This window comes from Raoultella sp. T31 (genome assembly GCF_002806725.1).
Lineage (GTDB): Bacteria > Pseudomonadota > Gammaproteobacteria > Enterobacterales > Enterobacteriaceae > Klebsiella > Klebsiella electrica.
Genome location: NZ_PIBO01000001.1, coordinates 227,650 through 284,796 on the forward strand (window position 1 = coordinate 227,650; position 57,147 = coordinate 284,796).

Below are 57,147 nucleotides of genomic sequence, written 5' to 3' on the forward strand. Positions count from 1 at the left end.
AAGCCCAACGGCACACCCGGTTATCGCGTATACCTAAGGCGATTTTGCTCAGGCTGTTAGTGGACAACGCGGGCAGATACAGGCCGCTGAACGCATCTTCTGCCTTGCAGGGATCCCGGTCATCGCACAGCGCCTCAACATCGCGATGTGCCAGAGCCTCCAGACAGAGGGTGTGCAACGACGCCTGGATGGCGCTATGGGAAAAGGTCATCACCAGCAGATAGCCGCGTCGGTTAAGCGCCGTCAGACAATCCAGCGTCGCCGGGAGTGTGGCGAGATCCTCCCCACTTAATACCACGCGCATAACCTTGCCGTGGGCTTGCAGGCGCCGCCGACGTTGAGCCAGCAGGTCGGCAATGAGGCGGTCGAGCCGGTGTGAGAGTCGCTGTGCATCCATCGTTGTTCTCCTCAGCGGCTGCGCATGGCGATGCCAGGCGGCGTCACCAGCCTGGCGGTCAGGAAATCCACCATCACGCCGTCTTTCAGCGCCCGTGAAGGATGGCTGATGCCGGCGACGGGGTTATCGTTTTCATCCAGCACAACCATGGCGATATTGGCGGTGCCCGGATCGACACCCACTTTTAGCGCGCCAGACCAGGCGCGGCATCCGTCCTGGCAGACCAGTTCCGCCAATGCATTCAGCCGCCGGGTTGCTGTGCTGTCAGTCATGGCGGCGTTCCACAAACGCGCGCTGGACGCAATCGCCGTTACGCAAGCCAAAACCGTTGGCCTCTTCAACATCAACATGCATTTCCAGCACCGCGTCCGCACTTACCCGAACCACCACGTGGCTGAGAATGCCGCCGCGATAGCCGTCGATACGCACGTCAATTTCCATGCCGTCGCGCAGGGCGTGGCGTTCGGCATCGGCGGGCGAAATATGAATATGGCGCCAGGCGACAATCGCACCATCCGTTTTGCTGACCCGCCCGCGCGGGCCGATAATCTCGATCCCCGGCGAGTCCTGTAGGTCGCCGGACATTCTCAATGGCGCCTTGACACCGAGGACAAAGCTGTCGGCGACGGAGATTTCAACCTGGGTGGTGCTGCGCAGCGGGCCAAGGACACGTACTCTGGTGAGCTCCCCTTTTGGTCCGCGCAGAGTCACCGTCTCTTCGGCGGCATACTGGCCCGGCTGTTTTACCGCTTTCATGCGGGTGAGGGCGGCGCCATAGCCAAACAGGATGTCCATATCTTCCCGGCTCAGATGAACGTGGCGGTTAGAGATACCAACGGGGATGCGCAAGGTCTGCGCGGCGCAGGGGGAACCGGTCACCGCCCCGGCGCCACGGGACCTGAGCTCCTGAAGAATTTCCCGGGCGATTAATTCGGCTTGCTGCTGGGTGTCATTCATAGCGTCAACAACCTGAAAGTGATGAAAAGAGCGATACAAGCATATTCAGTCCCGCGTTGGCCTTTTTGCGGTTGCGCAGGACTTTTTTGACGCTCCGCCGGTCGCAGGACAATCTTGTCCAGATTTAGCCGGCGATAGCGGTCAGCAAGTGGTCTACATCAGCGGCGCGGGGCTGGCAGGGATTGGTTTGCGTGCAGCCATCCCCTAAAGTTGCCGCGATCAGCGCCTGGCGCAGGGATTCCACCGCCGCCCGCTCTTTTCCCAGCGCCTGCAGCGTTGGTGGAATACCAAAATGATGATTGATATCGCGAATGCTGCCGATCAGCGCGCGCAGGGTTTGTTCCGTCGTTGCCGCCCGGATGCCCATAATGGCGGCGCATTTCAGGTATCTCATCCGTGCGTGCGGGGCGTGGCGGGCATTGTGTTCAATAACTAAGGGCAGCAGCATGGCGTTAATCTTGCCGTGCGGGATATGCAACATTCCGCCGATAGCGTGCGCCATGCCGTGCACTAATCCCAATCCTGCCGAATTAAACGCCATACCGGCCATGCAAGAGGCGTTGTGCATATGGCCCCGAGCCGCAAGATTATTCTCATCGCTAAAAACGTCGGGCAGGTGTTGCCAGACCAGCGCAATGGCTTTCTCGGCGAGCGCGTCGCTAAAATCATTGGCCCCCGTCGACACCAGCGCCTCAATGGCATGGGTCAGGACATCCATGCCGGTATCCACGGCGACCTGGCGCGGTACGGAGAGAACCAGGTTGGGATCGAGGATGGCGCAGTCCGGGATCAGTTCCTCGGCAATCAGCGGATATTTTCGGCCGTTTTGCGGATCGGAGATGATGGCGTAGGCGGTGACCTCTGAACCGGAACCGCTGGTGGTAGGAATGGCGATAAGCTCTATGGCGTGGTCGGGGAGGAACTCTTCCAGCGTAACCTTGATCCCTTTAGCGGCATCCAGAGAAGAGCCGCCGCCCAGCGCGATAATGACGTCCGGTTTAAAACGTTTAAATTGTGCGGCCCCGGCATGCAGGATCTCAACGCTCGGGTCGGGTTTCACCTCGCTGAAAATAGAGACGCAGGCTTGCGGCATTTCATTAATCAGGTCGCGGGTTTTACCGGAGGTCACCATAAAGCCGTCGGTCACAATCGCCACCTTTTTATGGTTCAGCCGACGTAAGGTTTGAATCGCGTTTTCACCAAAATAGACGTCAGGAAGAGAAAAGAAATAGCTCGCCATCTTTCGATTACCTTATCCGTTAAGCGGATTGCGGGGAGGCAAATGCCGGATGTAATAAGAGAGCGTATTGTGTCATGGGGGCGAGACGAAGCCGCTGGCAATGCTTGTGCAGCGCGAGGATTAAGTTGCGGTTGTCTGTTATGGCGGACAAAAAAGTGCAGGGGGCTGGCGTCGGTTTTTCTCTTATCAGGCCATCAGCCACCGTCATCCTCTACTGGTGAATAATATTCACCGGCTCATGCCAGTCCGCGGGCATAGCGGCAGCGAATGCGGGCGCCTATCATCCCTGAAACCCCTGGAGAACTGGAGAAAAGATGAGAAAGTCCGCAGATATTGTATTCCCCGCCGCGCGCCAGGCGCTGTATGAGCAAAACCGTTACTCTCCGGCCATTAAATCCGGCGATTTTCTGTTTGTTTCCGGTCAGGTGGGGAGTCGGGAGGATGGTTCAGCGGAGCCCGGACTGGAGCAGGAGATCCGCCGGGCATTTGATAACCTTAATGCGGTGCTGGCCGTCGCAGACTGTACGTTTGCCGATGTGGTTGATGTCACCGTGTATCTGGTCGATGCGCCATCGACTATCGACGCGGTCTGGAAGGTGTTGCCGGAATACTGGGGAGAAGCACCCTGGCCGACGCTAACCGGCGTCGGCGTCACCTGGTTATATGGCTTCCGTTTTGAAATCAAGGTCACCGCCCGTTTGCCCTCGCGGCAATGAGCATCGCCCCCGTTCTTTCATGAGATCGATCAGCGCGCGCAGGCTGGCGGGCATATGTCGGTTGGCCGGAAACCAGAGGCACAAACCCGGAATCGGGGGGCACCATGGCTCCAGCACGCTGACCAGTCGGCCATCCGCCAGCGCGGCGTGGGCGTGTACGTCCGCGACATAAGCGATCCCCAGACCTTTTATCGCCGCATCCACCATCAGCGGCGAACTGTTTAGGGTCAGCGTTCCCGGCACATCCAGCTGGATGCTTTGACCGTGGCGGGAAAACTCCCAGCGGTAGCGTTTACCGCTGGGTAAACGCTGGCGAATGCACTGATGACGGGCCAGATCGTCCGGGCTTGCCGGAGCAGGGTGCCGGGTCAGGTACGACGGCGATGCCACCGCCAGAAAACGCACATCTTCGCCAAAACGTACAGCCACCATATCCGCAGGGACATCTTCCGCCAGTCGGATCCCCGCATCAAAGCCCTCGGCGACGATATCTACCAGCCGGCCATCCACGACCAGATCCAGCGACACTCCGGGATAGCGCGCCATATAGTCCGGCACCATTGTCTGCAGCAGCAGATGAATAGCTTCTTCCCCGCCATTAATACGCAGCGTGCCCACGACCTGTCCCTGGGTATCGGCGATCTCTTCCAGCGCTTGCTCCAGTCCGCTCAGGTGCGGCGCAATGCGCCGCAGCAGCGTTTCTCCTGCCTCGGTCAATGCCACGCTGCGCGTGGTGCGATGCAGCAGGCGAACGCCCAGACGTGCTTCCAGTCCGCGGATAGCATGGCTTAGCGTGGAACGCGTGACGCCGGAAAAATCGGCTGCGCGCCGAAAGCTACGCTGTTCCGCGACGGCAATAAAGGCTTTCAGATCGGAAAGCGTCGGGGTTTTGACTGGTGATTTCATTTCACCTCTTCATGCCATTTGTTGAGTCTTATCGTGCTAATCATCATGCCATATCCTGTATCGGCGAGTTAAAGACTTTTCTGGAGGATAACGATGAGCAGCAAAACCTGGTTAATTACCGGTACTTCAACCGGTCTCGGACGCCTGATGACGGAGCGCCTGCTGGCGCGGGGCGACAAAGTGATTGCTACCCTACGCAAATCCGGCGCGCTGGATGATCTGCAGGCGCAATACGATGGGCGGCTTCATATCCTGCTGCTGGACGTTACGGATACTGACGCTGTACGCCGGACGGTGCAGCAGGCATTCGATTTCGTCGGGCGTATCGATGTGCTGGTCAGTAATGCGGGATACGGGCTCTTCGGCGCGGCGGAAGAGGTGAGCGATGCCCAGATTGACCGGCAGATTGCCACCAATCTCATCGGCCCGATTCAGCTTATTCGGGCCGCGTTACCCGCTCTGCGTCGGCAGGGAGGCGGACGTATTGTGCAGATATCGTCAGAAGGCGGGCAGATTGCCTGGCCGAATTTCAGCCTTTATCACGCTACCAAATGGGGGATTGAAGGATTTATTGAATCCGTCGCCCAGGAAGTGGCGCCTTTTGGCATCGATTTTATGATTGCCGAGCCCGGCCCGACGGCGACGAATTTTGCGGGCGGACTGGATACGGCTTCGCCGATGGCTTGTTATGACAACACGCCCGCCGGCGAAGTGCGTCGCGGTCTGGCGCAGGGAACTCTCGCTATTAACGGCGATGCGTCAAAAACCGTCGCTGCCATAATCGATGCCGCGAGTGGGGAAGCGCCGCCGTTTCGCCTGGCGCTGGGCAGTAAGGCGTACCGATCTATCAACGAGGCGCTGAACAGTCGGTTACAGGTGCTGGAGGATACCCGCGCGCTGGCGCTAAGTGTGGATAAAGATGCGTGATTGTCCGTGGGTAATATACACACCACCTGCAAAGAAGCAGGAGCGAGCATTTTTATTTCGTTTGGTTTTTACTGAAAACAACCGAGCTGCCGCTGAAATCTTAGCTGCCGCAGCTAACCTGCTGGTAAAGGTAAGCGCTGCTTGATGAGATAAGTGAATTGGGCCGGATGGTGAGTTTTTATGCCCGCTTTTCGTTCATCGCTGCACCAGCAGCGTGCGCAAAATGATTAAAATCCCTTTTTTTGCCTGAAAGTTAATCATATCTGCAGATAAAAAGAAAATTCCTCCTGGCAAGCCTTTTGCAATAGTACCTGGTGAATTTTAATTTTATCTTTTTGGGATGAGTAAATATGAAATTTAGCGCATTACTGGCAATGGCATTGCTGACAATAAGTACTTTCGCGTTAAGTGAGACGCATCTGCCGCATATTGTAATCCTTGCTACTGGCGGTACCATCGCCGGCTCGGCGGCGAGTAATACTCAGACTACAGGATATAAAGCCGGAGCAATTGGCGTACAGACGTTGATTAATGCCGTGCCTGAGATGAGTAAAGTGGCTCGCGTTGATGGAGAGCAGCTGGCAAACATTGGCAGTGAAAATATGACCAGCGAGATAATCCTCAAGCTATCAAAACGCGTCAACGAGCTGTTGGCCCGCGATGATGTGGATGGGGTCGTGATTACCCACGGAACGGACACCCTTGATGAGACGCCTTACTTCCTTAACCTGACCGTAAAAAGCAACAAGCCGGTGGTGTTTACGGCCGCGATGCGTCCGGCAACGGCAATCAGCGCGGATGGCCCGATGAATCTGCTGGAAGCGGTGACTGTAGCGGCTGACCCGGAGGCGAAAGGACGCGGAGTGATGGTGGTTCTTAACGATCGCATCGGCGCTGCCCGTTTTGTCACCAAAACCAATGCCACGACACTGGATACCTTCAAAGCGCCGGAAGAGGGGTATCTCGGGGTGATGGTGAGCGGTAAACCGCAGTTTGAAACCCGTGTTGATAAAATTCACACTGTACGCTCGGTATTTGATGTGCGTAACCTTAACGCATTGCCAAAAGTGGTCATTATCTACGGCTATCAGGACGACCCTGAATATATGTACGACGCGGCGATTGCGCATCATGTAGACGGTATTATTTATGCCGGCACCGGCGCGGGGTCGGTCTCTGTACGCAGTGCTGCGGGAATCAAAAAGGCGGAAAAAGCCGGTATCGTGGTTGTTCGCGCCTCACGTACGGGGAGCGGTGTTGTTCCGGTTGATGACGGCCAGCCTGGACTGGTGTCCGATTCGCTTAACCCGGCAAAAGCGCGAATTTTGCTGATGACGGCACTGACCCAAACTAAAAATCCGCAGCTCATTCAGCAATATTTTCACACTTACTAATTTCATCCGGAGATAGTTCCGGACCGGCCATAGCCAGGGTGGCCCCTGTTCGGGGCTATCCGTTTGTTTAACTGATGCCTGTGTTGATAGTCACCGATATGCTCCAGTATTCCGGGCCTCCGCTCCAGCGGCAGGGCGGTATCGAGGGTTTTCACCTGCGGCGTGGTGACGCTTTCCAGACGACAGAGCCGGATTATCTCAGTCAACGCTGGCTTGAATCGGGTTGGCTCCCACCACGACTGGCTTGCGCGTATGCTCATATTTCTGCCGCGCTTTCATGTAATGTGCCGGTGCGATGAAAATAAAAAAAAATCCACGCAATAGCGTGGATTTTATAAGGTTTTTTAATCGCCATAAGATTCAATGAAATCTCACGAGACAACAAAAACGATTAGACGTTGAACAGGAAGTTCATGACGTCGCCATCTTTAACGATGTAGTCTTTCCCTTCGGCGCGCATCTTACCGGCTTCTTTCGCCCCTTGCTCGCCTTTGTAAGTGATAAAGTCTTCATAGGCGATGGTCTGTGCGCGGATAAAGCCTTTTTCGAAGTCGGTGTGAATTTTGCCTGCCGCCTGCGGAGCGGTAGCGCCAACAGGGATAGTCCACGCGCGAACTTCTTTGACGCCTGCGGTAAAGTAGGTCTGCAGGTTCAGCAGCTCATAACCGGCGCGGATCACGCGGTTCAGGCCCGGTTCTTCGAGACCCAGCTCGGCCATGAACTCATCGCGGTCGGCATCGTCCAGTTCAGCAATATCAGATTCGACAGCGGCACACACGGCGACCACCACGGAACCTTCAGCAGCGGCGATCTCGCGAACTTTATCGAGGTACGGGTTGTTCTCAAAACCGTCTTCGTTGACGTTAGCGATGTACATGGTCGGCTTCAGCGTCAGGAAGCTCAGGTATTTGATGGCGGCCCGGTCTTCTTCGGTCAGGTTTTTCAGCGCGCGCAGCATGCCGGCATTTTCCAGCTGCGGCAGGCATTTTTCCAGCGCCGCCAGCTCAGCTTTAGCGTCTTTATCGCCGCCTTTCGCTTTCTTCTGTACGCGGTGAATCGCACGTTCGCAGGTATCGAGGTCGGAAAGCGCCAGCTCGGTGTTGATCACATCGATGTCGTCTGCCGGATCCACTTTGTTATTCACGTGGATGATGTTGTCGTTCTCGAAGCAGCGCACCACGTGACCGATAGCTTCGGTTTCACGGATGTTGGTCAGGAACTGGTTACCCAGACCTTCGCCTTTGGATGCGCCTTTCACCAGGCCCGCGATATCGACGAATTCCATGGTGGTCGGCAGAATGCGCTGTGGTTTGACGATTTCAGCCAGCTTGTCCAGACGCGGATCGGGCATCGGCACGACACCGGTGTTCGGCTCAATGGTACAGAAGGGGAAGTTGGCCGCTTCAATACCCGCTTTGGTGAGCGCATTGAACAGGGTGGATTTGCCGACGTTGGGCAAACCGACGATACCGCATTTGAATCCCATGATTTAAATCACCTTAATCTTTGGATAATCAACCTGTTACAGTGAGCAGATTGCAGAAAAGTAAATAGCCTGAGCTATTATACACGGTGCGCGGCAAAAATTCCGCACGTCGACCGGTTATTGCGCTTTAAAAGCGTGTAAACGGTTGGTTGCTTTGGTGAGACCGTCTTTCAGCCACACCTCGGTACAACGCGCCGCTTCGTCAACCGCTTCATCAATCAGTTTCTGTTCGCTCGCCGGTGGTTTACCCAGCACAAAGCCGACAACTTTATTTTTATCGCCCGGATGGCCGATTCCGACACGTAAGCGATGAAAGTTGGGGTTATTGCCCAGCTTACTGATGATATCTTTCAGGCCATTGTGGCCGCCGTGGCCGCCGCCGAGCTTAAATTTTGCCACCCCGGGCGGCAGATCCAGCTCATCGTGCGCCACCAGAATCTCATCCGGGTTAATGCGGTAGAAGGTGGCGATTGCCGCCACGGCTTTGCCGCTGAGATTCATAAAGGTGGTCGGGACCAACAGGCGGACATCTTCGCCGGCAAGGTTAATCCGCGAGGTGTAACCGAAGAATTTGCTCTCTTCGCGCAGCGGGGCGCGATGGCGCTCTGCCAGTAAATCTACGTACCAGGCGCCAGCGTTGTGCCGGGTCGCCGCGTATTCAGCGCCGGGGTTCGCCAGGCCGACAATCAGTTTTATCGTCACTTTTCTATCCTGCTTGGGTCGTTCTCTGGCGCGTAGTGTACTGTTTGCCGACGCGGTTGACAAAATTCTGCCGGCACAACGACAGGGGAAGAGATAATTACCCTCATAAACCATTAGAATTTGATGTTGTTCAGTCACTTATTTGTAAGTTTTTGTTGGTTTGATATTGACTAATGTGATCGCCGACGCAATCAACCTTATCCCCATTGTCTATACTAGACCTATAAGTTTTGGGGATATTCCCAGGTAACCCAAGGTTCCGGAGGTGACATATGAAACGCAGAAATGCTTCGTTACTCGGTAATGTACTGATGGGTTTAGGATTGGTCGTCATGGTTGTTGGCGTGGGTTACTCTATTTTAAACCAGCTTCCGCAGATTGACCTGCCTCAGTTCTTCGCTCATGGCGCGATATTAAGTATTTTTGTCGGCGCCGTTCTCTGGCTTGCCGGGGCGCGCGTTGGCGGACATGAACAGGTCTGCGACAAATACTGGTGGGTCCGCCATTACGATAAACGCGGCCGCCGCGATCAGCACCGGCATAGCTAAACCCGTTTTAGTTTATCGCACCAGCCGTCTCAGGCGGCGGTGCGCTTAGATAACGTATTTATCTGCAGCCAGCTGCCTTACCGGTAGCTGGCTGTTGTGCTTTTCGCATCCCGCTTTTCTTCACATCAACGCCTTTGCTGCCCGAATGGCGCCTTCACGGTAAAATAGATCTTTCTTTGACTCTTGACCCTGACGTAACGTCAGGCGGCAGAGTAGCGCTATGGTCGCACGACAGGAGCAGTTATGTTAATTCAGGTGGGTGAACTGGCGAGACGCGCCGGAATGACCGTCCGCACGCTACATCACTATGAACAAACGGGGCTGCTGATGCCGTCGGCCAGAAGCGAGGCGGGGTACCGACTCTATAACCTGGCGGCGGTTCAGCGTCTGCATATGATTAAGGCGCTGGCGCAGGCCGGGCTGGAACTCGCCACTATTAAGGACTACCTTGACCAGGACGCGTTTTCGCTTTCCGACCTGCTGGTACAGCAGATCTCGACGCTGGATAAGCAGCTGCGCGCGGTCTCCACGCTACGCGAACGGTTGGTTCAGCTACGCGATGAGCTGGAAGGCGGTAGCGAGCCTGACCTGGAGTCCTGGCTACAGACGCTGGAGTTAATGAAAATGTACGATCGTTGGTTTAGTCCGCAGGAATTACAGGCGCTGCCGTTTGCGGAGCAGGATGAGCAGCGCAACCAGGTCTGGCTGGCGCTGGTGACGGAGGTTCGCCAGTTAATTGCCGCGGCGTGCCCGGTGGAAGATCCGCGGGCCATGGCGCTGGCGACCCGCTGGATGGAGCGCCTGGAGCTGGACACGGCCGGGCGGCCCGAGTTTCTTACCCGCCTGAATGAAATGCACGTCGCCGAACCGCAAATGCGCGAGCAAACCGGTATCACCGTGGAGGTTATGGACTACATTACCCACGCCTTTGCCGAGAGTAAGCTGGCTATCTGGGCGCGCTATCTGAGCGCCGATGAGCTGGCCTTCACGCGCGCGCACTACTTTGATCGGCTGATGGAGTGGCCGGTGCTGGTGACGGCGCTGCACGAGGCCTGTCGCGAGCATTGCGACCCGGCTTCTGCTGCCGGGCAGGCGCTGGCCAGGCAGTGGCTGGCGTTGTTTCAGTCCTATGCCGGAACCCATCCCCAGACTCAGCAAAAATTCCGCTTTGCCATGGAGCGCGAACCGCACCTGATGAAAGGGACCTGGATGACGCCGGAGGTGCTTGGCTGGCTCCGGCAGGCGATTGGCGTGATGATGACGCGGGCGCATGCGCCCGCGTCACGATAGTTAAATGTCTGCCAGCGCGGCAGCCCGGTCGGGATAGAAGCTCAGACGCCCGGCAATCGGCTGAACGCCTGCCCGTGCCAGCGTGCGCAGCGGCTGAAACTCAAGATTAGAGACGCGCAGTTCACAGCCTTCCGGCAGTTTGTTGACGAAACGCTGGAAGGCATCCAGACCGCCGGCATCCAGTACCGGCACCGCATCCCACTTCAGGACCACGATCCGCTTACCTGCAATCCGCGTTTCCAGATCGTTAAACAGCCCTTCGGCAGCGGCAAAGAACAGGGGGCCGATAACCCGCAGGACAAGCACATCGTCGGGCACATCCACGTTGACCGGCGCCAGATGGGTCATGCGCGCAATACGGCGCATGAACAACAGCGAGGCCAGCACGATACCGACGCTGATAGCGATGACCATATCAAACAGTACGGTCAGCGACATGCACATCAGCATCACCACGATGTCATCCTTCGGCGCGTAGCGCAGCAAATTCACCACCTTGTGCGCTTCGCTCATATTCCACGCCACCATCAGCAGCAGCGCCGCCATTGCAGACAGCGGGAGCCACGAGAGCAGCGGCGCCAGCACCAGCAGCGCCATAATCACCAGCAGCGCATGGATAACGGCGGATACCGGCGATGTCGCGCCGGCGCGGACGTTAGCCGCTGAGCGGGCAATGGCGGCCGTGGCGGTAATACCGCCAAAGAAAGGGGCGACGATATTGCCGAGTCCCTGGCCTATCAGTTCACTGTTGGCTTTGTGCTTCGTGCCGGTCATCCCGTCGAGAACCACCGCACACAGCAGTGATTCAATCGCGCCGAGCATCGCCATGGAGAAAGCCGCCGGCAGCAGCGCCCGCAGCGACTCCCAACTGAGCGTAAAGTCGGAGCCCGGCATATCCCACGGTAGCACCAGTTGCGGCAGCAGCTGCGGGATCCCGTTGCCCTGGCTACCGTCAGCCAGAATATAGTGGAACTGAGAGCCGATAGTCGCGACGTGGCCCCCCAGAAGGTTGACGATCGCCATCACCGCGCAGCCCGCCAGCAGTGCAGGCAGGTGGCCCGGCAGACGAATGCCCAGACGCGGCCAGATAATCAGCGTGCCCAGCGTGACAATGCCAATGGCAGCATCGCCAGGATTAATGGTCGGCAGGGCCATAACCAGCGCGCCGACTTTCTGCAGATAGTGTTCGGGAACGTGCGCCATCTGCAGACCCAGAAAATCTTTAATCTGCATGGTACCAATAGTGATACCGATACCGGAGGTAAACCCGAGGGTCACGGACACCGGGATATATTCAATTAACCGGCCAAAGCGGGCCAGGCCGAAAAGAATTAAAAAGACCCCGGACATCAACGTCGCCACCAGCAGCCCGGCGAGGCCAAATTGCTGCGACACCGGATAGAGGATGACCACAAATGCGGCGGTAGGCCCGGATACGCTAAAGCGCGAGCCGCCGGTCAGAGCGATAATAATCCCGGCGACGGCGGAGGTATAAAGTCCATACTGCGGCGCGACACCGCTGCCAATAGCCAATGCCATTGCCAGAGGAATGGCAATAATCCCGACCGTGATCCCGGCAATCAGATCGCGAGTGAAACGAGATAGCGTGTATTTTTCTTTCCAGCAAGCATCGATGAGGGCGCGGAAAGGCATCACATGTGAGGAAAATAATCTGTTCACAATAATGTTTGATCCATGAGCGCATCATCTGTCAACTAAATGGCAGGTGAAGGAGGCAATAGTCATACAAATCAGGTTGAGAGACAAAAAAACCCGCCGCAGCGGGTTTTTTGGCCGGGCTCGATTAATGTTCGAACATAGCAGAGATAGATTCTTCGTTGCTGATACGACGAATCGCTTCCGCCAGCATGCCAGACAGCGTCAGCGTACGTACTTTGTCCAGCGCTTTGATTTCCGGCGCCAGCGGAATAGTATCGCAGACGACGAATTCATCAATCACAGAATTTTTAATGTTCTGGATAGCATTGCCGGAGAAGATCGGGTGAGTGGCGTAGGCAAATACGCGTTTCGCTCCACGTTCTTTCAGCGCTTCAGCTGCTTTACACAGCGTGCCGCCGGTATCGATCATATCGTCAACCATAACGCAGTCGCGGCCAGCAACGTCACCGATGATGTGCATCACCTGGGAAACGTTAGCGCGCGGACGGCGTTTGTCGATGATAGCCATATCGGTATCGTTCAGCAGTTTGGCGATAGCGCGAGCGCGCACCACGCCGCCGATATCCGGAGAAACCACGATCGGGTTATCCAGGTTCAGCTGCAGCATATCTTCCAGCAGAATAGGGCTGCCGAATACGTTATCAACTGGAACGTCGAAGAAGCCCTGGATCTGTTCTGCATGCAGGTCAACGGTCAGTACGCGGTCGACGCCAACGCTGGAGAGGAAATCGGCAACCACTTTCGCGGTAATTGGCACACGGGCAGAACGCACACGACGGTCCTGACGAGCATAGCCGAAGTAAGGGATAACAGCGGTGATACGACCCGCCGAAGCGCGACGCAGAGCATCAACCATAACAACCAGTTCCATCAGGTTGTCGTTGGTGGGAGCACAAGTGGACTGGATGATGAAAATATCACCACCGCGTACGTTTTCATTGATTTGTACGCTGACTTCGCCGTCGCTAAAACGACCTACAGCGGCGTCGCCAAGAGAAGTGTACAGGCGGTTGGCAATACGTTGTGCTAGTTCCGGGGTGGCGTTACCAGCAAAAAGCTTCATATCAGGCACGAGAAGAACCTCAGGCATGCGTCCAGTGGTGGATGAAAAGCGCCAGAAACCGTGCGGGCGGCACTCTTCTATCCAGGCGGTGTATTTAAAGAGAACGATGCAACGTCTGGAACAGGGTGACGTTGTCACCGTTACTCAATTTCTCCGGCGTACGACGGTAATTCGTGCAAAAAAGCACAACTACCTGGGTAGGGCTAGCTTGAGCGGGGAGATATTCACTCCGCGCGCGACAAAGCCTTGTAGCCATTCCGGGGCTTGCTCCAGCACCTGACGAGCGGCAGACTCGGTGTCAAATTCAGCAAAGACACAGGCCCCCGTGCCAGTCAGGCGCGACGGCGCATATTCTAACAGCCAGGAAAGCGCGGCATCAACCTCGCGAAAACGTTTTCTTGCGATAACCTCGCAATCATTGCGAAATTCACATTTTAGTAACGTACTTATTGACCTGACCGGGGTATTTCGTGGTAGCCCGGGATCGCGGAAAATGATCGGCGTCGGAATACTGACCCCAGGATGAGCGACCAGGTACCACTTTTCTGGCGGTTCGACCGGCGTCAGAATCTCGCCAATGCCTTCGGCAAAGGCGGCGTGACCGCGTACGAATACCGGCACATCGGCACCCAGACGCAATCCCAGCGTCGCCAGTTCCTCTTCCGACAAACCGCAGCCCCACAGATGATTGAGTGCCACCAGCACCGTCGCGGCGTTGGAGGAACCGCCGCCCAGACCGCCGCCCATCGGCAGACGTTTATCGATGCTGATATCGGCGCCGCTACCGGGGGGAAGCTGTCCGGATGCTGTCGCCGCCTCCATCAGCAGTCTGGCGGCGCGAATAATCAGATTCTCTTCATCGGGTACGCCGGCAACCGGCGTCAGCAGGCGCAGCGTGCCGTCATGACGCGGCTCGATAGTTAAGGTATCGCCATAGTCCAGAAACTGAAACAGCGTCTGCAGAGTGTGATAACCATCGGCGCGCTGTCCAGTGATGTACAAAAACAGGTTCAGTTTTGCAGGAGAGGGCCAGCGGGTCATCATTTCACAATCCAGTTATCCATTTTCAGCTTGATGCGCTGACTGCCGTTGTTCAGCTCCATGTTGGCCGGCAGCGATGGCTGGGTATCGCTGGTGTAGCCGCCGTAGGTGACATGCCAGGTTTTGCCATTCTGCGTATAGTTCAGTTCGCTCAGGCGATACTTATCGTCCAGCGAGTAGTCGGTGGCGTCGCCCGGCAGGCCGACTATCCACTGGCGCAGGCTGTTGAGCGGAATCGGCATTCCGGTCAGGCGGCCGATCATCTCTTCGGCATCGGTCGCCGTATAGGTCTGGCCCTTGTTATCGATCAGCGTCACGCTGCCCGGCTGGGCGGTCAGCGACAGTTCGGTGCTGCCTAACGGGTTGGTCAGCAGCAGGCGATAGCGATCCTGACCGGTTTGCTGCCAGAAGAAGCGGGCGTAAACTTTTTGTTCATCGGAGAGATAAGCGAAGGCGCCGCGGGTCTGGTACTGGCTCAGATTGCGGACATCCTGCTGGTGCTGACGCCACTGAGGAGAGTCAGGGCTTTTGCCAGGGCCTTTCGGGGCGTTGAGAGTACAGGCGGTCAGGACCAGGCTTGCCAGCGGTAACAGGCGGAGCAGTCGATTCATAATGATGACAAATCCTTGATATCTACAGTGAAATTCGGCGACGCGACGATGCACGCCCGATTTGTGTAGCGGGTTACAATGATAACCCTTAATGTTAGCGTTGCCCGGCGATAGCGTCTACGTTCAAATTGTCTGAAATCAAAAAATTACCGTTAATGGCTTTTAAGCCCGGAACCTATTACTCCAAAAGGGGAGCGTCTCTTTTATTGACTCCGCGCATCCTGTATGATGCGCTCAGACTAACCTTAGCAACGCTGGTACTATTCCCTCACAATGACCCTTTTAGCTCTTGGCATTAATCACAAAACAGCCCCGGTCGCGCTGCGAGAACGCGTAACGTTTTCGCCGGACACGCTCGATAAGGCGCTGGAGAGCTTGCTGGCTCAGCCAATGGTGCAGGGTGGGGTGGTGCTGTCGACCTGTAACCGCACGGAGCTGTATCTCAGCGTTGAGGAACAGGATAATCTGCAGGAAGCGCTGATCCGCTGGCTGTGCGATTACCACCATCTTAATGAAGAAGACCTGCGTAAAAGTCTGTACTGGCATCAGGATAATGATGCGGTCAGCCATCTGATGCGCGTCGCCAGCGGCCTCGATTCACTGGTGCTCGGCGAGCCGCAGATTCTGGGACAGGTCAAAAAAGCCTTCGCCGATTCCAGCCGCGGACATCTCAACGTCAGCGAACTGGAGCGGATGTTCCAGAAGTCGTTCTCGGTAGCAAAGCGCGTACGTACTGAAACCGATATCGGCGCCAGCGCGGTCTCCGTGGCCTTCGCCGCCTGTACGCTGGCGCGACAAATCTTCGAATCCCTTTCAAGCGTGACGGTGCTGCTGGTCGGCGCCGGGGAAACCATTGAACTGGTGGCGCGTCATCTGCGCGAGCACAACGTGCGCAATATGGTGATTGCTAACCGTACCCGCGAACGCGCGCAGGCTCTGGCCGAGGAAGTCGGCGCGGAGGTGATCGCCCTGAGCGACATCGACGAGCGGCTAAAAGAGGCCGACATCATCATCAGTTCAACCGCCAGTCCGCTGCCGATTATCGGCAAAGGAATGGTGGAGCGTGCGCTGAAGGCGCGGCGTAATCAGCCGATGCTGCTGGTTGATATCGCGGTGCCCCGCGATGTCGAACCCGAAGTGGGTAAGCTGGCGAACGCCTATCTGTACAGCGTGGACGATCTGCAAAATATCATTCAGCATAACCTGGCGCAGCGTAAAGCCGCGGCGGTACAGGCCGAAACGATCGTCGAGCAGGAAACCAGCGAATTTATGGCCTGGCTGCGTGCCCAGAGCGCCAGCGAGACTATCCGCGAATATCGTTCCCAGTCCGAGCAGGTCCGTGAGGAGCTGACGGCGAAAGCGCTGGCTGCGCTGGAGCAGGGCGGCGATGCGCAGGAAATCATGCAGGATCTGGCGCGTAAGCTGACCAATCGCCTGATCCACGCACCAACCAAATCTCTTCAGCAGGCTGCCCGTGACGGGGATGATGAACGCCTGCATATTCTGCGCAACAGCCTCGGGCTGGAATAGCGCACATTTCTCTTTTTTCAGGACAGGGTGAATTCACGCCTATGAAGCCTTCTATTGTTGCCAAACTGGAAGCTCTGTACGAACGCCATGAGGAAGTTCAGGCGCTACTGGGCGATGCCGCGACCATCGCCGATCAGGATCGATTCCGCGCGCTGTCGCGGGAATATGCGCAGCTGAGCGACGTGGCGCGCTGCTATACCGAATGGCGCCAGGTGCAGGACGATATCGAGACTGCGCAGATGATGCTCGACGATGCGGAAATGCGCGAAATGGCGCAGGAAGAACTGCGCGACGCGAAAGCGAAAAGCGAAGAGATGGAGCAACAGCTGCAGGTGCTGCTGCTGCCGCAGGATCCGGATGATGAACGCAACGCCTTTGTCGAAGTCCGCGCCGGTACCGGTGGCGATGAAGCGGCGCTGTTTGCTGGCGATCTGTTCCGGATGTACAGCCGTTATGCCGAAGCCCGCCGCTGGCGCGTGGAGATCATGAGCGCCAACGAAGGCGAACATGGCGGTTATAAAGAGGTGATTGCCAAAATCAGCGGCGATGGCGTGTATGGTCGGCTGAAATTTGAGTCCGGCGGTCATCGGGTGCAGCGCGTGCCGGCCACCGAATCCCAGGGGCGTATTCACACCTCCGCCTGTACCGTGGCGGTGATGCCGGAGCTGCCGGAAACCGAAATGCCGGATATCAATCCGGGCGATTTGCGTATTGATACTTTCCGCTCCTCCGGGGCCGGCGGTCAGCACGTTAACACCACCGATTCGGCTATCCGTATTACCCACTTACCGACCGGGATAGTGGTGGAGTGCCAGGACGAGCGTTCGCAGCACAAAAACAAAGCCAAAGCGTTGTCGGTGCTCGGCGCGCGTATTCGCGCGGCGGAAATCGCTAAGCGCCAGCAGGCGGAAGCGTCAACCCGTCGTAACCTGCTGGGCAGCGGCGATCGCAGCGATCGTAACCGCACCTATAACTTCCCGCAGGGCCGCGTGACCGACCACCGTATCAACCTGACGCTCTACCGTCTGGACGAAACGATGGAAGGGAAACTGGATATGCTGATTGAGCCGATTGTTCAGGAATATCAGGCCGATCAGCTGGCCGCGCTTTCCGAGCAGGAATGATGACCTTTCAACAGTGGCTGGCGCAGGCGATTGCGCGACTGAGCGCGAGTGAAAGCCCGCGACGCGACGCCGAGATCCTGTTAGGGCACGTCACCGGCAGGGCGCGGACCTGGCTCCTCGCCTTCGGTGAAACGGAGCTGACTCTGGAACAGCTGGCGCAACTGGAGACGTTGCTGAGCCGCCGCCAGCGCGGCGAGCCGGTGGCCCATCTGGTGGGCGAACGTGAGTTCTGGTCGCTGCCGCTGCTGGTTTCCCCCGCAACGCTCATTCCGCGTCCGGACACCGAATGCCTCGTCGAGCAGGCGCTGGCGCGGCTACCGGCGACCCCGTGCCGGATTCTGGATTTAGGCACCGGCACCGGCGCGATCGCCCTGGCGTTAGCCAGTGAACGCCCGGACTGTCAGGTCACGGCGGTGGATTTTATGCCCGATGCGGCGGAATTAGCCGCGCGTAACGCCGGGCGCCTTGCCCTCACTAACGTTACCGTACTGCAAAGCCACTGGTTCAGCGCGTTGGCCGGACAGCGGTTCACGATGATTGTCAGCAACCCGCCCTATATCGACGAAGCCGATCCGCATCTTGAGCAGGGCGATGTGCGTTTTGAGCCGAAAACGGCGCTGGTTGCTGCCGATAACGGCCTCGCCGACCTCGCGCATATCATCCGCGAAGGGCGTCGTTTCCTGATGCCCGACGGACTGATGCTGCTGGAACACGGCTGGAAACAAGGGGCGGCGGTACGGGCGCTGTTCGGCGACGCGGGCTACCACGATGTGACGACCTGCCGTGACTACGGCGATAACGACCGCCTGACGACAGGGCGGTTTTCCGGCATGGAGAAAGCTGGCATATGAATCTGTTTAGCGCGGTGCTGTATCTGCATATAGCGTGTGTGGTGGTTTCCGTCAGTCTGTTTACCTTGCGCTACTGGTGGACCTACAGCGGCAATGCCCGGCTGAACCAGCGCTGGGTGCGCATTGCGCCGCACTGCTGCGATACGCTGTTATTGCTGAGCGGCGCAGGGTTAATGGCTATAACGCACTATCTGCCCTTCACTGAAGACGGCTCATGGCTGACTGAAAAGCTGTTTGGCGTTATTATTTACATCGCATTGGGTTTTATCGCGCTGGGCCGTCGTCGCCCGCGCAGCCAGCAGAGCCGGTTTATTGCCTTTCTGTTGGCGTTGGTGGTGTTGTTCATCATCATACAACTCGCCATTACAAGAACACCGTTACTGGGGTAAGTCATGAGGTCATTAGCTGATTTCGAATTTAACAAAGCGCCATTGTGCGATGGCATGGTCCTCATTTCTGAATTAATCCGCGACGATTTTCCGACGCACTACGTGCAGGATGAGCTGGAACGACTGCTGGGCCTGGCGCAGGAGGAAATTGCCTCTTCCTGGGATCAGGAGCGTCAGCTGGAGCGGCTGCTGGAGCTGTTCTACCATGAGTGGGGCTTTCGCGATTCCCACGGTGTTTACCGGCTGTCCGATGCGTTGTGGATAGACAAAGTCCTGCTTAACCGTCAGGGGAGCGCGGCGTCATTAGGCGCTATCGTGCTGTGGATTGCCCAGCGTCTGTCGCTGCCGCTGGTCCCGGTTATCTTCCCGACGCAGCTGCTGTTGCGCGCCGATCCGGAAACCAGCGAAGAGATGTGGCTGATTAACCCGTTCAACGGTGAAACGCTCAACGAACATACGCTGGAAGTCTGGCTGAAGGGCAATATTAGTCCGGTCGCCGAGCTGTTCAACGAGGATCTCGACGAAGCGGATAACGCGGAAGTTATCCACAAGCTGCTCGACACTTTAAAATCGGCGCTGATGGAAGAGCGGCAGATGGAGCTGGCCCTGCGCGCCAGCGAAGCGCTGCTGCAGTTTAATCCGGAAGACCCGTACGAGATTCGCGACCGCGGGCTGATCTACGCCCAGCTTGAGTGCGATCATGTTGCGCTGCTGGATCTGAACTATTTCGTCGAACAGTGTCCGGAGGACCCGATCAGCGAAATGATCCGCGCGCAAATTAATACGATTTCGCATAAACAAATTACTCTTCACTAATCTGGAATGAATCCGGTTACACCCTGATAAGGCGATCTTATGAAACAAAAAGTGGTTAGCATTGGTGATATCAACGTAGCAAACGACCTGCCTTTCGTCCTGTTTGGTGGGATGAACGTGCTGGAATCCCGTGATCTCGCGATGCGCATCTGCGAACACTATGTGACCGTCACGCAGAAGCTGGGCATTCCTTACGTGTTCAAAGCCTCTTTTGATAAAGCCAACCGTTCTTCCATTCACTCCTATCGTGGTCCGGGCCTGGAAGAAGGGATGAAAATTTTCCAGGAGCTGAAGCAGACCTTCGGCGTGAAAATCATCACTGACGTTCATGAAGCAAGCCAGGCGCAGCCGGTTGCCGACGTGGTTGACGTTATCCAGCTGCCGGCGTTCCTCGCTCGCCAGACCGACCTGGTCGAAGCGATGGCGAAAACCGGCGCGGTGATCAACGTCAAGAAACCGCAGTTTGTCAGCCCAGGCCAGATGGGTAACATCGTCGACAAGTTTATCGAAGGCGGTAACGACAAAGTGATTCTGTGCGATCGCGGGGCGAACTTCGGCTATGACAACCTGGTTGTCGACATGCTGGGCTTTGGCGTGATGAAGAAAGTGTCCAACAACTCGCCGGTTATCTTCGACGTCACCCACGCGCTGCAGTGTCGCGACCCGTTTGGCGCCGCGTCCAGCGGTCGTCGTGCTCAGGTAACCGAGCTGGCGCGTGCCGGTATGGCAACCGGCCTTGCTGGTCTGTTCCTCGAAGCGCACCCGGACCCGGAACACGCGAAGTGCGACGGCCCGTCCGCGCTGCCGCTGGCTAAACTGGAGCCGTTCCTGCAGCAGATCAAAGCGATTGACGATCTGGTGAAGAGCTTTGCGGAGCTGGATACCAGCAACTAATTCAGCGCTCCTGAATGCGAAAAGCCTGCCCGTTGTAAAACCGGCAGGCTTTTTTATGCGCCAGTAACGGCGCAGAACGCTCCCCGGCCGACGCCGGGGAGAGCGGTCAGGCAAAAATGGTCATCAGATAGGCGGCGAAGAGCGCCAGGTGCGCGGCGCCGTTCAGCACGTTGGTGCGGCCGGTCGAGAACGATATCTGGCACAACAGCAGCGAGGCGACCATTACCACCATTTCCGGTGCGCCAAGACCAAATTTCAGCTCGTTGCCGGTTAAGAAGGCGATTAAGGTGACCACCGGCACGGTCAGGGAAATCGTCGCCAGTACCGAACCAAAGAACAGGTTCATCGCACGCTGCACCTGATTGTTGAGTACCGCTTTCAACGCGCCGAGCCCTTCCGGCGAAAGAATCAGCAGCGCAACCAGGAAGCCGGTAAAGGCCACCGGCGCGTTCATACTGGTCAGCAGCGTCTCAAGCGGATTCGCGTTCATCTTGGTGACCGCGATAACCGCCACCAGGTGAATTAACAGCCACGCGGTATGCCAGGCGCTGCTGTGGGCGGATGGTTTGCCGTGATGCGGGTCGTCGTCGTCGCCGTCATCTTCATGCTCATAAATAAACAGGCTCTGGTGCGTTTTGGTCTGAATCAACAGAAACACGCCGTACATGGCGGCGGAAATCAGCGCCACCAGCAGCGACTGCCCGGTGCTGAAATTCGCCCCCGGCAGCGCCATCGGAAAGACCAGCACAATAATCGCCAGCGGGAACAGGGCGATGAGATACTGCTTGATACCGAACAAATTCATATACTGAGTGGCGAATTTACGCCCGCCCAGCAGCAGAGAAAAGCCGACCAGCCCCCCGGTGACAATCATAATGATTGAATAGAGTGTATCGCGCATCAGCGTGGGGGCCGCGTCGCCGGTTGCCATTAAGGCAGAAATCAGGCTGACTTCAAGAATTACCACCGAAAGACTTAAAATTAACGAACCGTACGGCTCGCCCAGGCGGTGGGCCAAAACATCTGCGTGACGTACGACGCTGAACGCGCTACTCAGGATACCGATTAAGGCCAGAATGTTAATGCCAATGACCGCTGGCAGTGACTGACTACTTCCGAAGAAGATAAGCACCGCCAGCGCCAGAATCGGGAAAACCAGCGATGTCTCCTTGTGGCGGGTTTTCACCGCCTCATGTACATGCGTCATGAACCATCTCCATTTATGCAGGTGTTATAATTATAGATACCGTAAGTAGATAAAATAACAGACATTTTGCAATCTGAATTGTTTTTTTACTTAAATTTACGGCTATTGCTAACTAATTCATTGAGATTGCCATAATTTATCGTTATCGCGATTTTGTATTTATTATTCAGATAATTACTAAGAACCATTCTGTCTTATATCCATCCTTGAAAACCAGGAATTAGCGTCCCAGACTTATCTTTTTACCACCATCCGGAGGTGCATATGCCTTATCGCAGTAAACAACAGCTACCCGATAGCGTCCAGCACGTGTTACCGGCGCATGCCCAGCAGATCTATAAAGAAGCGTTTAATAGCGCCTGGGAGCAGTACCAGCATCCGGCGGACCGGCGGGACGACGCCAGCAGGGAAGAGACGGCGCATAAGGTCGCCTGGGCGGCGGTCAAGAATGACTACCAAAAAGGGGACGATGATAAGTGGCATAAGAAAAAATAATCGTTCCTGCTGCCTCATCTGCTGCTCCGCGCCTTGCCAGCGTGTCGTTCATTGCTTATTGTCGATGAAAGCTGGATAATAATTCGGCAATATTTCACGGATGCCATCAGATAATCGCCGGGAAGCGGGCAGTGGCGGAGGTAGTAGAAAGTGTTAACACGTGATTTCTTAATCAATGCGGATTGTAAGACGGCGTTTGGCGCTATTGAGGAATCGCTACTCTGGTCGGCAGAGCAACGGGCAGCTTCCCTGGCGGCAACCCTGGCCTGTCGTCCGGATGCCGGCTCAGTATGGATTTTTGGCTACGGTTCGCTGATGTGGAACCCGGCTCTTGAGTATCGCGAAACCTGTACCGGTACGCTGCCGGGCTGGCACCGCGCCTTCTGCCTGCGGCTGACCGCCGGGCGGGGCAGCGCCTGTCAGCCGGGGCGCATGCTGGCGCTGAAAGAGGGCGGGCGTACCACCGGCGTAGCCTATCGGCTCCCTGATGAGACGCTGGAAAACGAGCTGATGCTGCTGTGGAAGCGGGAGATGATCACCGGTTGCTATATGCCGACCTGGTGTAAGCTGGAGCTTGATGACGGGCGAACGGTGAGTGCGCTGGTGTTTATTATGGATCCGCGTCATCCGCTGTTCGAACCGGATACCCGCGCCCAGATTATTGCGCCGCTGATCGCCAAAGCCAGCGGGCCGCTTGGCACCAATGCCCAGTATCTGTTCTCTCTGGATCAGGAACTACGTAAACTCGGCATGCACGATGACTGTCTTGACGATCTTGTCGGCAAGGTTCGGACGCTGCTGGGAGAAAACAGCCAGCCGGGGCTGGCCTGAAAAATGCCCGGGATAGCCCGGGCAGGTGAGGTCAGGCGGGAACGTAGCTAATGGAGTGCTCCAGAGACTGGCTGTGGCTATCGATCAGGACGTTCCAGGTGCCGTTGTACGGCACGGTCAGATATGCGCTGTCACGATCCTGGACGCTCAGAATATCCGCATGGCTGTCACCGGCAGCCTTGGCACTCATCAGGTGAATATGGCAGCGTTCAGAACACCGTACAACCAGCGTATCGCCGCCAAACAACATCAAACTTGCTTTAACCATCGCCATTTATCTACCCCGTTGTTGTCTGTCTACAGCATCCTGCCTGCTCAATCCTGCGCGTGATATTGTTCACACTTTACTCATGGCATAACACCAAATGGCGAGGAGACGAATGCTGATTTTGATCAAAAAAACGGATAAAGATTAAACAAAAATGATGTTGTCCCTGAAAGCATTCAGCTGACTTACCTTTTCGATTAATAAACGCGGCCTGGATAATATTAAATCCCGCCAGAGCCTCTTTCTTCAGAAGGTCAGGATTTTATCGGCCGCCAGCGTCCACTGCGCCAGCTCCACCAGAGTGCCGATCTCCACGCCATCAATCAGCGGCAGGGAGGTCACGCCGCGGCCATCGGTGCAGGTCTTGCACAATTTCACCGGGACATTCTGGGCGGTGAGGATCTCCAGCATTTGCTGAATGTTATAGCCTTCCGCCGGTTTCTGCCCTCGCAGGCCAGCCGTCACCGCATCAGACATTAAAAACAGCTTCAGATCGAGTTCAGACGGCTGTTCACGCAGGGCAATCGCCAGACGCAGGCTGTTAAACAGCGATTCGCTACCGTAGGCGGCGCCGTTGGCGACAATCACAATACTTTGCATAAGGACTCCTTGGTATAAGGCACGGTTATTGCTTGTGGTTAAAGTATAAAGCGTTGACCCGGGAGGGGGTATGAATAATACGGCTGGCATCACGCCTGAGGCCAACAGGTGGTTTCACCGCGCGCGGCAACTGCAAAAAGAACAGCTACGCCAGCTGGCGCAGCAGGGTACGCTGGCAAGCCGGATAAGTGCGCTGGTGCACATGCTACAGTGCGAGCGCGGTGCGTCCAACCTTTGGCTCTGTTCCGCCGGGCGGCTGTATGCCGCGGAGTGTCGCGCGGGATCGGCGCTGGTGGATGAACAGCTTATCGCTTTCCGCGAGGCGCTGGAAGCGGTGCGGGAGTGCGCCAGCGGCGCGCTATGCTGGCGGATAGCCAGCGCGCTCTGGTACCTGGAACAACTGCTGACGCTGCGCGACGCCGTGCGCAGCCGCACCATTGTCGCCGAAGAGGCGACAAACCAGTTTAGTCGCATTATCCGCCACTTATTAAATATTGTCCCGCAGCTCAACGATAGTATTGACGACCCGCAAATTGCCGGGCGCATGGTGGCGCTCTATAGCTTTATGCAGGGGAAAGAGCTGGTGGGGCAGGAGCGCGCGCTGGGAGCATCCGGCTTTGCCCGCGGTCAGTTCAGCGCTGAGCTGCGCCAGCTGCTGGTGGACAGAATCGATGGTCAGCAGCCCTGTTTTGACAGCTTCCAGGCGCTGGCTGAGGCGCCGCAGACCGCGCTGTTTATGAGCCAGTGCCAGGCCAGTCTGGACATTGAACAGCTGCGGCGGATCGCCTGCACCCGGCAGCCCCCGGCGGATGAGGGGGAGACGGCGCTGCGCTGGTTTTGCGCCCAGACGCAGCGTCTGGAGCAGATGCGAGCTCTGGAAGAGCGCCTGATTGACGACCTGTTGAGCGTCGCCGATACGCTGCTCAGGGGCGAGGCGCCGGAAGCGCCGCCCGCCAGCTGGACGGACGAGGAGGAGGACGACAGCATCGCGCGCCGTCTCGACAAACAGCTGCTGCCGCTGGTGCGCCAGCAGGCCTTTGAGTTGCAGCAGCTCTCCACGCAGCTGGCGTCGCTCAAAGATACGCTCGAAGAGCGCAAGCTGATTGAAAAAGCGAAAAGCGTGCTGATGGCGCATCAGGGAATGCAGGAAGAACAGGCCTGGCAGACGTTGCGGAAAATGGCGATGGATAAGAACCAGAGGATGGTGGAAATCGCCCGCGCGCTGCTGACGGTAAAGGCGTTGTGGTCCATAACACCAAAGGAGTAGATGCACGATGGTTGGGCAGCGGCTGCCTGTCAGCGGTGCAATGAGCGGGGGAAAGCCGCCCCGTGAAAAGCGGAAAATGGCTTAATAGCGCGTCTGTAAATATTGGCATCTGTTTTGCAATATCCAACAGACAACGGTTAATGCGTTAAATCGTTCAGTAAACAATTTTGGGCAACAGGCCAACGGCGGTTTGTGTGTCCATGGATAAAGGCGTCCAGCAGTGCATCAGCACTGTCGGGCGCTTTTTTTTTGCGTGTTCTGGAGCGGGTATGGGCGATAAATTTTCGATTTCACGGCGGCGTTTTTTACAGGCAGGCGCCGCGCTGGGCGGGGCAATGTTGCTGCCCGGCGCGATGCATGCCGCATGGGCGGCAGGATCCGATAAGCCGGAACAATCTACCGTACGGGTCGGTTTTATTCCGCTGACGGACTGCGCGCCGCTAGCCATCGCGTCGCTGAAAGGGTTCGATAAAAAATACGGTATTACCCTGGTGCCGACCAAAGAGGCCAGTTGGGCGGCGGTGCGCGACAAGCTGATCGCCGGTGAACTCGATGCGGCGCACATTCTCTACGGCCTGCTGTATGGCCTGGAGCTGGGGATCGCTGGCAAGCCACACGCGATGGCCAACCTGATGACCCTCAACCGCAATGGCCAGGCGATTACACTCTCCAGCGATCTGCAGGAGAAAGGGGTGACCGACCTTGGTGGGTTGAAACGGCTGATTGGCCAGAGCGCGCCGGGCAGCTACACCTTTGCCCACACCTTTCCCACCGGGACGCACGCCATGTGGCTCTATTACTGGCTGGCCAGCGGCGGCATCGACCCGTTTGCGGATGTGCGCACCGTCGTGGTGCCGCCGCCGCAAATGGTAATGAACATGCGTATCGGCAACATGGTCGGCTTTTGCGTCGGCGAACCGTGGAATGCGCGGGCGATCAACGACCGCATCGGTTTTACCGCGACCACCTCGCAGGCTATCTGGCCGGAACACCCGGAAAAAATTCTCGGCACCCGCAGCGAATGGGTCGACCGCAACCCGAACACCGCCCGCGCGCTGGTCGCGGCGGTGATGGAGGCCGCGCGCTGGATTGACGCGTCGGAAGAGAACAAACGGGAGACGGCGCGCATTCTGGCGAAGCGCGCCTGGCTGAATACCAAAGAGCAGTATCTCACCGGACGGATGCTCGGAGAGTACGACAACGGGCTGGGACGCCGCTGGCAGGACGCGCATCCGATTCGTTTTTACGACCAGGGGGAGGTGAGTTTCCCGTGGCTGTCGGACGGGATGTGGTTTTTAACCCAGTTCCGCCGCTGGGGATTACTGAAAACAGACCCGGATTATCAGGCGGTGGCCCGGCGCATCAACCGCATTGACGTCTGGAAAGCGGCGGCGCAGGCGGTGGGCGGCATCGCCACACCAACAGCGCTCATGCGTAGCAGCACATTGATAGACGGTACGGTCTGGACGGGGGCCGATCCGCAAGGTTACGCCCGCAGCTTCGCGATTCAACATAAGGGGGCATGAAATGAAACACGCGCACAATACGCAACCTGTTATTGCCACAGAAAAAACGCCGGGCGAAGTGATCGTTATGCCGCCGGTGCAGGTCCGGCGACCGACGCCGCCCGTCAGACGCTGGCTACGTGAAACCGTACAGCGACTCCTTCCGCCCCTGCTCGGGCTGGGGCTGCTTTTACTCTGCTGGCAGCTGGCGGCGATCAACGGCAAGGGCTTTCCGACGCCGCTGAGTACGCTCGACTCCGCGCTGACCCTGTTTGCCGATCCTTTTTATCAGGACGGGCCGAACGACATGGGCATCGGCTGGAACGTGCTGGCGTCACTGCAACGGGTGGCGGTGGGCTTCGGTCTGGCGGCGATGGTGGGTATCCCGCTGGGCTTTTTGATCGGCCGCTCGCTGTTCTTCGCCCGCATGTTTAATCCGCTGATCGCGCTGCTGCGCCCGGTCAGTCCGCTGGCGTGGCTGCCGATTGGTCTGCTGCTGTTCCAGAAGGCGGAACCGGCTTCGAGCTGGACCATTTTTATCTGCTCTATCTGGCCGATGGTGATTAACACCGCCGAAGGCGTGCGCCGCATTCCGCAGGATTATCTCAACGTGGCCCGCGTGTTACAGCTTTCGGAGTGGACGGTGATGCGGCGCATTCTCTTCCCGGCGGTGCTGCCCGCGGTGCTGACCGGCGTGCGTCTCTCTATTGGCATTGCCTGGCTGGTGATCGTCGCCGCTGAGATGCTGACCGGCGGGCTGGGGATCGGTTTTTGGATCTGGAACGAATGGAACAACCTTAACGTGGAAAACATCATTATCGCCATCGTCATTATCGGCGTCGTCGGCCTGCTGCTTGAGCAGGGGCTGATGCTGATCGCCCGTCGTTTCAGCTGGCAAGAAAAATAGGGGAATCGCTATGAAACCATTAATTCAGGTGCAGGCCGTCAGCCAGCGCTTTAATACCGCCAGCGGCGAATTTCTGGCCCTGCAAAACGTCTCTTTCGACATTTATGAAGGGGAGACCGTCAGCTTGATTGGCCACTCCGGCTGCGGGAAATCAACGCTGCTGAACCTGATTGCCGGCATTACCTTACCCACGGAAGGCGGGCTGCTGTGCGATAATCGCGAAATCGCCGGGCCGGGCCCCGAGCGCGCGGTGGTCTTTCAGAACCACTCCCTGCTGCCGTGGCTGACCTGCTTTGACAACGTGGCGCTGGCGGTCGACCAGGTTTTTCGCCGCACCATGAGCAAAGCCGAGCGCAAGGAGTGGATCGAACACAACCTTGAGCGGGTGCAAATGGGCCACGCGCTGCACAAGCGTCCGGGGGAGATCTCCGGCGGGATGAAGCAGCGGGTGGGAATTGCCAGGGCGCTGGCGATGAAGCCGAAAGTGCTGCTGCTGGATGAACCGTTTGGCGCGCTCGATGCCTTGACCCGCGCCCACTTGCAGGATGCGGTGATGCAGATTCAGCAGGCGCTGAATACCACCATCGTGATGATTACCCATGATGTTGATGAGGCGGTACTGCTCTCTGACCGCGTGATGATGATGACCAACGGCCCGGCGGCGACGGTGGGGGAGATTCTCGCCATCGATCTGCCCCGGCCGCGCAATCGCGTTCAGCTGGCGGATGACAGCCGTTATCACCACCTGCGTCAGCAGATTCTCCATTTCCTCTACGAAAAACAGCCGAAGGCGGCGTAAGGGGCGGCGATGAAGCGGCGACTGGTGATTATCGGCAATGGTATGGCGGCCACCCGGCTGGCGGAGACGCTGGTGGCGCGGGGGGGCGATAAATTTCAGATAGTGATTATCGGTGATGAACCCTGGCAGGCCTATAACCGTATCCAGCTGTCACCGGTACTGGGCGGAGAAAAAACGCTGGCGCAAACGCGACTGCTGCCTGAGGAGTGGTATCACCAGCACGGCGTGACGGTCCGCCGCGACGAATCGGTGCTGGCGGTGGAGATGTCGACGCGAACGTTGCGCACCACGCGAGGCGAGCTGTCGTGGGATGAGCTGATCTTTGCCACCGGTTCACAGGCGTTCATCCCGCCGCTGCCCGGTGTGGCGCTGCCGCACGTCTTTGCGTTTCGCACCTTTGCCGATGTGGCCGCCATTCTGGCAACCGGCGGCCCGGCGGTGGTGATCGGCGGCGGGGTGCTCGGCGTCGAGGCTGCCGCCGCGTTACGACGTCATGGTGACAATGTCACTTTACTGCATCGCGGCGACCGGTTGATGGAACAGCAAACCGATGCCTTTGCCGGTCTGCAGCTACAGCAACAGCTGGAGGCGCGAGGCATTCAGTGCGTCACGGACTGCGCGATTGCCGCGATTCGCGAGCATGAGGTTGTGCTGGAGGATGGCCGGACTTTTGCCGCCAGCCGCGTGGTGCTGGCGACCGGCGTGCGCCCCAACATTGAGCTGGCGCAGCGCAGCGGCGTCGATTGCCGACGCGGCATTGTGGTGGACCGCCAGATGGCGACCGCGCGGCCGGGAATTAGCGCCATCGGCGAATGTTGTGAAATTGATGGTCAGACCTGGGGGCTGGTCGCGCCCTGTCTACGTCAGGCCGAGGTGCTGGCCGCGCGTTTATGTGGGGCGCCAGGCGCAGATTTTCACTGGCAGGACAGCGGCACCCGCCTGAAGGTCACTGGCATCGAGCTGTTCAGCGCCGGGGAATTACAGGCGACTGAGCAGGATGAGCTGTGGACCAGCTGGGACCCGCTGGCCCGCCACTACCGCCGTTTGCTGGTCCGTAACGACAAGCTGTGCGGCGTGTTATTGCTTGGCGACTGCGCAAATGCAGCGCCGTTAACGGCTCTGCTGGGCGAACGCGCATCAGCAGACTGGCTTTTTGATCCTTCTTCAACGCAGCCGCGCGCTGCAGGACAAATCACGATGACAAAACCTGTTTTGGTGCTGGTCGGACACGGCATGGTCGGCCACCATTTTCTTGAGCAATGCGTCAGCCGTAACCTGCATCAACAGTTTCGGATCGTGGTGTTTGGCGAAGAGCGTTACGCCGCCTACGACCGGGTGCATTTATCAGAATATTTTGCCGGTCGTAGCGCGGAATCGCTGTCGCTGGTGGAGGGCGATTTCTTCGCCCGGCACGGAATTGAACTGCGGCTGTCTGAGACGATTGCCGCCATTGACCGTGAGGCGCGGGTGGTACGCGATGCCAGCGGCCATGAAACCCACTGGGATAAACTGGTGCTGGCGACCGGCTCATATCCCTTCGTGCCGCCGGTGCCGGGCCACGATCAGGAGGGGTGTTTTGTGTATCGTACCCTCGACGACCTCGACCGTATTGCCGCCTGCGCCGGCCGCGCAAAGCGCGGGGTGGTGATTGGCGGCGGGCTGCTGGGGCTGGAGGCCGCCAACGCGCTCAGGCAACTGGGGCTGGAAACCCACGTGGTGGAGTTCGCGCCGCATCTGATGGCGGTCCAGCTGGATAGCCCGGGCGCCGCGATGCTGCGGGAGAAAATCAATGATCTTGGCGTCGGGGTGCACACCAGCAAATCGACGCAGGCTATCGTACGCGATGCTGACGGCCTGGTGCTGAACTTCGCCGATGGCGAATCGCTGGCCACCGATATGGTGGTCTTTTCCGCCGGGATTCGCCCGCAGGATACGCTGGCGCGCGGCAGCGGACTGACGGTGGGCGAACGCGGCGGGATCGTCATCGATGATCAGTGTCGCACCTCCGATCCGCAGGTGCTGGCGATTGGTGAATGCGCCCTGTGGCAGAACAAAATCTATGGCCTGGTGGCACCGGGCTATCAGATGGCGAGAACGGCGGCGGCAATGCTGGCCGGAGAAGAAGCGAGTTTTAGCGGTGCCGATATGAGCACCAAACTGAAACTGCTGGGCATCGATGTGGCCTCTTTCGGCGATGCCCAGGGGCGCACGCCCGGCAGCCAGAGCTACCAGTGGACGGACGGCCCGGGGCAAATCTATAAGAAAATTGTCGTCTGCCAGCAGAGTAAAACGCTGCTGGGCGGCGTACTGGTGGGCGATGCCAGCGATTACGCCACGCTGCTACAAATGATGTTGAACGCGATAGCGCTGCCCGCGCGCCCGGAAAGCCTGATTCTGCCCGCGCTGGAGGGGAGTGCGCCAAAAGCGCTGGGGGTAGCGGCGCTGCCGGACAGCGCGCAGATCTGCTCGTGCCACAACGTCAGTAAAGGGGACATCTGCGCGGCGGTTAATCATGGCGCCGGTGATATGGCGGCGATAAAAAGCTGCACCAAAGCCGCCACCGGCTGCGGCGGATGCAGCGCGCTGGTCAAGCAGGTGATGGAGTACCAGCTTTCGGCGCAGGGCGTTGAAGTGAAAAAAGATATCTGCGAACACTTCCCGTGGTCGCGTCAGGAGATCTATCACCTCGTGCGCGTGAACCATATCCGCACTTTTGATCAGCTGATTAGTCGTTACGGTCAGGGACACGGCTGCGAAATCTGTAAGCCGCTGGTGGCTTCGGTTCTGGCCTCTTGCTGGAATGAGTACCTGCTGAAACCGGCGCATTTGCCGCTACAAGATACCAATGACCGCTACTTCGCCAATATTCAGAAAGATGGCACCTATTCAGTGGTCCCGCGTATGGCGGCAGGCGAAGTGACCCCGGACGGGCTGATTGCCATCGGCCAGATTGCCAAACGCTACCAGCTGTACAGCAAAATTACCGGCGGCCAGCGGATCGATCTGTTTGGCGCCCGGCTCGAAGCGCTGCCGGCCATCTGGCGCGATCTGGCGGAGGCCGGTTTTGAAACCGGTCACGCCTACGGCAAGTCGCTGCGCACGGTGAAATCCTGCGTCGGCTCGACCTGGTGTCGCTACGGCGTGCAGGACTCGACGGCGCTGGCGGTGACGCTTGAACATCGTTACAAGGGGCTGCGTGCACCGCACAAGATTAAAATGGCGGTCTCCGGCTGTACCCGCGAATGCGCCGAGGCGCAGGGGAAAGATATCGGGGTGATTGCCACGGAAAAAGGCTGGAATCTCTACGTCTGCGGCAACGGTGGTATGAAGCCGCGCCATGGCGATCTGTTTGCCAGCGACATCGACGATGCGACGCTGATCCGCACGGTTGATCGGCTGCTGATGTTCTATATCCGCACTGCCGACCGACTACAGCGAACCAGCACCTGGATGGATAACCTCGAAGGCGGAATCGACTACCTGCGCGAGGTGATCCTCGAAGACAGCCTCGGGATCGGCGAAGAGCTGGAGCAGGAGATGGCGCGGGTGGTGGAAAGCTACCAGTGCGAATGGCAGACCACGCTGAACGATCCGCAGCGGCTGGCGCTGTTCCGGTCTTATGTTAACAGCGACCAGCCGGATGACGCCGTGCAGCGGCAAATGTTACGCGGCCAGCCGCAGCCGGTCGTCGCGCCGGTGCACCGCGAAGGCGCGGCGTCGGCTCGTCCGTGGCAGGCCATTTGCAATCTGGAGGCGATTCCCGCGCAGGCCGGGATCGGCGCGCGGTTGGGCGAGCGTCAGATTGCGCTGTTCCGTTTTGGCGAACAGGTTTATGCCCTCGACAACCTGGAGCCCGGTAGCGACGCCAACGTGCTGTCGCGCGGCATACTGGGCGATGCTGGCGGGGAGCCGATTGTCATTTCGCCGCTGTATAAACACCGTATCCGGCTGCGCGACGGGCGCCCCAGCGATGGCGGTGAACCGATGGTCCGCGCCTGGCCGGTGAAGGTCGAAAACGGCACGGTGTGGGTAGGCAATCAGCTTCTGCTGGCGCGCGCGGAGGCCTCCTGATGGATGAAATCCGCACCACCTGTCCCTATTGCGGCGTGGGCTGCGGCGTGTTGGCGCGAAGGGCGGAAAATGGCCTGGTCAGCGTGCGCGGCGATGAGCAGCATCCGGCAAACCTGGGACGTCTGTGCGTCAAAGGCGCGGCGCTCGGAGAAACCATCGGCCTGGAGGGGCGCTTGCTGCGACCGGAGCTGGAGGGGAAGCCGGTCAGTTGGTCACAGGCGCTGACGGCCGCCGGTAGCCGACTGCGGCAAATCATTGAGCAACACGGGCCGCAGGCGGTGGCGTTTTATGCCTCCGGTCAGCTGCTTACTGAGGACTACTACGCGGCGAATAAACTGATGAAGGGGTTTATCGGCGCCGCCAATATCGATACCAACTCCCGTCTCTGTATGTCCTCGGCGGTGACCGGCTATAAGCGCGCCTTTGGCGCCGACGTGGTGCCGTGCAGCTACGAGGATGTGGAAAACAGCGATCTGGTGGTGCTGGTGGGGTCGAACGCGGCCTGGGCGCATCCGGTGCTGTATCAGCGGCTGGTGCAGGCGAAACGGGATAATCCGCAGATGAAAGTGGTGGTGATTGATCCGCGCCGAACCGCCACCTGCGATATCGCCGATAGCCACCTGGCGGTTGCGCCCGGCAGCGATGGCGGGCTGTTTGTCGGTTTACTGAGGGCGATTGCCGGGGCCGGCGCGCTGACCGGCGATTTTCGCGACCAGACGCAGGCGCTGGCCGCCGCCGCAGCCTGGGACACGGCGCGGGTGGCCGAATTTTGCGGGCTGGAGGTCGAGCAGGTCGCCGGGTTCTATCGCGACTTCATCGCCGCACCGCGGGCGATAACGCTCTACACCATGGGGATCAATCAGTCGGCCAGCGGCAGCGACAAGTGTAATGCCATTATTAACGTCCACCTGGCCTGCGGGAAATACGGGCGTTCGGGCTGCGGGCCGTTTTCGCTGACCGGACAGCCAAATGCGATGGGCGGCCGCGAGGTGGGCGGCCTGGCAACGATGCTGGCCGCTCATATGCATTTTGAGCCGCAGGATCTGCACCGGCTGTCGCGCTTTTGGGGCAGTGAACGGCTGGCGCAGACGCCGGGACTGACGGCGGTGGAGCTGTTTGCCGCCATTGGTCGCGGCGAGGTGAAAGCGGTGTGGATTATGGGCACTAACCCGGTAGTGTCGTTACCGGACAGTCTGGCCGTCAGCCAGGCGCTGGCCGGATGCCCGCTGGTGATCGTCTCCGAGGTGAGCGCCAGAACGGATACGGCAGCGTTTGCCCATATTCGTTTCCCGGCGCTGGCGTGGGGAGAAAAAAATGGCACCGTTACCAACTCGGAGAGGCGTATTTCCCGCCAGCGCAGCTTTCTGCCGCCGCCGGGAGAAGCCAAAGCCGACTGGTGGATAATCGCTCGCGTGGCTGAACAGCTCGGCTTTGGCGCGGCCTTTGCCTGGCGCCATCCGCATGAGATCTTCAGCGAGCATGCCGCGCTTTCGGGGTTTGAAAATGACGGCCAGCGGGCGTTCGATATCGGCGGGCTGGCGGAGCTCAGCCGTGAGGCGTGGGACAACCTGGCGCCGGTTCGCTGGCCGGTCAGCCGCAGCGGCGCCGCTCTCGATTTACAGCGCGGCTGGCACGGCGATGGCAAATTGCGCATGGTGCCGGTGACCCCCCAGTCCACGCGCGCCGAGACCGACGCCTTTTATCCGCTGATCCTCAATAGCGGCCGCATTCGCGATCAGTGGCACACCATGACCCGTACCGGTAGCGTGCCGCGTCTGATGCAGCATATTGCCGAACCGGTCGTAGAGGTCGCGCCAGCGGATGCCCGACGTTTGCAGTTGCGCGAGGGAGAACTGGCGCGAATCTGGTCACGCAACGGCGTGATGGTGGCTAAAACGGTGGTCAGTCGCGGGCAGCGCCCCGGCTCGCTGTTTGTGCCGATGCACTGGAATAATCAGTTTGCCCGCCGGGGAAGGGTCAACGATCTGCTGACGGCGGTGACGGATCCCTGGTCCGGACAGCCGGAGAGCAAACAGGCGGCGGTGGCGATTGCTCCCTGGCGTCCCGCCTGGCACGGGGAACTGTTTTGCCGCCAGCCGGTTCCGCTGCCGGTTGCCGTCCACTGGCGTCGGCGGGCGGCGCGGGCGGTAAACCATCTCTCTTTAGCCGGAGAACACCCTTTGCAGGAATGGCTAACCGAATGGTGTCATCAGCAGGGGTGGCAGATGCAAACGGCGCGCGCCGGGACGACATGGAGCCTGCTGGCCTGGCATGAGGGTCAGCTGATGTTGGGCTGGTGGTGCGATATCGGCGAGCCGGTAATCGATGCCGGGTGGATAGCCGACGCGTTTCTCTCGCCCCCGGAAACGCCCACGCATCGTCACGCGCTGCTCAGCGGGAAAAAAAGCGGCGAAACGGCGCCCACGGGACGGATCGTATGCAGTTGCCTGAGCGTTGGCGAACGCGCGATCGGTGAGGCTATCGCGAACGGTTGCCGCACGGTCGGTGAACTGGGCAAGGTGCTGAAATGTGGTACCAACTGCGGCTCTTGTATTCCCGAACTCAAAGCGCTGCTGGCAGAGGCGCAGATACGGGCCTGAGTTCGGGATATTCCTGGAATTGCCCTCAGAGCTGCCGGAGAGGGCAAAAAACGGTAAACTTAAAGACTGTTATATTCTTCGTGAGCCAATGTAACCCATTTAATGCCTTCGTCGTACCGCGTCACCCCACTCCTTGCGCTACTCTTGCTGCTGGCAAGCGTTCCTGCCCGTGCCCTGCAGGGAGACACGGCGTTCAGTGAAAAACAGGCGGCGCTGCCGGATCTGGGGATTGCGCCGCAGGTGGATGATGACGCCCGGCATTTTGCCGAAGTGGCGAAAAAGTTTGGCGAGGCCAGCATGAGCGATAATGGCCTGACGACCGGTGAACAGGCGCGAATGCTGGCTATCGGCAAGCTTGGCAACGAGCTGAGTCATCAACTGGAAAACTGGCTCTCGCCGTGGGGCAATGCCAGCGTCGATCTGCGGGTGGATAAAGAAGGCCGCTTCACCGGTACGCAGGGCAACTGGTTTATCCCACTGCAGGATAATGGCCAGTATCTGACCTGGAATCAGTATTCCGTCAGCCAGCGGCAAAACGATTTGGTGGGCAACATCGGGCTGGGACAGCGCTGGCGAAGGGGAGACTGGCTGCTGGGCTATAACTCGTTCTACGACAAAGTGCTGGGTGACAGCATGGCGCGAGGCAGTATTGGCGCTGAAGCCTGGGGCAAATATTTGCGCCTGTCGGCCAACTATTATCATCCCGTCGGCAGCTGGCAGCGCGGCGATAGCCTGACCCAGGAACAGCGGATGGCGAGCGGCTACGATGTCACCGCCCAGGCGCGGCTACCGTTCTATCAGCATATTAATACCAGCATCAGCGTCGAGCAGTATTTTGGCGATAGCGTCGACCTGTTCCATTCCGGTACCGGCTACCGTAATCCGGTGGCGGTGTCGGTGGGGCTGAACTATACCCCGGTGCCGCTCGTGACCATGACCGCAAAGCATAAGCAGGGTGAAAGCGGGCTCAGTCAAAACAATGTCGGTCTGAATCTGAACTATCGTTTTGGCGTGCCGCTTAAACAGCAGCTGGCGGCCGATGAGGTGGCGGTCAGCCGCTCCTTGCGCGGCAGTCGTTACGACAGCCCGGAGCGCGATCATGTGCCGGTGGTCGAGTATCGTCAGCGTAAATCGCTGTCGGTCTACCTGGCGACGCCGCCGTGGGATTTACAGCCGGGGGAGACGGTGCAGCTGAAGCTACAAATTCGTAGCCTGCATGGGATAAAATCGCTGAAGTGGCAAGGTGATACGCAAGCGCTGAGCTTAACGTCTCCCGTCGATGCCAACAGCCCGGACGGCTGGAGCGTGATTCTTCCGGCCTGGAACAGCGAGCCGGGAGCGAGCAATCTGTGGCACCTGTCGGTGGTGGTGGAAGACAAAACGGGTCAGCGCGTTTCATCCAATGAGATCGCGCTGGCGCTGAGCGAGCCGTTGGTCAAATTCCCGGCCAACGGCGTCAGCTGGGGAAGTATGCCTTAGAAAATCCGCTCCTGATGGACCCATACCGCCGCTTCAACGCGTGATTTCAGCTTCATTTTCTTCAGCATATGCTTAACGTGCACCTTGACGGTACTTTCGGTTATCTCCAGACGACGGGCGATCATTTTGTTCGGCAGTCCCTGGGCAATCAGCTTGAGAATATCCCGTTCGCGCGGCGTCAGCTGGCTGATATCGCGGTCTGACGTGGCGCGGTTGGCGCGCAGGCTGGCTGCCAGCACCGGCGTGAGCGTTTCGCTGAGGACCATCTCGCTCGCCGCGGCCTGCTGCAACGCTTTTAACAGATCTTCTGGCTCCATGTCTTTCAACAGATAGCCGTCGGCGCCGCGTTTGAGGGCGGTGACCACATCTTCTTCGTGGTTAGAGACGCTGAAGACCACGATTCGACCGGAGAGCGACTTTTCGCGCAGCTTGTCGAGGGTTTCCAGACCGTTCATGCCGGGCATGTTGAGATCCAGCAGGATCAGGTCGGGATCCAGCGTCTCCGCGAGGGCGATACCTTGTTCACCGTTGCTGGCCTCGCCAATAACCTGAATATCGCTGGCCATACTGACGAGCTGTTTTACGCCGGTGCGCAGCATCGGGTGATCGTCAATGAGAAGGATGGTTGCCCGCTCCTGTTGACTCATAGGGTTCTCCTTATTGGATTGAAAACGATTTTTCCGGGATAAAAGTGACCACCACCTCGGTACCGCCGTTTTCCCGGCGACGAACCTGACAGTCTCCGCGCAAACTCTGGGCGCGATCCCGCATGATAATTAAGCCGTAATGGTTGCTGCGTTCCGCCTGATCGGGGACGCCGCGGCCGTTGTCTGCGACCACCAGCCGTACCTGGTTTTCCCGCAGCGCGACGGTCACGATAACTTCGGTCGCCTGGGCGTGTTTCAGCGCATTACTCAGCGCCTCGCGCGCGATTTGCAGGACGTGAATGGCCTGATGTGACGGGACAAAGCGCGGCGGCAGCTGGTAATCAAGCTGGACGGTAAAGCCAAAATGGGCGCTGTATTCCTGGCAGCTGGACTCCAGCGCCGGGCGCAATCCTGCTTCGGTTAATTGCAGGCGGAAGGTTGTCAGCAGTTCACGCAGCTGCGCCCATGACGTATTCAGCTCATTGCGAATCTGGCCCAGCAGCTGACGGCTCTCTTCCGGCAGGTTTGCGCCCTGCATTTGCAAACAGCTGACCTGCATTTTCATACAGGAGAGCGACTGGGCGATGGAGTCGTGTAGCTCGCGGGCGATGGTGGCGCGTTCTTCCATTACGATAAGCTGCTGCTGATGCTCCTGGTGCCTGTCGAGCGCCAGCGTGGAGGTCAGCTGCTCGACTAGCGTATCCACCAGCTGCTGCTGATCGTGGCTCAGGTGACGTCCGACGGGCAACGTCGCCAGCAGGATCCCGTACTGGTTATGGGCATCGGACAGCCGCCATTTCAATGTGGCGCCGGCATCCGGCAGCGGCGGCAGATCGCGCGGGCATAAATAGCAGCCTTTGTCATCGCACTGTATATCCGAGTGACAGACGAATTCCTGATGATTGTCCTCATCTTCGAAGTCATACACCCGCACCTCGATATCGCGCAGCAGCGTCAGCCCCTGCAGGCCGTTGAGCACCGGTGAAATGCGTTCACACAGCGGGGCGCTGGAGTGCAGACGACGGTTGGCCTGCCATAAAAAGGCGAGGATCTCATTTTTCTGCTCCAGCCCGGCGGTTTTTTCCTGCACCCGTCGTTCGAGCACCGAATAGCTTTCCGCCAGCTCTTTTGACATGTTGTTAAGCGCCATGCCGAGGCTGGCCATCTCATTGCGGCCGCTGATGTGGACGCGTTGGGTAAAATCGCGATGGCTGACCGCCCGGGCCATGTCCAGCAGCTGTTTCCACGGGCGCAGCAGACGGGCCCGTAGCCAGACGATAGTAAACAGAAACAGCAGCGCCATGCCGATGGCCATCACCCGCTGCAGCCAGACGACGTAGCGGATGCGCTGCTCGGTGGTATGATCAAAAGAGGTGACCAGGTGGTCTATCCGGTCGACAAAGCTGGCGACATCGACGGCGACGGTCGCCTGATTCTGCGCGTGCTCCATTCCCGGCGCCAGCTCCAGCTGCCAGTATTGCTGCAGCGCTTTAAGCTGGCTACCCTGGCCGTCCCGGAGGGCGGCATTCTGCAGTTCTTCGCTGAAGACGGTGGCATTCATCTCGTCGAGCAGCTTGCTATCGTCCGCGTTGAGCGGGATTGCCGCCAGCAGACGATAGCTTTGCATTCTCAGCGAACCGGCTTTATTGATCGCGTGCGCGCTGCCCTGTACGCCGTGAACCAGGCGGGCAGAGATACCGATTCCCGCGACGCCAATCGCCGTCGATAGCAGCACAATTAACGCCAGTTGATTCACTAACGTAAGCGGGGTAAAAAGACGTTTTAACATACAGTGCGTGGCTCCTGACCGGCAAACCATCCGGGAGTGGCGTCTATTCTCGGATATCCCATGGAGTATACCCATACCCATAAGGGATTACCCCTTAATTGTCGGGGGTGGGTAGGTTTACGGCAGGCGATCGCTTAAACCCGGCAGCCATGTGAAAAACCACACTTTTTTTGTAGAAAATAACTACTCACTTCGGGTGATAGTTTTTTTTTAAGCAATTTGCTGCCAACTTTTCCTTTGATTTATATCAACTTACCACCCTCTGTAATCCCTAATGTAGCGGCAGGATATATGAATAATCAGAGGTATTTATGAGTCAATCTTCCCTACCGGAGAAGGCCAGTACTTCAGTCATCACCGACTGGCGTCCTGAAGATCCCGAGTTCTGGCAGCAGCGCGGACACCGTGTTGCGAGCCGGAATTTGTGGATCTCCGTTCCCTGTCTGTTGCTGGCGTTTTGCGTCTGGATGTTGTTCAGCGCGGTGGCGGTCAATCTGAATAAGGTTGGCTTCCAGTTCTCGACCGACCAGCTGTTTATGTTGACCGCGCTTCCGGCGCTCTCCGGCGCTTTATTGCGCGTGCCCTACGCCTTTATGGTTCCCCTGTTTGGCGGCCGCCGCTGGACCGCCTTCAGTACCGGGATCATGATAGTCCCTTGCGTATGGCTGGGCTTCGCGGTGCAGGATACCTCTACGCCGTTCAGCATCTTTGTGATTATCTCTCTGCTTTGCGGTTTTGCCGGGGCGAACTTTGCTTCCAGCATGGCCAACATCAGCTTCTTCTTCCCGAAACAGAAGCAGGGCGGCGCCCTCGGTCTTAACGGCGGCCTTGGCAATATGGGCGTCAGCGTGATGCAGCTGGTTGCACCGCTGGTGGTTTCGCTGTCTATTTTCGCCGTCTTTGGCGGGACGGGCAGCGAGCAGGCGGATGGTTCGCTGCTGTATCTGGAAAACGCGGCGTGGATCTGGGTGCCGTTCCTGATTATCTTCACCCTGGCGGCGTGGTTCTTTATGAACGACCTGTCGGCGTCGAAGGCCTCGTTGAGCGAGCAGTTGCCGGTGCTTAAGCGCGCTCATCTGTGGGTTATGGCGTTGCTTTATCTGGCGACGTTTGGTTCATTCATCGGCTTCTCGGCGGGCTTTGCGATGCTGTCGAAAACCCAGTTCCCGGATGTTCAGATTCTGCACTTTGCCTTCTTCGGGCCGTTTATCGGCGCGCTGGCGCGCTCGATGGGCGGGGCTGTCTCTGACCGTCTGGGCGGTACCCGCGTGACGCTGGTGAACTTTGTGGTGATGGCGGTCTTCAGCGGACTGCTGTTCCTGACGCTCCCGACGGAGGGTGTCGGCGGTAACTTCATTGCCTTCTTCGGCGTGTTTATGGTGCTGTTCCTGACCGCCGGGCTGGGTAGCGCCTCTACCTTCCAGATGATTTCGATTATCTTCCGTAAAATGACGATGGAACGCGTAAAAGCGCAGGGCGGTAATGAAGAGCAGGCGATGCGTGAAGCCGCAACGGATACGGCGGCAGCGCTGGGCTTTATCTCTGCCATCGGCGCTATCGGCGGCTTCTTTATTCCGAAAGCGTTTGGTATTTCTCTGGAACTGACCGGTTCTCCGGCTGGCGCTATGAAGATCTTTTTCGTCTTCTATATCGCCTGCGTCCTGATTACCTGGGCGGTTTACGGTCGTAAACAGAAGTCTTAAGCCATCTCTGTTTGCTCTCAGGGCGCAATGTATATTGCGCCCTTTTTTATGCCGACAGGAATGAGCCCAATCCGCCGACAGGGGTATCTACCCCTTAATACCCTGGCGCACGCCACAGGCGTACAATAATCGCTCATTTTTCATTAAATTCCTTAAAAAACATAAAGATAAAAAACAGAAAATGCTACCACTTCGGAGGTATTTGTCGCCTGAGGGGCTATTTATAAGCCCTGTCGCATTGATCGTTATCAATTCTCTCCCTCTTTCATAGCGTTACCTTCGCTGCAAATCCAGCAATGTCGATTTATCAGAGAGCCGTCAGGCTCCAAACAGGAGAAACCCGATGAGTAAATTCCTGGACCGGTTTCGCTACTTCAAACAGAAGGGTGAAACCTTTGCCGATGGGCATGGCCAGCTTCTAAAAACCAACCGGGACTGGGAGGATGGATACCGCCAGCGTTGGCAGCATGACAAAATTGTGCGCTCCACTCACGGGGTAAACTGCACCGGCTCATGCAGCTGGAAGATTTATGTAAAAAACGGTCTCGTCACCTGGGAAACCCAGCAGACCGACTATCCGCGTACTCGCCCGGATATGCCGAACCACGAACCTCGCGGCTGCCCGCGCGGCGCCAGCTACTCCTGGTATCTCTACAGCGCCAACCGTCTGAAGTATCCGCTGATGCGCAAACGGCTGATGAAAATGTGGCGCGAAGCGAAAGTGCAGCATGCCGATCCGGTAGATGCCTGGGCGTCCATTATTGAAGACGCCGATAAAGCCAAAAGCTTCAAACAGGCGCGTGGACGCGGCGGTTTCGTTCGTTCCTCCTGGCAGGAAGTGAATGAGCTGATCGCGGCTTCTAACGTCTACACCGTCAAAACCTATGGCCCGGACCGCGTAGCGGGCTTCTCGCCCATTCCGGCGATGTCGATGGTCTCCTATGCCTCCGGCGCGCGCTATCTGTCGCTGATTGGCGGCACCTGTCTGAGCTTCTATGACTGGTACTGCGACCTGCCACCGGCCTCCCCGCAGACCTGGGGCGAGCAGACCGACGTCCCTGAGTCAGCCGACTGGTATAACTCCAGCTACATTATCGCCTGGGGCTCCAACGTACCGCAGACCCGTACGCCGGATGCGCACTTCTTCACCGAAGTTCGCTATAAAGGCACCAAGACCGTGGCTATCACCCCGGACTACGCCGAAATCGCCAAGCTGTGCGACCTGTGGCTGGCGCCGAAGCAGGGCACCGATGCGGCGATGGCGCTGGCGATGGGCCACGTCATGCTCCGTGAATTCCACCTCGATAAGCCGAGCCAGTATTTCACCGACTACGTTCGCCGCTACAGCGATATGCCGATGCTGGTGATGCTCGAAGAACGTGAAGGCTACTATGCTGCGGGCCGCATGCTGCGCGCGGCCGACCTCGTCGATTCCCTGGGCCAGGAAAACAACCCTGAGTGGAAAACCGTGGCGGTTAATAGCGACGGCGACATGGTGGCGCCAAACGGTTCCATCGGCTTCCGCTGGGGCGAAAAAGGTAAGTGGAACCTGGAACAGCGCGACGGTAAATCCGGCGAAGAGACCGAACTGCAGCTCAGCCTGCTCGGCAGCCAGGATGACATCGCGCAGGTGGGCTTCCCGTACTTTGGCGGTGACGGCACCGAACATTTTGCCAGCGTCGAACTGGAAAATATCCTGCTGCATAAGCTGCCGGTGAAACGCCTGCAGCTGGCGGATGGCCGCACCGCGCTGGTGACTACCGTGTACGACCTGACCATGGCCAACTACGGTCTGGATCGCGGTCTCAACGATGAAAACTGCGCGACCAGCTACGATGATATTAAAGCGTATACGCCAGCGTGGGCTGAAAAAATTACCGGCGTTTCCCGCGCGCACATCATTCGTACCGCGCGTGAATTTGCCGATAACGCCGATAAGACCCACGGTCGTTCGATGATCATCGTCGGGGCCGGTCTGAACCACTGGTACCACCTCGATATGAACTATCGTGGCCTGATCAACATGCTGGTGTTCTGCGGCTGCGTGGGTCAGAGCGGCGGCGGTTGGGCGCACTACGTGGGCCAGGAAAAACTGCGTCCGCAGACCGGCTGGCAACCGCTGGCGTTTGCGCTCGACTGGCAGCGTCCGGCGCGCCACATGAACAGCACCTCGTACTTCTATAACCACTCCAGCCAGTGGCGTTATGAAAGCGTCACCGCGCAGGAACTGCTGTCTCCGCTGGCGGACAAATCACGCTACAGCGGCCATCTGATTGACTTCAACGTCCGCGCTGAACGCATGGGCTGGTTGCCGTCGGCGCCTCAACTGGGCACCAACCCGCTGCGCATTGCCGACGCGGCGAAAAAAGCCGGTCTGAGCGCGGTGGATTACACCGTTAAATCCCTGAAAGAAGGCTCGATTCGTTTTGCGGCGGAGCAGCCGGAAAACGGCAAGAACCATCCGCGCAACCTGTTTATCTGGCGTTCCAATCTGCTGGGCTCCTCCGGTAAAGGCCACGAGTACATGCTCAAGTACCTGCTGGGTACCGGGCACGGTATTCAGGGGCTGGATCTTGGCAAGCAGGGCGGCGTGAAGCCGGAAGAGGTGGAATGGCAGGATAACGGCCTCGACGGCAAACTGGATCTGGTGGTGACGCTGGACTTCCGTCTGTCGAGCACCTGTCTGTACTCCGATATCGTGCTGCCGACCGCGACCTGGTATGAAAAAGACGACATGAATACCTCGGATATGCATCCGTTTATTCACCCGCTGTCTGCCGCCGTTGATCCGGCATGGGAATCGAAAAGCGACTGGGAAATCTATAAAGGCATCGCGAAGGCATTCTCCGAAGTGTGCGTGGGCCACCTTGGTAAAGAAACCGACGTGGTGACGCTACCGATCCAGCACGATTCCGCTGCCGAACTGGCGCAGCCGCTGGAGGTGAAGGACTGGAAAAAAGGCGAGTGCGATCTGATTCCGGGTAAAACCGCGCCGCATATCATTCAGGTCGAGCGCGACTACCCGGCAACCTGGGAACGCTTCACCTCTATCGGCCCGCTGATGGAGAAAATCGGTAACGGGGGCAAAGGTATCGCCTGGAACACCCAGAGCGAAATGGACTTGCTGCGTAAGCTCAACTACACCAAGGCGGACGGCCCGGCGAAAGGTCAGCCGATGCTGGACACGGCGATTGACGCGGCAGAAATGATCCTCACCCTCGCGCCGGAGACCAATGGTCAGGTGGCGGTGAAAGCCTGGGCGGCGCTCAGCGAATTTACCGGTCGCGACCATACCCATCTGGCGCTCAACAAAGAAGACGAGAAGATCCGCTTTCGTGATATTCAGGCGCAGCCGCGCAAGATTATCTCCAGCCCGACCTGGTCTGGCTTAGAGGACGAGCACGTCTCCTATAACGCCGGTTATACCAACGTTCATGAGCTGATCCCATGGCGTACGCTTTCTGGTCGTCAGTCCCTGTATCAGGATCACCAGTGGATGCGCGACTTCGGTGAAAGCCTGCTGGTGTACCGTCCGCCGATCGACACTCGTTCGGTGAAATCGGCGATGGGAGAGAAGTCCAACGGCAATCCGGAGAAGGCGCTGAACTTCCTGACGCCACACCAGAAATGGGGCATTCACTCGACCTACAGCGACAACCTGCTGATGCTGACCTTAGGTCGCGGCGGTCCGGTTGTCTGGATAAGCGAAGAGGATGCCAAAGAGATCGGAGTTGAAGACAACGACTGGATTGAAGTTTTCAACAACAACGGCGCGCTGACCGCAAGGGCGGTCGTGAGCCAGCGTGTACCGGCCGGGATGACCATGATGTACCACGCGCAGGAACGTATCGTAAACCTGCCGGGATCGGAAATTACCGGTCAGCGCGGCGGTATTCATAACTCGGTGACGCGTATTACGCCGAAACCAACGCATATGATCGGTGGCTATGCGCACCTGGCATATGGCTTTAACTACTATGGCACCGTCGGCTCTAACCGCGATGAGTTTGTGGTAGTCCGTAAGATGAAGAACATTAACTGGCTGGATGGCGAAGGCAATGACCAGGTACAGGAGAGCGTAAAATGAAAATTCGTTCACAAGTCGGCATGGTGCTGAATCTCGATAAATGCATCGGCTGTCATACCTGCTCAGTGACCTGCAAAAACGTCTGGACCAGCCGTGAAGGGACCGAGTACGCGTGGTTCAACAACGTTGAAACCAAGCCGGGCACCGGTTTCCCGACCAACTGGGAAGATCAGGAAAAATGGAAGGGCGGCTGGATCCGTAAGATCAACGGTAAGCTGGTGCCGCGCATGGGTAACAAAGCGCTGCTGCTGGGGAAAATCTTCGCTAACCCGCATCTGCCGGGTCTGGACGATTACTACGAGCCGTTTGATTTTGACTACCAGACGCTGCACAACGCGCCGGCAGACAGCAAGGCGCAGCCTATCGCGCGCCCGCGCTCGCTGATTACCGGTCAGCGAATGGACAAGATCGAGAAAGGTCCGAACTGGGAAGACGATCTGGGCGGTGAATTCGCGAAGCTGTCGAAAGACAAAAACTTCGAGAACATGCAGAAAGCGATGTACGGCCAGTTCGAAAACACCTTCATGATGTACCTGCCGCGCCTGTGCGAGCACTGCCTCAACCCGGCGTGCGTGGCGACCTGCCCGAGCGGCGCTATCTACAAACGTGAAGAAGACGGCATTGTGCTGATCGACCAGGACAAGTGCCGCGGCTGGCGGATGTGTATTACCGGCTGCCCGTATAAAAAAATCTACTTCAACTGGAAGAGCGGCAAATCCGAGAAATGCATCTTCTGCTACCCGCGTATTGAATCGGGTCAGCCGACGGTCTGTTCCGAAACCTGCGTCGGCCGTATCCGTTACCTTGGCGTGTTGCTGTACGACGCGGATGCGATTGAACAGGCCGCCAGCACCGAGAACGAGAAAGACCTCTACCAGCGTCAGCTGGACGTGTTCCTCGATCCGCACGATCCGCAAGTGATTGAGCAGGCGCAGAAAGACGGTATTCCGCTGAGCGTGATTGACGCGGCGCAGAAATCGCCGGTCTATAAAATGGCGATGGACTGGAAGCTGGCGCTGCCGCTGCACCCGGAATACCGCACGCTGCCGATGGTCTGGTATGTACCGCCTCTGTCGCCGATCCAGTCCGCCGCCGATGCGGGCGAACTGGGCAGCAACGGTATCCTGCCGGACGTAGAAAGCCTGCGCATCCCGGTTCAGTATCTGGCTAACCTGCTGACCGCAGGCGATACCCAGCCGGTTCTGCTGGCGTTGAAACGCATGCTGGCGATGCGCCACTTCAAACGTACCGAAACCGTCGATGGCGTTATCGATACCCGGGCGCTGGAAGAGGTCGGCCTGACCGAAGCGCAGGCGCAGGAAATGTACCGTTACCTGGCGATTGCCAACTACGAAGACCGTTTCGTGGTGCCGAGCAGCCATCGTGAACTGGCGCGTGAAGCCTTCCCGGAGAAAAGCGGCTGTGGCTTTAGCTTCGGTGATGGCTGCCACGGGTCTGATTCGTCCTTCAACCTGTTCAACAGCCGCCGCATTGATGCCGTGGATGTGACCAGCAAAACGGAGCCGCACGCATGATCGAACTCGTGGTTGTTTCGCGTCTGCTTGAGTACCCGGATGCGGACTTATGGCAGCATCAGGACGAACTCTTCGACGTTCTGGCTTCGTCAGAGAAACTGGAAAAAGCGGATGCCCGGGCCCTGGGCGTCTTCCTGCGTGATTTAACCGCGCAGGATCTGCTGGATGCCCAGGCCGCCTACAGCGAGCTGTTTGACCGGGGGCGCGCCACCTCGCTGCTGCTGTTCGAACACGTGCACGGCGAATCTCGCGACCGCGGGCAGGCGATGGTTGATCTGCTGAATCAGTATGAGCAGCACGGTCTGGTGCTCGACAGCCGCGAGCTGCCCGATCACCTGCCGCTGTATCTGGAATATCTGGCGCAGCTGCCGGAGCGTGAAGCCATCGGCGGTCTGCAGGATATTGCGCCGATTCTGGCGCTGCTTTGCGCGCGTCTGCAACAGCGTGAAAGCCGCTATGCCGTTCTGTTTGTACAGCTGCTGAAGCTGGCAAACAGCGCGCTAGATGAAGCGAAAGTTGCGGAAAAAATCGCCGATGAAGCGCGCGACGATACGCCGCAGGCGCTGGATGCGGTCTGGGAAGAGGAGCAGGTGAAATTCTTTGCCGATCAAGGCTGCGGTGAGTCCGACATCGCCGCTCATCAGCGTCGTTTTGCCGGAGCCGTGGCCCCGCAATATTTGAATATCTCTAACGGAGGACAGCAATAATGCACTTCCTGAATATGTTCTTCTTTGACATCTATCCGTACATTGCCGGAGCGGTGTTCCTGGCAGGCAGCTGGCTGCGCTACGATTACGGACAGTACACCTGGCGCGCCGCCTCCAGTCAGATGCTGGATCGCAAAGGGATGAATCTGGCGTCTAACCTGTTCCACATTGGGATCCTCGGAATTTTCGCCGGGCACTTCCTTGGGATGCTGACGCCGCACTGGATGTATGAAGCGTGGCTACCGATTTCCGTGAAACAGAAAATGGCGATGCTTGCCGGCGGCGCTTGCGGCGTGATGACGCTGGTGGGAGGTCTGCTGCTGCTTAAACGCCGGCTGTTCAGCCCGCGCGTACGCGCAACCACGACCGGGGCGGATATTCTGGTGCTCTCGGTGCTGATTCTCCAGTGTGCGCTGGGCCTGCTGACCATTCCGTTTTCGGCACAGCATATGGACGGCAGCGAAATGATGAAGCTGGTGAACTGGGCACAATCCGTGGTGACCTTCCGCGGCGGCGCATCCGCGCACCTGGATGGCGTCGCCTTTATTTTCCGCGTGCACCTGGTGCTGGGGATGACGTTGTTCCTGCTGTTCCCGTTCTCCCGCCTGGTTCATATCTGGAGCGTGCCGGTAGAGTACCTGACGCGCAGATATCAGATAGTCCGCGCCCGTCGTTGATAGCCCTGTCCGGCAGAATCACACCCCGCTGCGGCGGGGTTTTTTGTGGCCCGACGCCAGTCCGTCGCCCCAGCCGAGATTATTTCCCGCCGCCGCCAACAGAATCAGCAGCCCTCCGGCCAACTGTACTGGTGCCAGCGCATGGTGAAAGACCAGATAATCGACCCCCATCGCCACAAGCGGATAGATAAAGGAGAGCGAACCGGTTATGGGCGTCGGCAGTTTCTGAATCGCACTGTAGAGTAACTGGTACATCATGCCGGTATGCACGATGCCCAGAATCAACAGGTAGCGCCAGGGGAACGCGGCGGTGAAATCGGGGGCGTGGACCAGCGGCAGCAGCATGATTGTCCCGACGATAACCTGGATAAAGGCAATATGCTCAGGCGCAAGCGGACGCAGCTTGCGAGCGATCATCGCAGTTAAGGCGTAAAAAAAGGCGGCGCCAAGCGCCAGCGCAATACCCGCAGCGAGCTGGCCGCCATGAGCCTGCATCAGCTCGCTGGAGAGCAGGATGACCACGCCGATAAAAGCCAATGTTAACCAGCCCCATTTAACCAACGCCACCCGCTCGCCTGCCAGCATCCCCATCAATACCAGCATAAACGGCTGGGTGTTATACACCACGGTAGCCATACCGATCGAAATGCGGGCGTAAGCGGCGAACAGCAGCAGCCAGTTAATGACCAGCGCGATGCCGCCGAGGATCGCCAGCAGCAGCGTTAAGCGCGTGAGCTGACTGAACGGCTGCTGGCTGAGATAGATAAACCCCAGTAAGGTCAGGGCGCCAATCAGACAACGCCAGAAAACCACATCGATAACCGGCAGGCCGGAGAGTAAAACAAAGACGCCGATCGAACCGGAAATGATCATCGCCAGGCTCATTTGCCAGACGCCCGTCACGGTATGTGCCATTTTTCAACCTCCGTTATGATGTCGATATTGTCGTTAATCTGCTGACAGGTTGACATGCATGATCTAAGGTAAAAGGCGAGTATTGCTTTTATTTATCAGGTAAAACGAATGGAACACTTAATTGATAATATCGACCGCGCTATTCTGGCCTGTCTGGTAGAAGATGCGCGCATCTCGCTCAAGGTGTTGAGCGCGCGGGTAGGGCTGACGTCACCCAGTACCGCCGAGCGGGTGAAGCGTCTGGAAGAGCGCGGGGTGATTCAGGGATATGGCGCCCGGGTGAATCTTGCGGCGCTAGGGTATACCCTGCAGGCGCTGGTTCGCGTCAGACCGCTGCCGGGTTTACTGCAGAAGGTCGATAAATATATTCAGGCAATGCCAGAATGCATCGAATGTGACAAGGTCACGGGTGAGGATTGCTTCGTTATGCGCCTGGTGGTACGGGATATTGCGCAGCTTGATACCCTGCTGGATGGTCTGGCAGAGCATGCTCAGTGTAATACTTCGATAGTAAAAAGCTCGCCGGTAACCCGCCGTCTGCCGCCGATGTAACCGCCCCGGATGGCGGCGTAAACGCCTTATCCGGGCTACCCGCCCGTTGCTCGAATCGAACCTTGGTCGAAGCTTCTCATCCTTCCCTGCATGGGCAGAATATATTGCAAGCGAGATGGGAATAACGAATATGTCACGGGGAGATGGTGGTGGCGGGGGAAGGATTATTCGTCGCTTCGCGCCTCACCCTTCGGGTCGTTGCCTGCGGCAACGCTTTCTCGCTGCGCTCGAATCGAACCTTGGTCGAAGCTTCTCATCCTTCCCTATATGGGCAGAATATATTGCAAGCGAGCTGGGGATAACGAAGATGTTACAGGGAAATGATGGTGGCGGGGGAAGGATTCGAACCTTCGAAGTCAGTGACGGCAGATTTACAGTCTGCTCCCTTTGGCCGCTCGGGAACCCCGCCAGGGGTATGAACTTCTTGAGCGTAATACTTTTGATGGTGGTGGAAGGATTATTCGTCGCTTCGCGTCTCACCCTTCCCGATAAGGGCAAACCTCGCTAAGGCTTACCGGGGTTACCACATTGCTGTGATGAATAATGGTGGTGGGGGAAGGATTATTCGTCGCTTCGCGCCTCACCCTTCGGGCCGTTGCCTGCGGCAACGTTCTCTCGCTTTCGCTCGAGTCGAACCTCGGTCGAAGGTTCTCACCCTTCCCGATAAGTGCAAACCTCGCTAAGGCTTACCGGGGTTACCACGTTGCTGTGGTGAATAATGGTGGTGGGGGAAGGATTCGAACCTTCGAAGTCGATGACGGCAGATTTACAGTCTGCTCCCTTTGGCCGCTCGGGAACCCCACCACGGGGTCATGCTTAATACTGGCCTGCTTCCTTCCGGGGAAGCGGGGCGCATCATACCAAATGATGCGCCCCTGTAAAGCTTTCCGTTGATAAAATTAAACTGGTTGCCTGAAATTTACACGTAAAGGCGCAAAGCTAACCAGTTAATTTCATTATCGATTAAAGAATAATCGTTCGGTTACCGTAAACAAACACGCGCTGGGCCAGAACCTGATACAGCGCGCGGCTCAGCACATTCTTTTCCACATCGCGGCCCGCGCGCATCATATCTTCCGCCGTATAGGTGTGATCGACATGAATAACATCCTGCATAATGATCGGGCCTTCATCCAGGTTGTCGTTAACGTAGTGGGCAGTGGCACCGATGATCTTCACGCCGCGCTCGTAAGCCTGATGATAAGGGCGGGCGCCAATAAAAGCTGGCAGGAAGGAGTGATGAATGTTGATAATCTGGTTCGGGAAGCGGGAAACGAATTCCGGCGTCAGGACGCGCATATACTTCGCCAGCACCACATAATCCGGCGCGTAGGATTCGATGGCGTCGCCCATCTGCTTGTCGTGCTCTTCGCGCGTCAGCCCTTCATGGCTGACCAGCTGGAAGGGAATATCAAAACGTTCAACCAGCGAGCGCAGGGTTTCATGGTTACCGATGACGGCCGCAATCTCAACATCCAGGCCGCCATAGTTGGCTTTCATCAGCAGATCGCCCAGACAGTGCGCTTCTTTGGTGACCAGGATGACCACCCGACGGCGGCCGGCGGGCGTCAGTTCGCGTATAGAGCCTTCCGGCAGCGCGCTATCAAGGTCGGCGAGCAGAATGGCATCGTTAAAAATACCTTCCAGTTCGGTACGCATAAAGAAGCGACCGGTACGGTGATCGACAAACTCGTTGTTCTGCACGATATTCAGCTCGTGCTTGTAACAAATATTCGTGATACGCGCGATGAGTCCTTTCTGGTCAGGGCAAATGGTGCGTAGTACTTTACGTTGTAATGAATGCATCGCGGGGAAAATCCTGTAGTGTTTGCTATTGCTGGCGCCAGTTTTACTGGCCGCAGCATTTTTTAAATTTTTTACCTGAACCGCAAGGGCAGGGGTCGTTACGGCCAATCAGTGGTCGTGTGCCGTCGATATAATACCACCGTCCATTTTCTTTTAAGAATCTGGAACGTTCAATAATCGCGCCGGGGCGGTTATCGTCGTGATATCGCGCGACAAAACTGACAAACCCCTCGTCGGAGTGACGGCCTTCATCGGCGGCAAAGACGGTCAGGCCTTGCCATTGCGTTTTTGCGAACCCCTTTTCCAGCTCGGCCCGGAAGTGCTGCGGTTGGCAGGAAGGGTGCCAGGTGGCTATCAGGTAATCGGCATCCTTCATGACAAACGCGCTGTAGCGGGAGCGCATCAGCTGTGATGGATCCGGTGCGAGCAGCGAACCGCTCAGATATCGCTGACAACATGAGCTATACTCCAGAGCGCTGCCGCAAGGGCATAATGGCGACAAAACGGCCTCCATGGAAAAAGAATCCCGGCGCATCGGCGCCAAAGTGTTTTATGTTAACTGAGCTGTGGCAATGATGCCATGCCCGGAGTGGAAGGAAGTATATCGGTAATAATGAGAAAGCTTAAAATTGGTCTGGCGTTAGGGGCGGGAGCTGCCCGCGGATGGTCACATATTGGTACGATTAAAGCACTACAGCGCGCGGGTATTGAAATTGATATCGTCGCTGGATGTTCAATCGGTGCGCTGGTAGGGGCCGCCTTTGCCTGCAATCGACTTCCGGTCCTTGAGAAATGGGTCTCCTCTTTTAGTAACTGGGACGTGCTGCGGCTGATGGATCTTTCCTGGCGCCGCGGCGGTCTGCTGCGCGGTGAGCGTGTATTCAACCAGTTTCGCCAGGTTTTGCCCGTCGCCGAAATTGAACGCTGCGACCGTCGCTTTGCCGCCGTTGCGACTAATTTAAGTACCGGTCGCGAACTGTGGTTTACCGAGGGCGATCTGCACCAGGCCGTGCGCGCCTCCTGCAGTATGCCGGGCCTGATGTCGCCCGTTATGCATAATGGTTACTGGCTGGTCGATGGCGCGGTGGTCAACCCCGTTCCGGTTTCTCTGGCGCGCGCGCTGGGGGCGGATATCGTGATTGCCGTCGACTTACAGCACGATGCGCACCTGATGCAGCAGGATCTATGGTCAATTGAAAAGCCTCAGCCTGAAGAAGAAAAAGATTTTTCCTGGCATGGGCGCATCCGCGCGCGTCTGAGCGGAATGACCTCCCGCCGCGCGGCGACGCCAACGGCAATGGAGATCATGTCGACCTCTATTCAGGTGCTGGAAAATCGCCTGAAACGCAATCGTATGGCGGGCGATCCTCCCGATATCCTGCTGCAGCCTTTTTGCCCACAAATATCCACGCTTGATTTTCATCGTGCCGCTGAGGCGATTGCTGCCGGGCATCAGGCGGTTGAAAAGAAGATGGATGAACTACTACCCTTGGTGCGCACCGCGGTGTGACGCCATTTAACCAGGACTTAAGTAAATTCTGACAGGCGATAGTGTGAATTGCATGCCACTATTTAACTATCGTCAGCCAGAGGAGAGATCATGACGCAGCCATTGGCGGGAAAACTGATTCTGATAGTTGAAGACGAAGCCGTTTTCCGCTCACTCTTGCACTCCTGGCTAACCTCACTGGGCGCGACAACGGCTGAGGCTGGGGATGGCGTGGAGGCACTCCAGGAAATGGCCGAGTCCAAACCCGACCTGATGATTTGCGACATCTCTATGCCGCGAATGAATGGTCTTGAGCTGGTGGAACATCTGCGCAACCGCGGCGAAACGCTGCCGATTCTGATGATTTCGGCAACCGAAAATATGGCCGACATTGCCAGGGCGTTGCGCCTTGGCGTCCAGGATGTATTGCTAAAGCCGGTAAAAGATTTCAACCGCCTGCGGGAAACGGTGTATGCCTGTCTGTATCCCAATATGTTCAACTCGCGGGTTGAAGAAGAAGAACGGTTGTTTGAGGACTGGGATGCGCTGGTTAGCGACCCTACCGCGGCCTCAAGGCTATTGCAGGAGCTTCAGCCTCCCGTGCAGCAAGAAATTTCGAAGTGCCGTATTCATTATCGTCAGCTGGTGTCGGCGGATAAACCCGGTCTGGTACTCGATATTGCACCACTATCAGAAAATGATCTGGCTTTCTATTGTCTGGATGTCACACGAGCAGGCGATAATGGTGTGCTTGCAGCGCTGTTGCTGCGGGCGTTGTTTAATGGATTGCTTCAGGAGCAGCTGGCCCATCAGGGGCAGCGCTTGCCGGAGATGGCAAACCTGTTAAAACAGGTGAACCAATTACTGCGTCAGGCCAATTTACCTGGGCAATTTCCATTACTGGTGGGTTATTACCATAGCGGTCTGAAAAATTTGATATTGGTATCGGCAGGTCTGAACGGCACACTCAATACCGGAGAACATCAAATTCAGATTAGCAATGGCGTTCCGTTAGGGACATTGGGTAATGCTTATCTCAACCAAATTAGCCAGCGCTGCGCATCATGGCAGTGCCAAATTTGGGGGGCCGGAGGGCGTTTACGGCTGATGTTGTCTGCGGAATGAGCAGTTGCCGGTTTTTTTAAGCTGGTAGGATTACCGGGTAATCTTTTGCGGTGGTACTATCACTGAGATTTATAAGTAAAGTCCTAATTCGAGGGAACACAAACCTTTTCAGACCAGGTTTGCCTGAGTGGACTGATATACTCGACGCGTTATTATTAACGAAAAGTTTAAAAAATGAACAGTCCAGGAGATTTCAATGGCTGCCCTTAATTCTAAAGTAAGAAAAGCTGTTATCCCGGTTGCGGGGTTAGGTACCAGGATGCTACCCGCCACCAAGGCTATTCCGAAAGAAATGCTGCCACTGGTAGATAAGCCTTTAATTCAGTACGTTGTTAACGAATGTATTGCAGCCGGAATTACTGAAATTGTTCTGGTAACCCATTCGTCTAAAAACTCTATCGAAAACCATTTCGATACCAGTTTTGAACTGGAAGCCATGCTGGAAAAACGTGTTAAACGTCAGCTGCTGGAAGAAGTTCAGTCTATTTGCCCGCCACACGTCACCATTATGCAGGTCCGTCAGGGTCTGGCTAAAGGTCTTGGTCACGCGGTACTGTGCGCGCATCCGGTAGTGGGTGACGAGCCGGTCGCGGTTATTCTGCCAGACGTTATTCTGGATGAATACGAGTCCGATCTTTCCCGTGATAACCTGGCTGAAATGATCGCGCGTTTTGATGAAACAGGATCCAGCCAGATTATGGTTGAGCCTGTTGCTGATGTTACCGCCTACGGCGTTGTCGACTGCAAAGGCGAATCCCTGCAGCCGGGTGAAAGCGTTCCGATGGTCGGTGTGGTTGAGAAGCCGAAAGCCGATGTGGCGCCGTCTAACCTTGCTGTCGTCGGTCGCTATGTGCTGAGTGCGGACATTTGGCCGCTGCTGGCAAAAACGCCTCCGGGAGCCGGGGATGAAATCCAGCTGACCGACGCAATCGACATGCTGATCGAGAAGGAGACGGTTGAAGCCTATCATATGAAAGGTAAGAGCCACGACTGCGGTAATAAACTGGGTTATATGCAGGCGTTTGTGGAATATGGCGTGCGCCATAAATCCCTCGGCGCAGATTTTAAAGCCTGGCTGGAAAAAGCCGTAGCTAAGTAATCGTTTTCAGCGTAGTGATAAACCGGGGGCGAATTTCGTTTCCCGGTTTTTTTATATCTGCGGGCGACAGATAAAAAAAATCCCGCCGAAGCGGGATTTTTCAAATACAACCGTCGATTACAGCAGGAAATCGTCCAGGGTTTTACCCTGCTCGTCCATGGCTTTTTTGATCACTGCCGGGGTGCGACCTTGACCTGTCCAGGTTTTGGTTTCGCCGTTTTCATCTACGTAGCTGTATTTAGCCGGACGCGCAGCGCGTTTAGCTTTAGTACCCGCTTTGACTGCTGCCATGGTGCTCAGCAGTTCATTCGGATCAATACCATCTGCAATCAGCATTTCACGGTATTGTTGCAGTTTACGAGTACGCTCTTCAATTTCTGCAGCTGCAGCGCTTTCTTCTTCGCGACGTTCGTTAACGACAACTTCTAATTTTTCCAGCATTTCTTCTAGCGTTTCAAGGGTGCATTCTCTTGCCTGCGCACGAAGAGTACGGATGTTGTTCAAAATTTTAAGTGCTTCGCTCATTGTAGTAATCTCAAACTTATATTGTGGGGTGGTTTGTTGGACTAATAATAGAGCGATATAATCAGATGTGCAATAGGGTAGAATGTAAGGAATTCAAAATTACTTGTTATTTGTCGTGGTAATTAATTAATTTAAGTTAAATTCTACGCGTGACTTCACATCTTTTTTGCTTATAGCCTGACCTAAATCCCGAGCTAAAACCCTGAGATAGTATGCTTTTCTCTGCTGGCCGGGAGTAAAATTATACTTTGCAGGGATAAATATCCCTCTTGAGTATTAGCGTATTAGTAACGGCGATCTTTAATATAATCTGCTGAGCAAAAAACGTTATAGCGGCCTGTCTCGCGCTTCGATTCGCACAAAACGACAATCGCAGGGCGCCGGAAAGGGGAGCGGCTGTACAAATTGCCAACACCCGCATTCAATTAAAAAGCGTCATCTATCTGCCGGGGGCAAGCAGAGCGTATGCCACTATACCCATGGTCAAAAGGGGGATGGCACGGGAAAATATGCTACAATTTTGCCGCGATAAAACACACTGATTGGGGTGATGCCGCCGATGGCTCAACTTTATTTCTACTATTCTGCAATGAATGCAGGTAAGTCGACCGCTTTGTTACAGTCGGCTTACAATTATCACGAGCGAGGCATGCGTGCCCTGGTTTATACCGCCGAGATTGATGACCGCTTTGGCTCAGGTAAGGTCAGTTCAAGAATTGGCCTCTCATCGCCAGCCCGTCTGTTTAACCCTCAGACATCGCTCTTTAGCGATATTGCGAGCGAACATGCGCAACAGCCTGTTCATTGTGTGCTGGTGGATGAGAGCCAGTTTTTGACCCGCGAGCAGGTGCATGAATTGTCTGAAGTCGTCGATCGGCTGGATATTCCGGTGCTGTGTTACGGTCTGCGCACAGATTTTCGTGGCGAGTTGTTTATTGGCAGTCAGTATTTATTAGCATGGTCCGATAAGCTGGTTGAATTAAAAACGATCTGCTTCTGCGGGCGTAAAGCGAGTATGGTGCTGCGTCTCGATCAGGAAGGGCGGCCATATAATGAAGGCGAGCAGGTTGTGATTGGCGGTAATGAGCGCTATGTTTCCGTTTGCCGTAAGCATTATAAAGAAGCGTTAAGTGAAGGCTCGCTGACGCGGGTGCAGAGTAAACATCGCCCCTGACCAGTAGCGGTTAATCCTCTCCCAGGCGCCTGTATGGCGCCTGCTGCGTCTTGTTGTCGTGAACAGACGCCCAACCTTTCCCCTGATGCGGTCATGCCTGACGCGCCTGCTGCTGCCGATTTCTGGCGATGGACTTCTCTTTGCCGTATCCACGGTATGAGGGCGGCGTTCCAGGGCTGACCTGGCTACGGTACCACCGGGACACACTAAATATCCGGGTTGCAAGACGTGGGGCGGGAAACGGCGTTTGTTAGCGCTCATCCTCTGCCAGAATGGGATAAAAAAAGGCCCCATCCGGAGATGGGGCCTTTACACGTGTTATCAGAGTCGATTAAGCAGATTTCTTCGCTTTTTTATCGGCTTTCGGCGCTGCTGCGGTTTCTTTCTTCGCGGCAGTTTCACCTTCGCTGAAGTCGTTACCGTAGAAGGTATCCAGCAGAATCTGTTTCAGCTCGGCAATCAGCGGGTAGCGCGGGTTAGCGCCGGTGCACTGGTCATCGAATGCATCTTCAGACAGCTTGTCAACGTTGGCCAGGAAGTCAGCTTCCTGTACGCCAGCTTCACGGATAGACTTAGGAATACCCAGCTCAGCCTTCAGGCTTTCCAGCCATGCCAGCAGTTTTTCAATTTTCGCTGCGGTACGGTCGCCAGGCGCGCTCAGACCCAGGTGATCGGCGATTTCAGCGTAACGACGGCGTGCCTGCGGACGGTCGTACTGGCTGAATG

General features: G+C 57.2%; 52 protein-coding genes, 2 tRNA genes and 2 other RNA genes (2 of these 56 cut by a window edge). 30 read left to right on the forward strand and 26 right to left on the reverse strand.

Features of this window, described 5'->3' with window-relative positions:
• The 4 genes from CWM52_RS01135 to CWM52_RS01150 all read right to left on the reverse strand — a co-directional run.
• On the reverse strand, positions 1-397 hold the 5' portion of the coding sequence (locus tag CWM52_RS01135; RefSeq protein WP_100682412.1) for a hypothetical protein. The gene continues 359 nt to the left of window position 1, outside the view; the window shows 397 of its 756 coding nt (coding positions 1-397); its start codon is at positions 395-397; its stop codon lies beyond the left edge, outside the window.
• A gap of 11 nt (positions 398-408) precedes the next feature.
• Positions 409-669 (reverse strand): hypothetical protein, encoded by a 261-nt coding sequence (locus CWM52_RS01140; protein WP_304528731.1) that lies wholly within the window; start codon positions 667-669, stop codon positions 409-411.
• Positions 662-1,354, reverse strand: a complete 693-nt coding sequence (gene pduL, locus CWM52_RS01145) for a phosphate propanoyltransferase (RefSeq protein WP_100682413.1) — start codon at positions 1,352-1,354, stop codon at positions 662-664. The genes CWM52_RS01140 and pduL overlap by 8 nt, the downstream gene beginning before the upstream one ends.
• Positions 1,355-1,478: 124 nt before the next feature.
• Complete coding sequence (locus tag CWM52_RS01150) at positions 1,479-2,594, reverse strand: 1-propanol dehydrogenase PduQ (RefSeq protein WP_100682414.1); 1,116 nt, start codon at positions 2,592-2,594, stop codon at positions 1,479-1,481.
• A 314-nt stretch (positions 2,595-2,908) separates the two neighbouring features.
• Between CWM52_RS01150 and CWM52_RS01155 the strand changes: the two genes are divergently transcribed.
• The gene (locus CWM52_RS01155) at positions 2,909-3,310 is read left to right on the forward strand and encodes a RidA family protein (protein WP_100682415.1); all 402 of its coding nucleotides are present in this window, start codon (positions 2,909-2,911) and stop codon (positions 3,308-3,310) included.
• Here CWM52_RS01155 and CWM52_RS01160 read toward each other — a convergent pair.
• Complete coding sequence (locus CWM52_RS01160; RefSeq protein WP_100682416.1) at positions 3,254-4,216, reverse strand: LysR family transcriptional regulator; 963 nt, start codon at positions 4,214-4,216, stop codon at positions 3,254-3,256. The genes CWM52_RS01155 and CWM52_RS01160 overlap by 57 nt on opposite strands.
• Before the next feature lie 93 nt (positions 4,217-4,309).
• Between CWM52_RS01160 and CWM52_RS01165 the strand changes: the two genes are divergently transcribed.
• Together CWM52_RS01165 and fraE are read left to right on the forward strand one after the other, a co-directional pair.
• Complete coding sequence (locus tag CWM52_RS01165) at positions 4,310-5,143, forward strand: SDR family oxidoreductase (protein ID WP_100682417.1); 834 nt, start codon at positions 4,310-4,312, stop codon at positions 5,141-5,143.
• A 350-nt stretch (positions 5,144-5,493) separates the two neighbouring features.
• The gene (fraE, locus tag CWM52_RS01170; RefSeq protein WP_004863557.1) at positions 5,494-6,537 is read left to right on the forward strand and encodes a fructose-asparagine asparaginase; all 1,044 of its coding nucleotides are present in this window, start codon (positions 5,494-5,496) and stop codon (positions 6,535-6,537) included.
• A 2-nt stretch (positions 6,538-6,539) separates the two neighbouring features.
• On the opposite strand, the gene CWM52_RS01175 is transcribed toward fraE, so the two are convergent.
• From CWM52_RS01175 to pth, 3 genes are all read right to left on the reverse strand, one after another.
• Positions 6,540-6,797, reverse strand: coding sequence for a hypothetical protein (locus CWM52_RS01175; RefSeq protein WP_100682418.1), 258 nt, complete (start codon positions 6,795-6,797; stop codon positions 6,540-6,542).
• A gap of 131 nt (positions 6,798-6,928) precedes the next feature.
• Complete coding sequence (gene ychF, locus CWM52_RS01180) at positions 6,929-8,023, reverse strand: redox-regulated ATPase YchF (RefSeq protein WP_100682419.1); 1,095 nt, start codon at positions 8,021-8,023, stop codon at positions 6,929-6,931.
• A 117-nt stretch (positions 8,024-8,140) separates the two neighbouring features.
• Entirely contained in the window at positions 8,141-8,725 is a 585-nt protein-coding gene (gene pth, locus CWM52_RS01185) for an aminoacyl-tRNA hydrolase (RefSeq protein WP_100682420.1), read from the reverse strand.
• A gap of 272 nt (positions 8,726-8,997) precedes the next feature.
• Between pth and ychH the strand changes: the two genes are divergently transcribed.
• Together ychH and CWM52_RS01195 are read left to right on the forward strand one after the other, a co-directional pair.
• The gene (gene ychH / locus CWM52_RS01190; RefSeq protein ID WP_100682421.1) at positions 8,998-9,273 is read left to right on the forward strand and encodes a stress-induced protein YchH; all 276 of its coding nucleotides are present in this window, start codon (positions 8,998-9,000) and stop codon (positions 9,271-9,273) included.
• A gap of 243 nt (positions 9,274-9,516) precedes the next feature.
• Positions 9,517-10,563, forward strand: a complete 1,047-nt coding sequence (locus CWM52_RS01195) for a MerR family transcriptional regulator (protein ID WP_100682422.1) — start codon at positions 9,517-9,519, stop codon at positions 10,561-10,563.
• Here CWM52_RS01195 and dauA read toward each other — a convergent pair whose 3' ends face one another.
• The 4 genes from dauA to lolB form a co-directional block, all read right to left on the reverse strand.
• Positions 10,564-12,243, reverse strand: coding sequence for a C4-dicarboxylic acid transporter DauA (dauA, locus tag CWM52_RS01200; RefSeq protein WP_100682423.1), 1,680 nt, complete (start codon positions 12,241-12,243; stop codon positions 10,564-10,566).
• Positions 12,244-12,367: 124 nt separating this feature from the next.
• Positions 12,368-13,315, reverse strand: coding sequence for a ribose-phosphate diphosphokinase (gene prs / locus CWM52_RS01205; protein ID WP_002910407.1), 948 nt, complete (start codon positions 13,313-13,315; stop codon positions 12,368-12,370).
• 180 nt (positions 13,316-13,495) lie between these two features.
• Positions 13,496-14,347 (reverse strand): 4-(cytidine 5'-diphospho)-2-C-methyl-D-erythritol kinase, encoded by an 852-nt coding sequence (gene ispE / locus CWM52_RS01215; RefSeq protein ID WP_160704872.1) that lies wholly within the window; start codon positions 14,345-14,347, stop codon positions 13,496-13,498.
• Entirely contained in the window at positions 14,347-14,958 is a 612-nt protein-coding gene (gene lolB / locus CWM52_RS01220) for a lipoprotein insertase outer membrane protein LolB (RefSeq protein WP_032687099.1), read from the reverse strand. Before lolB ends, ispE begins: the two co-directional genes overlap by 1 nt.
• A 273-nt stretch (positions 14,959-15,231) precedes the next feature.
• Here lolB and hemA point away from each other — a divergent pair, with 273 nt between their 5' ends.
• The 6 genes from hemA to kdsA are packed head-to-tail and all read left to right on the forward strand — an operon-like array spanning position 15,232 to position 20,562.
• A complete protein-coding gene (hemA, locus tag CWM52_RS01225) occupies positions 15,232-16,488 on the forward strand; it encodes a glutamyl-tRNA reductase (protein ID WP_004863529.1) in 1,257 nt (418 codons plus the stop codon).
• 41 nt (positions 16,489-16,529) lie between these two features.
• Positions 16,530-17,612 carry a peptide chain release factor 1 gene (prfA, locus tag CWM52_RS01230; RefSeq protein WP_100682425.1) on the forward strand — a complete coding sequence of 361 codons (1,083 nt, stop codon included), beginning with the start codon at positions 16,530-16,532 and terminating at the stop codon, positions 17,610-17,612.
• Complete coding sequence (gene prmC, locus CWM52_RS01235; protein ID WP_100682426.1) at positions 17,612-18,463, forward strand: peptide chain release factor N(5)-glutamine methyltransferase; 852 nt, start codon at positions 17,612-17,614, stop codon at positions 18,461-18,463. The genes prfA and prmC overlap by 1 nt, the downstream gene beginning before the upstream one ends.
• A complete protein-coding gene (gene sirB2, locus CWM52_RS01240) occupies positions 18,460-18,852 on the forward strand; it encodes an invasion regulator SirB2 (protein WP_100682427.1) in 393 nt (130 codons plus the stop codon). The genes prmC and sirB2 overlap by 4 nt, the downstream gene beginning before the upstream one ends.
• A 3-nt stretch (positions 18,853-18,855) precedes the next feature.
• Complete coding sequence (gene sirB1, locus CWM52_RS01245; RefSeq protein WP_100682428.1) at positions 18,856-19,668, forward strand: invasion regulator SirB1; 813 nt, start codon at positions 18,856-18,858, stop codon at positions 19,666-19,668.
• Positions 19,669-19,707: 39 nt separating this feature from the next.
• Positions 19,708-20,562 (forward strand): 3-deoxy-8-phosphooctulonate synthase, encoded by an 855-nt coding sequence (kdsA, locus tag CWM52_RS01250; RefSeq protein ID WP_100682429.1) that lies wholly within the window; start codon positions 19,708-19,710, stop codon positions 20,560-20,562.
• Positions 20,563-20,668: 106 nt separating this feature from the next.
• Here the strand turns inward: kdsA and chaA are convergent, their stop codons facing one another.
• Positions 20,669-21,769: a sodium-potassium/proton antiporter ChaA gene (gene chaA / locus CWM52_RS01255; RefSeq protein WP_100682430.1), complete on the reverse strand. Its 1,101-nt coding sequence runs from the start codon at positions 21,767-21,769 to the stop codon at positions 20,669-20,671.
• Between the two features lie 264 nt (positions 21,770-22,033).
• Between chaA and chaB the strand changes: the two genes are divergently transcribed.
• Positions 22,034-22,264 (forward strand): putative cation transport regulator ChaB, encoded by a 231-nt coding sequence (gene chaB, locus CWM52_RS01260; protein ID WP_100682431.1) that lies wholly within the window; start codon positions 22,034-22,036, stop codon positions 22,262-22,264.
• A 150-nt stretch (positions 22,265-22,414) separates the two neighbouring features.
• On the forward strand, positions 22,415-23,095 hold the full coding sequence (locus tag CWM52_RS01265; RefSeq protein WP_100682432.1) for a gamma-glutamylcyclotransferase: 681 nt from the start codon (positions 22,415-22,417) through the stop codon (positions 23,093-23,095).
• A 31-nt stretch (positions 23,096-23,126) separates the two neighbouring features.
• Here CWM52_RS01265 and CWM52_RS01270 read toward each other — a convergent pair whose 3' ends face one another.
• Together CWM52_RS01270 and CWM52_RS01275 are read right to left on the reverse strand one after the other, a co-directional pair.
• Positions 23,127-23,369: a DUF1883 domain-containing protein gene (locus tag CWM52_RS01270; RefSeq protein WP_004863495.1), complete on the reverse strand. Its 243-nt coding sequence runs from the start codon at positions 23,367-23,369 to the stop codon at positions 23,127-23,129.
• 240 nt (positions 23,370-23,609) lie between these two features.
• Complete coding sequence (locus tag CWM52_RS01275) at positions 23,610-23,963, reverse strand: DsrE/DsrF/TusD sulfur relay family protein (protein ID WP_100682433.1); 354 nt, start codon at positions 23,961-23,963, stop codon at positions 23,610-23,612.
• 70 nt (positions 23,964-24,033) lie between these two features.
• On the opposite strand from CWM52_RS01275, the gene nasR reads away from it, so the two are divergent.
• The 7 genes from nasR (at position 24,034) to CWM52_RS01310 (ending at position 36,591) form a co-directional block, all read left to right on the forward strand.
• Complete coding sequence (gene nasR / locus CWM52_RS01280) at positions 24,034-25,230, forward strand: nitrate regulatory protein NasR (RefSeq protein WP_100682434.1); 1,197 nt, start codon at positions 24,034-24,036, stop codon at positions 25,228-25,230.
• A 269-nt stretch (positions 25,231-25,499) separates the two neighbouring features.
• Positions 25,500-26,756, forward strand: coding sequence for a CmpA/NrtA family ABC transporter substrate-binding protein (locus tag CWM52_RS01285; RefSeq protein ID WP_100682435.1), 1,257 nt, complete (start codon positions 25,500-25,502; stop codon positions 26,754-26,756).
• 1 nt (position 26,757) lies between these two features.
• On the forward strand, positions 26,758-27,642 hold the full coding sequence (gene ntrB, locus CWM52_RS01290) for a nitrate ABC transporter permease (RefSeq protein ID WP_100682436.1): 885 nt from the start codon (positions 26,758-26,760) through the stop codon (positions 27,640-27,642).
• Positions 27,643-27,652: 10 nt separating this feature from the next.
• Positions 27,653-28,441, forward strand: a complete 789-nt coding sequence (locus CWM52_RS01295) for an ABC transporter ATP-binding protein (protein ID WP_047665141.1) — start codon at positions 27,653-27,655, stop codon at positions 28,439-28,441.
• A 9-nt stretch (positions 28,442-28,450) separates the two neighbouring features.
• Positions 28,451-32,512, forward strand: a complete 4,062-nt coding sequence (gene nirB / locus CWM52_RS01300) for a nitrite reductase large subunit NirB (protein ID WP_100682437.1) — start codon at positions 28,451-28,453, stop codon at positions 32,510-32,512.
• Positions 32,512-35,112, forward strand: coding sequence for a nitrate reductase (locus CWM52_RS01305; RefSeq protein WP_100682438.1), 2,601 nt, complete (start codon positions 32,512-32,514; stop codon positions 35,110-35,112). Before nirB ends, CWM52_RS01305 begins: the two co-directional genes overlap by 1 nt.
• Positions 35,113-35,214: 102 nt before the next feature.
• Complete coding sequence (locus CWM52_RS01310) at positions 35,215-36,591, forward strand: YchO/YchP family invasin (RefSeq protein ID WP_100682439.1); 1,377 nt, start codon at positions 35,215-35,217, stop codon at positions 36,589-36,591.
• Here the strand turns inward: CWM52_RS01310 and narL are convergent.
• Positions 36,588-37,238 (reverse strand): two-component system response regulator NarL, encoded by a 651-nt coding sequence (narL, locus tag CWM52_RS01315; RefSeq protein ID WP_100682440.1) that lies wholly within the window; start codon positions 37,236-37,238, stop codon positions 36,588-36,590. The genes CWM52_RS01310 and narL overlap by 4 nt on opposite strands.
• A gap of 10 nt (positions 37,239-37,248) precedes the next feature.
• Positions 37,249-39,027, reverse strand: coding sequence for a nitrate/nitrite two-component system sensor histidine kinase NarX (narX, locus tag CWM52_RS01320; RefSeq protein WP_100682441.1), 1,779 nt, complete (start codon positions 39,025-39,027; stop codon positions 37,249-37,251).
• A 311-nt stretch (positions 39,028-39,338) separates the two neighbouring features.
• Here narX and CWM52_RS01325 point away from each other — a divergent pair, with 311 nt between their 5' ends.
• The 5 genes from CWM52_RS01325 (at position 39,339) to narI (ending at position 47,736) form a co-directional block, all read left to right on the forward strand.
• Positions 39,339-40,730, forward strand: coding sequence for a NarK family nitrate/nitrite MFS transporter (locus CWM52_RS01325; RefSeq protein ID WP_100682442.1), 1,392 nt, complete (start codon positions 39,339-39,341; stop codon positions 40,728-40,730).
• 343 nt (positions 40,731-41,073) lie between these two features.
• Complete coding sequence (locus CWM52_RS01330; protein ID WP_100682443.1) at positions 41,074-44,817, forward strand: nitrate reductase subunit alpha; 3,744 nt, start codon at positions 41,074-41,076, stop codon at positions 44,815-44,817.
• The gene (gene narH, locus CWM52_RS01335) at positions 44,814-46,352 is read left to right on the forward strand and encodes a nitrate reductase subunit beta (RefSeq protein ID WP_100682444.1); all 1,539 of its coding nucleotides are present in this window, start codon (positions 44,814-44,816) and stop codon (positions 46,350-46,352) included. Before CWM52_RS01330 ends, narH begins: the two co-directional genes overlap by 4 nt.
• A complete protein-coding gene (gene narJ / locus CWM52_RS01340; protein WP_100682445.1) occupies positions 46,349-47,059 on the forward strand; it encodes a nitrate reductase molybdenum cofactor assembly chaperone in 711 nt (236 codons plus the stop codon). The genes narH and narJ overlap by 4 nt, the downstream gene beginning before the upstream one ends.
• Positions 47,059-47,736: a respiratory nitrate reductase subunit gamma gene (narI, locus tag CWM52_RS01345; protein WP_100682446.1), complete on the forward strand. Its 678-nt coding sequence runs from the start codon at positions 47,059-47,061 to the stop codon at positions 47,734-47,736. The genes narJ and narI overlap by 1 nt, the downstream gene beginning before the upstream one ends.
• Before the next feature lie 18 nt (positions 47,737-47,754).
• Here the strand turns inward: narI and CWM52_RS01350 are convergent, their stop codons facing one another.
• On the reverse strand, positions 47,755-48,651 hold the full coding sequence (locus tag CWM52_RS01350) for a DMT family transporter (protein ID WP_100682447.1): 897 nt from the start codon (positions 48,649-48,651) through the stop codon (positions 47,755-47,757).
• A 108-nt stretch (positions 48,652-48,759) separates the two neighbouring features.
• On the opposite strand from CWM52_RS01350, the gene CWM52_RS01355 reads away from it, so the two are divergent.
• Positions 48,760-49,203 carry an Lrp/AsnC family transcriptional regulator gene (locus tag CWM52_RS01355; RefSeq protein WP_100682448.1) on the forward strand — a complete coding sequence of 148 codons (444 nt, stop codon included), beginning with the start codon at positions 48,760-48,762 and terminating at the stop codon, positions 49,201-49,203.
• Between the two features lie 147 nt (positions 49,204-49,350).
• On the opposite strand, the gene CWM52_RS01360 is transcribed toward CWM52_RS01355, so the two are convergent.
• The 6 genes from CWM52_RS01360 to CWM52_RS01385 all read right to left on the reverse strand — a co-directional run bounded on the left by CWM52_RS01360 (position 49,351) and on the right by CWM52_RS01385 (position 51,511).
• Positions 49,351-49,481: non-coding RNA, RtT sRNA (locus CWM52_RS01360), on the reverse strand.
• A gap of 46 nt (positions 49,482-49,527) precedes the next feature.
• A tRNA-Tyr gene (locus CWM52_RS01365) sits at positions 49,528-49,612 on the reverse strand.
• A 135-nt stretch (positions 49,613-49,747) separates the two neighbouring features.
• A non-coding RNA gene (locus CWM52_RS01370) (RtT sRNA) lies at positions 49,748-49,879 on the reverse strand.
• A 43-nt stretch (positions 49,880-49,922) separates the two neighbouring features.
• A tRNA-Tyr gene (locus CWM52_RS01375) sits at positions 49,923-50,007 on the reverse strand.
• 159 nt (positions 50,008-50,166) lie between these two features.
• Positions 50,167-51,009 (reverse strand): formyltetrahydrofolate deformylase, encoded by an 843-nt coding sequence (purU, locus tag CWM52_RS01380; protein ID WP_100682449.1) that lies wholly within the window; start codon positions 51,007-51,009, stop codon positions 50,167-50,169.
• Positions 51,010-51,052: 43 nt separating this feature from the next.
• Entirely contained in the window at positions 51,053-51,511 is a 459-nt protein-coding gene (locus tag CWM52_RS01385) for a YchJ family protein (protein WP_100682470.1), read from the reverse strand.
• Positions 51,512-51,622: 111 nt separating this feature from the next.
• Here CWM52_RS01385 and rssA point away from each other — a divergent pair, with 111 nt between their 5' ends.
• The 3 genes from rssA to galU all read left to right on the forward strand — a co-directional run bounded on the left by rssA (position 51,623) and on the right by galU (position 54,722).
• Positions 51,623-52,519 carry a patatin-like phospholipase RssA gene (rssA, locus tag CWM52_RS01390; protein WP_100682450.1) on the forward strand — a complete coding sequence of 299 codons (897 nt, stop codon included), beginning with the start codon at positions 51,623-51,625 and terminating at the stop codon, positions 52,517-52,519.
• Between the two features lie 90 nt (positions 52,520-52,609).
• On the forward strand, positions 52,610-53,623 hold the full coding sequence (gene rssB / locus CWM52_RS01395) for a two-component system response regulator RssB (protein ID WP_100682451.1): 1,014 nt from the start codon (positions 52,610-52,612) through the stop codon (positions 53,621-53,623).
• A 196-nt stretch (positions 53,624-53,819) separates the two neighbouring features.
• Positions 53,820-54,722 (forward strand): UTP--glucose-1-phosphate uridylyltransferase GalU, encoded by a 903-nt coding sequence (gene galU, locus CWM52_RS01400; protein ID WP_100682452.1) that lies wholly within the window; start codon positions 53,820-53,822, stop codon positions 54,720-54,722.
• Positions 54,723-54,839: 117 nt separating this feature from the next.
• Here galU and hns read toward each other — a convergent pair whose 3' ends face one another.
• On the reverse strand, positions 54,840-55,247 hold the full coding sequence (gene hns / locus CWM52_RS01405; protein ID WP_004863421.1) for a histone-like nucleoid-structuring protein H-NS: 408 nt from the start codon (positions 55,245-55,247) through the stop codon (positions 54,840-54,842).
• Between the two features lie 559 nt (positions 55,248-55,806).
• Here hns and tdk point away from each other — a divergent pair.
• On the forward strand, positions 55,807-56,421 hold the full coding sequence (gene tdk, locus CWM52_RS01410) for a thymidine kinase (RefSeq protein ID WP_100682471.1): 615 nt from the start codon (positions 55,807-55,809) through the stop codon (positions 56,419-56,421).
• Positions 56,422-56,752: 331 nt separating this feature from the next.
• Here the strand turns inward: tdk and adhE are convergent, their stop codons facing one another.
• A protein-coding gene (gene adhE / locus CWM52_RS01415; RefSeq protein ID WP_100682453.1) for a bifunctional acetaldehyde-CoA/alcohol dehydrogenase crosses the window boundary here: on the reverse strand, positions 56,753-57,147 show its final stretch. Its footprint extends 2,284 nt past the window's final position; 395 of the gene's 2,679 nt are visible here — the last part of the coding sequence; its start codon lies off the right edge, out of view — the gene reads right to left on this strand; it ends in the stop codon at positions 56,753-56,755.

What these genes read in the sequence shown, in the direction of transcription:
- ispE (WP_160704872.1), bottom strand. Translation starts at nt 14,347, where the DNA reads ATGACCCGCTGGCCCTCTCCTGCAAAACTGAACCTGTTTTTGTACATC.
- CWM52_RS01285 (WP_100682435.1), top strand. Translation starts at nt 25,500, where the DNA reads ATGGGCGATAAATTTTCGATTTCACGGCGGCGTTTTTTACAGGCAGGC.
- narJ (WP_100682445.1), top strand. Translation starts at nt 46,349, where the DNA reads ATGATCGAACTCGTGGTTGTTTCGCGTCTGCTTGAGTACCCGGATGCG.
- hemA (WP_004863529.1), top strand. Translation starts at nt 15,232, where the DNA reads ATGACCCTTTTAGCTCTTGGCATTAATCACAAAACAGCCCCGGTCGCG.
- CWM52_RS01325 (WP_100682442.1), top strand. Translation starts at nt 39,339, where the DNA reads ATGAGTCAATCTTCCCTACCGGAGAAGGCCAGTACTTCAGTCATCACC.
- nirB (WP_100682437.1), top strand. Translation starts at nt 28,451, where the DNA reads ATGAAGCGGCGACTGGTGATTATCGGCAATGGTATGGCGGCCACCCGG.
- pduL (WP_100682413.1), bottom strand. Translation starts at nt 1,354, where the DNA reads ATGAATGACACCCAGCAGCAAGCCGAATTAATCGCCCGGGAAATTCTT.
- CWM52_RS01295 (WP_047665141.1), top strand. Translation starts at nt 27,653, where the DNA reads ATGAAACCATTAATTCAGGTGCAGGCCGTCAGCCAGCGCTTTAATACC.
- CWM52_RS01275 (WP_100682433.1), bottom strand. Translation starts at nt 23,963, where the DNA reads ATGCAAAGTATTGTGATTGTCGCCAACGGCGCCGCCTACGGTAGCGAA.
- hns (WP_004863421.1), bottom strand. Translation starts at nt 55,247, where the DNA reads ATGAGCGAAGCACTTAAAATTTTGAACAACATCCGTACTCTTCGTGCG.
- CWM52_RS01305 (WP_100682438.1), top strand. Translation starts at nt 32,512, where the DNA reads ATGGATGAAATCCGCACCACCTGTCCCTATTGCGGCGTGGGCTGCGGC.
- CWM52_RS01270 (WP_004863495.1), bottom strand. Translation starts at nt 23,369, where the DNA reads ATGGCGATGGTTAAAGCAAGTTTGATGTTGTTTGGCGGCGATACGCTG.
- CWM52_RS01140 (WP_304528731.1), bottom strand. Translation starts at nt 669, where the DNA reads ATGACTGACAGCACAGCAACCCGGCGGCTGAATGCATTGGCGGAACTG.
- CWM52_RS01310 (WP_100682439.1), top strand. Translation starts at nt 35,215, where the DNA reads ATGCCTTCGTCGTACCGCGTCACCCCACTCCTTGCGCTACTCTTGCTG.
- rssB (WP_100682451.1), top strand. Translation starts at nt 52,610, where the DNA reads ATGACGCAGCCATTGGCGGGAAAACTGATTCTGATAGTTGAAGACGAA.
- sirB1 (WP_100682428.1), top strand. Translation starts at nt 18,856, where the DNA reads ATGAGGTCATTAGCTGATTTCGAATTTAACAAAGCGCCATTGTGCGAT.
- nasR (WP_100682434.1), top strand. Translation starts at nt 24,034, where the DNA reads ATGAATAATACGGCTGGCATCACGCCTGAGGCCAACAGGTGGTTTCAC.
- CWM52_RS01195 (WP_100682422.1), top strand. Translation starts at nt 9,517, where the DNA reads ATGTTAATTCAGGTGGGTGAACTGGCGAGACGCGCCGGAATGACCGTC.
- chaB (WP_100682431.1), top strand. Translation starts at nt 22,034, where the DNA reads ATGCCTTATCGCAGTAAACAACAGCTACCCGATAGCGTCCAGCACGTG.
- rssA (WP_100682450.1), top strand. Translation starts at nt 51,623, where the DNA reads ATGAGAAAGCTTAAAATTGGTCTGGCGTTAGGGGCGGGAGCTGCCCGC.
- sirB2 (WP_100682427.1), top strand. Translation starts at nt 18,460, where the DNA reads ATGAATCTGTTTAGCGCGGTGCTGTATCTGCATATAGCGTGTGTGGTG.
- ychF (WP_100682419.1), bottom strand. Translation starts at nt 8,023, where the DNA reads ATGGGATTCAAATGCGGTATCGTCGGTTTGCCCAACGTCGGCAAATCC.
- galU (WP_100682452.1), top strand. Translation starts at nt 53,820, where the DNA reads ATGGCTGCCCTTAATTCTAAAGTAAGAAAAGCTGTTATCCCGGTTGCG.
- kdsA (WP_100682429.1), top strand. Translation starts at nt 19,708, where the DNA reads ATGAAACAAAAAGTGGTTAGCATTGGTGATATCAACGTAGCAAACGAC.
- ntrB (WP_100682436.1), top strand. Translation starts at nt 26,758, where the DNA reads ATGAAACACGCGCACAATACGCAACCTGTTATTGCCACAGAAAAAACG.
- CWM52_RS01330 (WP_100682443.1), top strand. Translation starts at nt 41,074, where the DNA reads ATGAGTAAATTCCTGGACCGGTTTCGCTACTTCAAACAGAAGGGTGAA.
- narX (WP_100682441.1), bottom strand. Translation starts at nt 39,027, where the DNA reads ATGTTAAAACGTCTTTTTACCCCGCTTACGTTAGTGAATCAACTGGCG.
- prfA (WP_100682425.1), top strand. Translation starts at nt 16,530, where the DNA reads ATGAAGCCTTCTATTGTTGCCAAACTGGAAGCTCTGTACGAACGCCAT.
- chaA (WP_100682430.1), bottom strand. Translation starts at nt 21,769, where the DNA reads ATGACGCATGTACATGAGGCGGTGAAAACCCGCCACAAGGAGACATCG.
- narH (WP_100682444.1), top strand. Translation starts at nt 44,814, where the DNA reads ATGAAAATTCGTTCACAAGTCGGCATGGTGCTGAATCTCGATAAATGC.
- purU (WP_100682449.1), bottom strand. Translation starts at nt 51,009, where the DNA reads ATGCATTCATTACAACGTAAAGTACTACGCACCATTTGCCCTGACCAG.
- prmC (WP_100682426.1), top strand. Translation starts at nt 17,612, where the DNA reads ATGACCTTTCAACAGTGGCTGGCGCAGGCGATTGCGCGACTGAGCGCG.
- CWM52_RS01150 (WP_100682414.1), bottom strand. Translation starts at nt 2,594, where the DNA reads ATGGCGAGCTATTTCTTTTCTCTTCCTGACGTCTATTTTGGTGAAAAC.
- CWM52_RS01165 (WP_100682417.1), top strand. Translation starts at nt 4,310, where the DNA reads ATGAGCAGCAAAACCTGGTTAATTACCGGTACTTCAACCGGTCTCGGA.
- ychH (WP_100682421.1), top strand. Translation starts at nt 8,998, where the DNA reads ATGAAACGCAGAAATGCTTCGTTACTCGGTAATGTACTGATGGGTTTA.
- CWM52_RS01160 (WP_100682416.1), bottom strand. Translation starts at nt 4,216, where the DNA reads ATGAAATCACCAGTCAAAACCCCGACGCTTTCCGATCTGAAAGCCTTT.
- CWM52_RS01350 (WP_100682447.1), bottom strand. Translation starts at nt 48,651, where the DNA reads ATGGCACATACCGTGACGGGCGTCTGGCAAATGAGCCTGGCGATGATC.
- CWM52_RS01175 (WP_100682418.1), bottom strand. Translation starts at nt 6,797, where the DNA reads ATGAGCATACGCGCAAGCCAGTCGTGGTGGGAGCCAACCCGATTCAAG.
- narL (WP_100682440.1), bottom strand. Translation starts at nt 37,238, where the DNA reads ATGAGTCAACAGGAGCGGGCAACCATCCTTCTCATTGACGATCACCCG.
- fraE (WP_004863557.1), top strand. Translation starts at nt 5,494, where the DNA reads ATGAAATTTAGCGCATTACTGGCAATGGCATTGCTGACAATAAGTACT.
- tdk (WP_100682471.1), top strand. Translation starts at nt 55,807, where the DNA reads ATGGCTCAACTTTATTTCTACTATTCTGCAATGAATGCAGGTAAGTCG.
- CWM52_RS01355 (WP_100682448.1), top strand. Translation starts at nt 48,760, where the DNA reads ATGGAACACTTAATTGATAATATCGACCGCGCTATTCTGGCCTGTCTG.
- narI (WP_100682446.1), top strand. Translation starts at nt 47,059, where the DNA reads ATGCACTTCCTGAATATGTTCTTCTTTGACATCTATCCGTACATTGCC.
- lolB (WP_032687099.1), bottom strand. Translation starts at nt 14,958, where the DNA reads ATGAATCGACTGCTCCGCCTGTTACCGCTGGCAAGCCTGGTCCTGACC.
- CWM52_RS01155 (WP_100682415.1), top strand. Translation starts at nt 2,909, where the DNA reads ATGAGAAAGTCCGCAGATATTGTATTCCCCGCCGCGCGCCAGGCGCTG.